This window comes from Rhodococcus sp. 15-2388-1-1a (assembly GCF_002259145.1).
Classification (GTDB): Bacteria; Actinomycetota; Actinomycetes; order Mycobacteriales; family Mycobacteriaceae; genus Rhodococcoides.
Window position 1 is genome coordinate 1 of the sequence record NZ_NPFP01000050.1, and the last position, 49,160, is coordinate 49,160.

The 49,160-nt window shown below is 65.0% G+C and carries 47 protein-coding genes; 16 read left to right on the forward strand and 31 right to left on the reverse strand.

Features of this window, described 5'->3' with window-relative positions; genetic code table 11:
• On the forward strand, positions 1–1,517 hold a 1,517-nt coding region (locus CH302_RS30755; protein WP_255139116.1), incomplete at its 5' end, for a DUF222 domain-containing protein.
• Positions 1,518–1,524: 7 nt separating this feature from the next.
• Here the strand turns inward: CH302_RS30755 and CH302_RS27285 are convergent.
• A complete protein-coding gene (locus tag CH302_RS27285) occupies positions 1,525–3,021 on the reverse strand; it encodes an acyl-CoA synthetase (RefSeq protein ID WP_037190760.1) in 1,497 nt (498 codons plus the stop codon).
• 89 nt (positions 3,022–3,110) lie between these two features.
• Between CH302_RS27285 and CH302_RS27290 the strand changes: the two genes are divergently transcribed.
• Entirely contained in the window at positions 3,111–3,650 is a 540-nt protein-coding gene (locus tag CH302_RS27290) for a DUF2231 domain-containing protein (protein WP_037190758.1), read from the forward strand.
• Between the two features lies 1 nt (position 3,651).
• On the opposite strand, the gene CH302_RS30760 is transcribed toward CH302_RS27290, so the two are convergent.
• Positions 3,652–4,122, reverse strand: a complete 471-nt coding sequence (locus CH302_RS30760) for a PASTA domain-containing protein (RefSeq protein ID WP_230596271.1) — start codon at positions 4,120–4,122, stop codon at positions 3,652–3,654.
• A gap of 174 nt (positions 4,123–4,296) precedes the next feature.
• Here CH302_RS30760 and CH302_RS27300 point away from each other — a divergent pair, with 174 nt between their 5' ends.
• Positions 4,297–6,594 carry an ATP-binding cassette domain-containing protein gene (locus CH302_RS27300; RefSeq protein ID WP_052047670.1) on the forward strand — a complete coding sequence of 766 codons (2,298 nt, stop codon included), beginning with the start codon at positions 4,297–4,299 and terminating at the stop codon, positions 6,592–6,594.
• A gap of 75 nt (positions 6,595–6,669) precedes the next feature.
• Positions 6,670–7,596, forward strand: coding sequence for an ABC transporter substrate-binding protein (locus tag CH302_RS27305; RefSeq protein WP_052047709.1), 927 nt, complete (start codon positions 6,670–6,672; stop codon positions 7,594–7,596).
• Positions 7,597–7,636: 40 nt separating this feature from the next.
• Here CH302_RS27305 and CH302_RS27310 read toward each other — a convergent pair whose 3' ends face one another.
• Genes CH302_RS27310 through CH302_RS27350 form a run of 9 tightly spaced genes read right to left on the reverse strand, consistent with a single transcriptional unit; the run spans position 7,637 to position 16,993 of the window.
• A complete protein-coding gene (locus tag CH302_RS27310) occupies positions 7,637–8,827 on the reverse strand; it encodes a CaiB/BaiF CoA transferase family protein (RefSeq protein ID WP_037190752.1) in 1,191 nt (396 codons plus the stop codon).
• Positions 8,824–10,290, reverse strand: a complete 1,467-nt coding sequence (locus CH302_RS27315; RefSeq protein ID WP_037191075.1) for a dihydroorotase — start codon at positions 10,288–10,290, stop codon at positions 8,824–8,826. The genes CH302_RS27310 and CH302_RS27315 overlap by 4 nt, the downstream gene beginning before the upstream one ends.
• A 20-nt stretch (positions 10,291–10,310) precedes the next feature.
• On the reverse strand, positions 10,311–11,684 hold the full coding sequence (locus CH302_RS27320; protein WP_037190750.1) for an FAD-dependent oxidoreductase: 1,374 nt from the start codon (positions 11,682–11,684) through the stop codon (positions 10,311–10,313).
• Positions 11,681–12,313, reverse strand: coding sequence for a hypothetical protein (locus CH302_RS27325; RefSeq protein ID WP_037190747.1), 633 nt, complete (start codon positions 12,311–12,313; stop codon positions 11,681–11,683). Before CH302_RS27325 ends, CH302_RS27320 begins: the two co-directional genes overlap by 4 nt.
• A gap of 13 nt (positions 12,314–12,326) precedes the next feature.
• Positions 12,327–13,031 carry an ABC transporter ATP-binding protein gene (locus CH302_RS27330; RefSeq protein WP_037190745.1) on the reverse strand — a complete coding sequence of 235 codons (705 nt, stop codon included), beginning with the start codon at positions 13,029–13,031 and terminating at the stop codon, positions 12,327–12,329.
• A complete protein-coding gene (locus CH302_RS27335; protein WP_037191073.1) occupies positions 13,028–13,750 on the reverse strand; it encodes an ABC transporter ATP-binding protein in 723 nt (240 codons plus the stop codon). The genes CH302_RS27330 and CH302_RS27335 overlap by 4 nt, the downstream gene beginning before the upstream one ends.
• A complete protein-coding gene (locus CH302_RS27340; RefSeq protein WP_037190742.1) occupies positions 13,747–14,790 on the reverse strand; it encodes a branched-chain amino acid ABC transporter permease in 1,044 nt (347 codons plus the stop codon). Before CH302_RS27340 ends, CH302_RS27335 begins: the two co-directional genes overlap by 4 nt.
• A complete protein-coding gene (locus tag CH302_RS27345; RefSeq protein WP_052047669.1) occupies positions 14,787–15,776 on the reverse strand; it encodes a branched-chain amino acid ABC transporter permease in 990 nt (329 codons plus the stop codon). The genes CH302_RS27340 and CH302_RS27345 overlap by 4 nt, the downstream gene beginning before the upstream one ends.
• Positions 15,773–16,993, reverse strand: coding sequence for an ABC transporter substrate-binding protein (locus CH302_RS27350; RefSeq protein WP_037190739.1), 1,221 nt, complete (start codon positions 16,991–16,993; stop codon positions 15,773–15,775). The genes CH302_RS27345 and CH302_RS27350 overlap by 4 nt, the downstream gene beginning before the upstream one ends.
• 210 nt (positions 16,994–17,203) lie before the next feature.
• On the opposite strand from CH302_RS27350, the gene CH302_RS27355 reads away from it, so the two are divergent.
• Together CH302_RS27355 and CH302_RS27360 are read left to right on the forward strand one after the other, a co-directional pair.
• A complete protein-coding gene (locus CH302_RS27355; protein WP_037190737.1) occupies positions 17,204–17,992 on the forward strand; it encodes an IclR family transcriptional regulator in 789 nt (262 codons plus the stop codon).
• The gene (locus CH302_RS27360; RefSeq protein WP_037190734.1) at positions 17,989–18,816 is read left to right on the forward strand and encodes an HpcH/HpaI aldolase/citrate lyase family protein; all 828 of its coding nucleotides are present in this window, start codon (positions 17,989–17,991) and stop codon (positions 18,814–18,816) included. Before CH302_RS27355 ends, CH302_RS27360 begins: the two co-directional genes overlap by 4 nt.
• A gap of 58 nt (positions 18,817–18,874) precedes the next feature.
• Here CH302_RS27360 and CH302_RS27365 read toward each other — a convergent pair whose 3' ends face one another.
• Together CH302_RS27365 and CH302_RS27370 are read right to left on the reverse strand one after the other, a co-directional pair.
• The gene (locus CH302_RS27365; protein WP_037190732.1) at positions 18,875–20,302 is read right to left on the reverse strand and encodes an MmgE/PrpD family protein; all 1,428 of its coding nucleotides are present in this window, start codon (positions 20,300–20,302) and stop codon (positions 18,875–18,877) included.
• On the reverse strand, positions 20,299–21,111 hold the full coding sequence (locus CH302_RS27370) for a cyclase family protein (protein WP_037190730.1): 813 nt from the start codon (positions 21,109–21,111) through the stop codon (positions 20,299–20,301). The genes CH302_RS27365 and CH302_RS27370 overlap by 4 nt, the downstream gene beginning before the upstream one ends.
• Before the next feature lie 178 nt (positions 21,112–21,289).
• Between CH302_RS27370 and CH302_RS27375 the strand changes: the two genes are divergently transcribed.
• Positions 21,290–22,657: an MmgE/PrpD family protein gene (locus CH302_RS27375; RefSeq protein ID WP_052047668.1), complete on the forward strand. Its 1,368-nt coding sequence runs from the start codon at positions 21,290–21,292 to the stop codon at positions 22,655–22,657.
• On the opposite strand, the gene CH302_RS27380 is transcribed toward CH302_RS27375, so the two are convergent.
• The 4 genes from CH302_RS27380 to CH302_RS27395 are packed head-to-tail and all read right to left on the reverse strand — an operon-like array spanning position 22,654 to position 25,398.
• A complete protein-coding gene (locus CH302_RS27380; RefSeq protein ID WP_094650162.1) occupies positions 22,654–23,163 on the reverse strand; it encodes an LpqN/LpqT family lipoprotein in 510 nt (169 codons plus the stop codon). The two genes, CH302_RS27375 and CH302_RS27380, sit on opposite strands and share 4 nt — an antisense overlap.
• A 17-nt stretch (positions 23,164–23,180) precedes the next feature.
• On the reverse strand, positions 23,181–24,098 hold the full coding sequence (locus tag CH302_RS27385) for a hypothetical protein (protein ID WP_141216743.1): 918 nt from the start codon (positions 24,096–24,098) through the stop codon (positions 23,181–23,183).
• The gene (locus CH302_RS27390; RefSeq protein WP_052047666.1) at positions 24,095–25,102 is read right to left on the reverse strand and encodes a WXG100 family type VII secretion target; all 1,008 of its coding nucleotides are present in this window, start codon (positions 25,100–25,102) and stop codon (positions 24,095–24,097) included. The genes CH302_RS27385 and CH302_RS27390 overlap by 4 nt, the downstream gene beginning before the upstream one ends.
• A complete protein-coding gene (locus CH302_RS27395) occupies positions 25,099–25,398 on the reverse strand; it encodes a type VII secretion target (protein ID WP_052047665.1) in 300 nt (99 codons plus the stop codon). Before CH302_RS27395 ends, CH302_RS27390 begins: the two co-directional genes overlap by 4 nt.
• Positions 25,399–25,553: 155 nt before the next feature.
• Between CH302_RS27395 and CH302_RS27400 the strand changes: the two genes are divergently transcribed.
• Entirely contained in the window at positions 25,554–26,672 is a 1,119-nt protein-coding gene (locus CH302_RS27400) for a YbfB/YjiJ family MFS transporter (protein ID WP_037190726.1), read from the forward strand.
• Positions 26,673–26,679: 7 nt separating this feature from the next.
• Here CH302_RS27400 and CH302_RS27405 read toward each other — a convergent pair whose 3' ends face one another.
• Positions 26,680–27,354, reverse strand: coding sequence for a GntR family transcriptional regulator (locus CH302_RS27405; RefSeq protein WP_037190725.1), 675 nt, complete (start codon positions 27,352–27,354; stop codon positions 26,680–26,682).
• 199 nt (positions 27,355–27,553) lie between these two features.
• Between CH302_RS27405 and CH302_RS27410 the strand changes: the two genes are divergently transcribed.
• Positions 27,554–28,972, forward strand: coding sequence for an MFS transporter (locus CH302_RS27410; RefSeq protein ID WP_037190723.1), 1,419 nt, complete (start codon positions 27,554–27,556; stop codon positions 28,970–28,972).
• A gap of 3 nt (positions 28,973–28,975) precedes the next feature.
• The gene (locus CH302_RS27415; protein WP_037190721.1) at positions 28,976–29,641 is read left to right on the forward strand and encodes an aspartate/glutamate racemase family protein; all 666 of its coding nucleotides are present in this window, start codon (positions 28,976–28,978) and stop codon (positions 29,639–29,641) included.
• Positions 29,642–29,645: 4 nt separating this feature from the next.
• Here the strand turns inward: CH302_RS27415 and CH302_RS27420 are convergent, their stop codons facing one another.
• The 10 genes from CH302_RS27420 to CH302_RS27465 all read right to left on the reverse strand — a co-directional run bounded on the left by CH302_RS27420 (position 29,646) and on the right by CH302_RS27465 (position 40,396).
• A complete protein-coding gene (locus CH302_RS27420) occupies positions 29,646–30,272 on the reverse strand; it encodes an SRPBCC family protein (protein ID WP_037190719.1) in 627 nt (208 codons plus the stop codon).
• A complete protein-coding gene (locus CH302_RS27425; protein ID WP_037190717.1) occupies positions 30,269–30,772 on the reverse strand; it encodes a (2Fe-2S)-binding protein in 504 nt (167 codons plus the stop codon). The genes CH302_RS27420 and CH302_RS27425 overlap by 4 nt, the downstream gene beginning before the upstream one ends.
• Positions 30,769–33,135 (reverse strand): xanthine dehydrogenase family protein molybdopterin-binding subunit, encoded by a 2,367-nt coding sequence (locus CH302_RS27430; protein ID WP_037190715.1) that lies wholly within the window; start codon positions 33,133–33,135, stop codon positions 30,769–30,771. The genes CH302_RS27425 and CH302_RS27430 overlap by 4 nt, the downstream gene beginning before the upstream one ends.
• Positions 33,132–33,983 (reverse strand): FAD binding domain-containing protein, encoded by an 852-nt coding sequence (locus CH302_RS27435; protein WP_037190712.1) that lies wholly within the window; start codon positions 33,981–33,983, stop codon positions 33,132–33,134. Before CH302_RS27435 ends, CH302_RS27430 begins: the two co-directional genes overlap by 4 nt.
• Positions 33,983–35,413, reverse strand: a complete 1,431-nt coding sequence (locus CH302_RS27440; protein ID WP_230596270.1) for an MFS transporter — start codon at positions 35,411–35,413, stop codon at positions 33,983–33,985. The genes CH302_RS27435 and CH302_RS27440 overlap by 1 nt, the downstream gene beginning before the upstream one ends.
• Positions 35,410–36,669: an FAD-dependent monooxygenase gene (locus tag CH302_RS27445; protein ID WP_037190710.1), complete on the reverse strand. Its 1,260-nt coding sequence runs from the start codon at positions 36,667–36,669 to the stop codon at positions 35,410–35,412. The genes CH302_RS27440 and CH302_RS27445 overlap by 4 nt, the downstream gene beginning before the upstream one ends.
• A 1-nt stretch (position 36,670) precedes the next feature.
• A complete protein-coding gene (locus CH302_RS27450; RefSeq protein ID WP_037190708.1) occupies positions 36,671–37,702 on the reverse strand; it encodes a hypothetical protein in 1,032 nt (343 codons plus the stop codon).
• Positions 37,680–38,573, reverse strand: a complete 894-nt coding sequence (locus CH302_RS27455; RefSeq protein WP_052047664.1) for a carbon-nitrogen hydrolase family protein — start codon at positions 38,571–38,573, stop codon at positions 37,680–37,682. The genes CH302_RS27450 and CH302_RS27455 overlap by 23 nt, the downstream gene beginning before the upstream one ends.
• Positions 38,570–39,202 (reverse strand): flavin reductase family protein, encoded by a 633-nt coding sequence (locus CH302_RS27460; RefSeq protein WP_052047663.1) that lies wholly within the window; start codon positions 39,200–39,202, stop codon positions 38,570–38,572. The genes CH302_RS27455 and CH302_RS27460 overlap by 4 nt, the downstream gene beginning before the upstream one ends.
• 159 nt (positions 39,203–39,361) lie before the next feature.
• A complete protein-coding gene (locus CH302_RS27465) occupies positions 39,362–40,396 on the reverse strand; it encodes a formamidase (protein WP_037190707.1) in 1,035 nt (344 codons plus the stop codon).
• Between the two features lie 112 nt (positions 40,397–40,508).
• On the opposite strand from CH302_RS27465, the gene CH302_RS27470 reads away from it, so the two are divergent.
• From CH302_RS27470 to CH302_RS27480, 3 genes are all read left to right on the forward strand, one after another.
• Positions 40,509–41,561 (forward strand): LacI family DNA-binding transcriptional regulator, encoded by a 1,053-nt coding sequence (locus CH302_RS27470; protein WP_037190705.1) that lies wholly within the window; start codon positions 40,509–40,511, stop codon positions 41,559–41,561.
• Positions 41,562–41,757: 196 nt separating this feature from the next.
• Entirely contained in the window at positions 41,758–43,509 is a 1,752-nt protein-coding gene (locus CH302_RS27475; protein WP_037190704.1) for a pyruvate dehydrogenase, read from the forward strand.
• Positions 43,510–43,626: 117 nt separating this feature from the next.
• Positions 43,627–44,331, forward strand: a complete 705-nt coding sequence (locus CH302_RS27480) for a TerD family protein (RefSeq protein WP_037190703.1) — start codon at positions 43,627–43,629, stop codon at positions 44,329–44,331.
• Here CH302_RS27480 and CH302_RS27485 read toward each other — a convergent pair whose 3' ends face one another.
• Complete coding sequence (locus tag CH302_RS27485) at positions 44,332–45,399, reverse strand: DNA polymerase IV (protein WP_037190702.1); 1,068 nt, start codon at positions 45,397–45,399, stop codon at positions 44,332–44,334.
• 34 nt (positions 45,400–45,433) lie between these two features.
• Here CH302_RS27485 and CH302_RS27490 point away from each other — a divergent pair, with 34 nt between their 5' ends.
• On the forward strand, positions 45,434–45,862 hold the full coding sequence (locus tag CH302_RS27490; protein ID WP_037191051.1) for a DoxX family protein: 429 nt from the start codon (positions 45,434–45,436) through the stop codon (positions 45,860–45,862).
• Here the strand turns inward: CH302_RS27490 and CH302_RS27495 are convergent.
• Positions 45,856–46,848, reverse strand: a complete 993-nt coding sequence (locus tag CH302_RS27495) for an isopenicillin N synthase family dioxygenase (protein ID WP_037190700.1) — start codon at positions 46,846–46,848, stop codon at positions 45,856–45,858. The genes CH302_RS27490 and CH302_RS27495 overlap by 7 nt on opposite strands.
• Before the next feature lie 87 nt (positions 46,849–46,935).
• Here CH302_RS27495 and CH302_RS27500 point away from each other — a divergent pair, with 87 nt between their 5' ends.
• Together CH302_RS27500 and CH302_RS27505 are read left to right on the forward strand one after the other, a co-directional pair.
• On the forward strand, positions 46,936–47,604 hold the full coding sequence (locus CH302_RS27500; protein WP_037190699.1) for an SIMPL domain-containing protein: 669 nt from the start codon (positions 46,936–46,938) through the stop codon (positions 47,602–47,604).
• A gap of 23 nt (positions 47,605–47,627) precedes the next feature.
• Positions 47,628–48,377 (forward strand): YqjF family protein, encoded by a 750-nt coding sequence (locus tag CH302_RS27505; RefSeq protein WP_230596269.1) that lies wholly within the window; start codon positions 47,628–47,630, stop codon positions 48,375–48,377.
• On the opposite strand, the gene CH302_RS27510 is transcribed toward CH302_RS27505, so the two are convergent.
• Positions 48,356–48,976, reverse strand: a complete 621-nt coding sequence (locus CH302_RS27510) for a DUF6188 family protein (protein ID WP_176460793.1) — start codon at positions 48,974–48,976, stop codon at positions 48,356–48,358. The genes CH302_RS27505 and CH302_RS27510 overlap by 22 nt on opposite strands.
• Positions 48,977–49,160 lie beyond the last annotated feature (184 nt).

Sequence of the window (49,160 nt, forward strand, 5' to 3'; positions counted from 1 at the left end):
CGGCGATCGCCGACGGCTACGCCACCGTGGTGGTCGCCGACCCCACCCTCGACGAGCAGCGCCGTGACGCTGTCGTCGCGGAATTGCTCGAGACCGCGAGGCGCAGCACCGCCGGGCAGGTCAGCTCCCGTGCGCAGGCACTGGCGCATTCTGCGGCCGACGACGCCAGAGCCCGACACGAGCAGGCCGAGAAGCAGCGACGAGAACGGGAGCGGGAACAAGAGCGGGAACAGGCGAGCCGAGCTGATGCAGGTGGCGCGGGTGATGCAGCTGGCACCGACGATGCGGGTGGTTCGGGCGATGCAGGTGGGTCAGGCGAGCCCGAACCTGCTGGGCCCGAACCTGTTCCGCCGGGGCCGCCGCCGGTACCGGTGTCGGAGAACCCGGAGCTGAACCGTTTCGACGTTCATCCGCTTGCCAATGGTCGTTATCAACTCGGCGGCAACGTCGACCGGTTGCTGGCCGAAAAGCTGCTCACGGCGTTGTCGCCGTTGACTGCCCCGCGCCCGGGTCCCGGTGGTGAACGCGACCCGCGTGGTCCGTCGAAGCGGCGGGCCGACGCGCTCGATCAGATCCTCGACCGGCACCTCCGCGGCACCAGCCGCGGATCGGCGGGCGGATCGCGAGCGTCGGTACACCTGATCGTCCCGCTGCGGGAGTTGCTCGCCGACCGCGGACACACGCAATCGAACAGCGCAACAACGAGTTCGAGGGCATCCGGTACCGGCGGCAACTCACGGGCCGGTGATACCGATACGGGTCCCGTTGCCGACGGTCACGACGGCACGAGCAATGCCGGTTCCGATGCCAGTTCACGGACCGGCGATGCTGGCGTCGGTCCCGATCGTGGCAACGGTCGTCGCGTCAGCGGGAACCGCGCTGATGCCGGCGACGACTCAAGGACCGGCGATACCGACACGCCTCCCCTTGCTGGCGCTGACGTCGGGCACCACGTCCGTGAGACTGCCGGTGCTGGTTCCAATTCCAGTTCACGGACCGGTGATTCCCGCAGCGATCGTGTCGGTCCCAGCACTGGAGCCGGTGAACATCGCGGGCAGAAGTCTGCGCCCGAGCCCGGTGATGCCGAGTGGCCGTTCCACTTCGACTGGACCGGGCCGATCAGTCGCTTCCTCGCCGAACTTCTCACCTGCGACGCCGACCTGACCCCCGTCATCGTCGACCACCACGGCGTCCCGCTCGCGCTCGGCCGCACCACCCGGCTCGCCAGCGACGACCAACGCATCGCTCTGACCATCCGCGACTCCTGCTGCGTGATGTGCGGCCGCCCCGCACAGTGGTGCCAAGCCCACCACGTGAAATTCTGGGAACACGGCGGCCGCACCGACCTGAACAATCTCGCGCTGGTCTGCGGAGAATGCCACCGTCTCGTCCACCACGGCGACTGGCAACTGTTCATGGGCGACGACGGACACCCCTACGCCATCCCACCCGAATCCATCGACCCCGCGAGACGGCCCATCCCCAGCTATCACCGACGAAAACGTCGCGCAGCCTGACAACAGGTCAGCTGCGCAGCTCACGCTTGAGCAATTTTCCGCTCTGATTGCGCGGCAATTCGTCGACGAAGGTGACGGTCTTGGGCACCTTGAACGGCGCTATCCGACCCTTCACATGGTCGATCAGCACCTGCGACGACAACTCACTGCCGTCCTTGAGCACGACAACAGCCGTCACCGCCTCGATCCACCTGTCGTCGGGCGTCCCGATCACCGCGACCTCGGCGACCGCCGGATGGGTATAGATCGCATCCTCCACCTCGCGTGACGCGACGAGAATGCCGCCGGTGTTGATGACGTCCTTGATCCGGTCGACCACGGTGATGAAACCCTCGGCGTCGCGTGTCACCAAGTCACCGGAATGAAACCACCCATCCGAGAACGCATCTGCCGTCGCCTCCGGCTTGTCCCAGTAGCCGTCGCACAGCTGAGGAGAACGGTAGAGAATCTCCCCGGGCTCGCCGTCCGGCACATCGTTGCCGTCGGCATCGACGACGCGAGTCTCGACGAAGAACACCGCACGTCCGCACGACGCCGGCCGCGCCTCGTGCTCCTCGGGCTGCAATACCGTTGCCAACGGACCGATCTCGGACTGCCCGAAGCAGTTGTAGAACTCGATGTCCGGGTACCGCTCACGTAGCCGAGTGAGCACGGTGACGGGCATGATCGACGAACCGTACTGTGCCTTCTTCAGCGACGAGAGGTCGCGCGTGGCCAGGTCGGGGTGATTGGCGAGCGGAACCCACACCGTCGGTGCCAGGAACAGAGACTTGATCTTCTCCTCTTCGATGCGGCGCAGGATCTCCGGGACGTCGGGCCTGCGCATCAAACGGACCGTGGCACCCACCGACAGATACGGCAGCATGAACACGTGCATCCCCGCCGAGTGGTACATCGGCATCACGAGCAGCGGATCGTCGTCCTGGGTGAACCCGAGCGCGATGACACACGAGACGTACTCCGCGACGAGTGCGCCGTGAGACATCATCGCGCCCTTGGGTTTCGACGTCGTTCCCGAGGTGTAGAGCAACTGAGCGAGGTCGGTCGAATCGGCGGCGGGTTCGAGTTCGGAGCCGTCGCCGTCCGTGCCCAGTACATCGGGAAGTGAGATCACGTGCTCGATCGTCAGGTCTCCACGAACGGAGTCGAGGGTGGCCGTCAACGCCGGGTCCACGAGAACCACACGGGAGCCCGACTGGTCGAGCAAGTACCGCAATTCGTCGCCCACCAGCGCGTAGTTGATCGGAACGTGCACCAATCCGGCTCGCGCACAAGCGAGGAACGCGACGACGTACGCGTCCGAGTTGACGCCGTACGCCGCCACGCGGTCACCCTTGTTCAATCCCAACGCGATCAGTCGTCGGGCGGCGCGGGTGACCGCGGTATCGAGTTCTCCGTATGTGTGGCTGCGTCCCTCGAAGGTCACGGCGAGACGGTCAGGAAATTTCGCGGCCGACCGTCGCAGGACGCCGTCGACGGTGTTCACTCGTGTTCCGCTGCTCATCACCCGACGTTATAGGACGTCCAAGCATCTCGTCCCGTGTTTGGCTGCCCTTACGGTTCGCGCAGCGTCAGCGGGGCATGCGGCAAGGCATGAAGACGAAACAAGCACTCGACAGCCTCGAATCGGCGTCCTTTCTCGACGGTGCCGGCAACGCGATCAACGGCGTTCTCGCGCCCGCCCTCGACGACAGCGCCGTCGGTGGCGCACTGAGGGGACGGTGGATCGGTCACCCCATCCACCCGGCTCTCGTCAACGTCACCATCGGCAGCTGGACGAGCGCAGTCGCCCTCGACCTGATGAATCACCAATCGAGGGCGAGCAAGCTGGTCATCTCCCTCGGGCTGGCATCCGCACCGGCAGCCATCGCCACCGGCTGGGCGGACTGGTCGACGATGAACACCCGCCAACGACGCGTCGGGATGATCCACGCGGCCTCCAACGCGACCGGCGTCTTCCTCTTCCTCGGCTCGTACATACGTCGCCGGAACCAGACCGATGGCATCGCCAAGGCGCTGGCTGCGGCCGGTCTGGCTACAGCCAGCGTCGGCGGCCTCATCGGAGGCCACCTCGCCTACAGCTCGACCGAGCAGGAACCGACTCCAGCAGGCAAGCACAGCATTGGCCGGTAGTTCAGCAGTTGCTGGGCTCACCGATCTTCACCGCGGACAGCAGAGCATCCCCCTCACCGATCAGCGTCCCTGCGGGCGGATCCTGCGCCACGACAATCCAGTTCGAGTCGTTGACCTGCATCCGACCTTCGCCGGAGGCATCGGCGCTGCGGGAGTAGAAGACACCGGCTGCCTGGATCGCATTCTGCGCGGACTGCAAATTCATGCATACGACCGGAGGCATGGCAACGAGGACCGGCGCGGCCGGCTCCGATGCGGACGGCTCGGGCGCAGTGGTGTCCGGAAGGACGATCCTGTCGACCGACGTCGGCGCGATAGCCGCTGGGGTTGCCGTTGCCTCGACGGTCACCGTCCGGACTTCGGTGCGCACTTCGGGTTCGGTGGAGTCCTGCGATCCGCAGCCCGCGAGGACGATCGCCGGGAGGGCGAGCACGATGGCCGATCGCACGCGGAAACGACTACTACTGGTCATGAATACCTTTCGACACGACCGATGGCCTGATGCAACCGGCGCCCATGTGAGATCGCCAGACCGGGAAGTCTGTTACTGCAGACGCACGAACGGCATTTCCGTACGGCGTACGGTAGACTGCGTCGGCCCCGGACGAACCAGCGTCGGGGGCGGCGAAAGGCGACCTCAGCGCACATGACCCAGGCCCAGCCGACCACCCCAGCCCAGCCATCCAGCAACGAACTGTCCACGATCATGGTTCGCGGAGCACGCGAGAACAATCTTCGCGACGTGAACCTCGACCTGCCCAAGCGCTCGCTCGTCGTGTTCGCGGGCGTGTCCGGGTCGGGGAAATCATCACTCGTGTTCGACACCATCGCTGCCGAAGCTCAACGGCAGATCAACTCCACGTTCACCGCGTTCGCGCAGACCTTCCTTCCGTCCTACGGTCGCCCAGACGCGGATCTGATCGCCAACCTGTCGGCCGTCGTGATCGTCGACCAGAAGCGTCTGTTCGGTGGCCCGCGGTCGACGGTCGGCACCATCACCGACATCGGTGACTGGCTGCGCATGCTGTGGTCCCGCGGCGTCACCCCGACGATCGGGTTCGCGAACGCGTTCTCGTTCAACGACCCGGCCGGCATGTGCCTCGAGTGCGAGGGGCTCGGTGAGGCGAAGGTCGTCGACCTCGGCGAACTCGTGGACGAGTCGAAGTCTTTGCGCGAGGGGCCGTTCCAGCATCCCGACTTCGAGGTCGGCAAATGGCCGTATCGGGTGTTCGCCGACTCGGGCCTGTTCGATCTCGACGTCCCGATCGAGCAGTACTCCGCCCGCGAGCGCCACATCTTCTTCGACGCCAAGCCCGGCGAGGTCGAAGTGCTGAACCCCGACGCCGTCATGAAGAGCTACGAGGGGATCGTGTCCCGGTTCCGGCGCAGCTACCTGGCGAAGGACGCCGATGCCCTCAAGGGCAAGGCCAAGCTCGCGTTCGAGCGCATCGTCACGCGCGGCGTCTGCGAGTCCTGCGGCGGCTCCCGCTACAACGAGGCCATCCGCGGCGCAACCCTCCAGGGCCTGTCTCTGCCCGACGCGTTCGCGATGCAGGTGTCCGAACTCGCCGACCGCATCGACGGCTGGCAGATCAACGGACTGGGGTCCGTCACCGCCGAAATCGTCACGCAGCTACGAAGGCTCGTCGATCTCGGTCTGGGCTACCTCAGCCTGGACCGGGCGACGTCGTCGCTGTCGGGCGGTGAATCCCAGCGCATCAAGATGGTCCGCCACCTCGGAGCCACCCTGAACGACATGCTCTACGTCTTCGACGAACCGACCACAGGCCTCCACCCCCGCGACGTTCACCGCCTCGACGACATGTTGCTCGCGCTGCGCGACAAGGGCAACACCGTCCTCGTCGTCGAGCACGACCCCGAGGTGATGGCCATCGCCGACCGCATCGTCGAGATCGGCCCCGGCGCGGGAAAGGCAGGCGGCACAGTCGTGTTCGAGGGCACTTACGACGAACTCCGCCGCGCCGACACCAGGACCGGCGCCGCGCTGCGCCGCGAGGGCGTCGAATTGCGTACTCCCCGTGCGCCTTCGGGCTGGCTCAGCATCACCGGTGCGAGCACGCACAACCTGCGCGACGTCAGCGTCGACGTGCCGCTCGGAGTGCTGACCGCCGTCACCGGCGTGGCGGGTTCCGGCAAGTCGAGCCTCATCCACGGCCACCTCCGTGAGGCCGCGCCGGACGCCGTCATCATCGACCAGGCACCCATCCGCGGATCGCGTCGCTCCTCCCCCGCGACCTACACCGGTCTGCTCGACCCGATCCGCGCCTACTTCGCCAAGAAGACCGGCCAGCCGCCGTCGCTGTTCTCGCCCAACTCCGACGGCGCATGCCCCGACTGCCAAGGCAGTGGCGTCATCTTCACCGACCTCGGGTTCACCGACCCGGTGACGAGCACCTGTGAGACGTGCCAGGGCAGGAGATTCCGTTCGGGCGCGATCCGGCATACCGTCGACGGCATCAGCATCGCCGACATCTTCGAGATGTCCGTCGAGGACGCTCAGGACTTTTTCGAGGTCAAGAAGATCCGTGACATCCTCCGCCGGTGCCGGGACGTCGGGCTCGGCTACCTCTCGCTCGGCCAGAACCTGTCCTCGCTCTCCGGCGGCGAGCGGCAACGGCTCAAGCTCGCCACCGAACTGGTCGGGTCGTCGCCGGTGCTGGTCCTCGACGAGCCGACGACCGGTCTGCACCCGTCGGACGTGTCGAACCTGATCGCGTTGCTGTCCGGGATGGTCGACGAGGGCAGGTCGGTGATCGTCATCGAACACAACCTCGACGTCATCGCCGCCGCCGATTGGGTCATCGACCTCGGCCCCGACGGCGGGCACAACGGCGGTCTGATCACCTTCACCGGAACCGTCGACGAACTGGTGGTCTCGGACACCCACACCGGCACGTACCTGGCACGGAGCCTGGGGCGCTGACCGCGACCCGATAGTGTTGGCGCTCCAGGAGACATCGGAAACTCAGGAGTGGCAGTGCAGCGTCGATCGGCACGAATGATCTCAGCCGGGTTCGCGGTCGTCGCGCTGGTCGCGACCGGCTGCGGCAGCACGACCACGGACTCCCCGCCGGCCGCCACCTCGGCTACGGCGTCGGGCGGGGAGTTCCCGAGGACGATCGCGTCGGGCTCGGACGGCGGGACCGTCACCATCGACGCGATGCCTCGTTCGATCGTCTCGCTCAGCCCGACGGCGACGGAGACCCTGTATGCCGTCGGGGCGGGTGAGCAGGTGGCGGCCGTCGACGATCAGTCGGACTATCCCGCCGACGCTCCGAAGACCGGGCTGTCGGCGTTCACGCCGAGCCTCGAGGCGATCGTCGCGTACGACCCCGATCTGGTGATCACCTCCACCGACCTCGGCCTCGTGACGTCCACTCTGGCCGAGGCGGGTATTCCGACGTTGCTGGTCCCGGCCGCGACGAGCCTCGACGACGCGTACTCCCAGATCGAACGCGTTGCGGATGCGACCGGGCACGACGCCGACGGCGACGCCGTGGTCGCGCAGATGCGGTCCAGGATCGACGCCGCGGTGGCGAGCGTTCCGGATCGTGATGAACCGCTGACGTACTTCCACGAACTCGACGACACGTTGTACACCGTGTCGAGCGCGAGCTTCGTCGGCCAGATCTACGGTCTGTTCGGCCTGACGAGCATCGCCGACGGCTCCGGCGCAGGCGACTACCCACAGCTGTCCGCCGAATCGGTGATCACCGCGGATCCCGATATCGTCTTCCTCGCCGACGCCCAATGCTGCGGCGTCACAGCCGAATCGGTCGCGGCTCGGCCGGGGTGGGGTTCGATGACCGCCGTCCGAGACGGCAGGATCTTCCCGATGGACGAGGACCTGTCGAGTCGGTGGGGGCCACGCATCGCGGACCAGGTGGAAGCCGTCGCCGCCGTGGTGCAGCAGATTCCGATGTGAACTCGGCGGGTGACCGGACATCGCGATCACCCGCCGCGCTCTACACGATGCTGTCGCGGTGCATCGCCTCGATCTCGTCGGCGCTACAGCCGATTTCGGTCAGCACCTGGTCGGTATCGGCACCGTGCTTGCGGCCGGTGTACCTGATCCGGCCGGGGCTGCCACCCATCCGCCACATGACGTTCTGCATGCGCACGGGGCCGAGGTCGTCGTCCTCGACGGTCGTCACCATTTCGATGGCGTTGACCTGGGGATCGGACAACAGGTCGCTCGGCTTGTAGACGGGAGCGACTGCCGCTCCGGCCTTCTCGAACTCGTCGATCACCACGTCCTTGGTCCGCTCGGCAATCCAGCCGCCGACGTACTCGTCCAGAAGGTCAGCATGGGCGGCGCGCTGACGCCCGGTGGCGAACCACGGTTCGTCCAGCACCTCCGGGTGACCCACCAGCACCAACACGCGTTCGGCTATCGAATTCGCGCTCGTCGAAATCGCCAACCAATGCCCGTCCGCGGTCTTGTACAGGTTTCGCGGCGCGTTGTTGCTCGACCGGTTCCCTGTTCGCTCCTGATCGATCCCCAGCTGATCGGCGTAGATGACGCCCGGCCCGACCGCAGCCATGATGGGGCTCAACAGATCCAGATCGATCTGCTGGCCCTTACCGCCGTTGTTGGTGCGGTGCAGCAGAGCCATCGAGACGGCAGACGAACCCGCAATCCCGGCGAGGGAATCGGCCAACCCGAACGCCGGAAGCGTCGGCGGCCCATCGGCTTCGCCGGTCAGATGCGCGAACCCACTCATCGATTCGACGAGCGTGCCGAAGGCAGGCCTCGTGGCGTACGGTCCGGTCTGACCGAAGCCGGTGACACGCAACAGGATCAATCCAGGGTTGAGCTCGGAGAGAACGTCGTATCCCAGTCCCCAGCGTTCGAGGGTTCCCGGCCGAAAATTCTCGACCACCACGTCGGCTTCTGCGGCGAGGCGACGAAAGATCGCTCCGCCGTGCGCGTTTCCGAGGTTCAGGGTCATCGTTCGCTTGTTGCGACTGATCATCGTCCACCACAGCGGATGACCGTCCTTGTCCAAGCCGTGTCCGCGCATACCGTCGGGCTTGGTGGGGTGCTCGATCTTGATGACCTCCGCCCCGAAGTCGCCGAGAATCTGCGCGACGAGGGGGCCGGCGAGGATCGTCGAGATGTCGAGTACCTTGATGCCCTCCAGTGGGCCCGTCACAGGTACGGACGGTGCAGGTAGCGGCCTGCGGGAGCACCGGCGACGGCACCGTCGGTGAGTACCCGCTGACCGCGGACGAACGTGTCGGTCACCTTGGCACCGAGCTCGAATCCCTCGAACGGTGTGTACTCCTGCGCCGACTCGGAATCCTCCGGACGGACGGTCCAGGTATGGTCCGGGTCGATCAGAGCGATGTCTGCGTCCATCCCGACGGCGATGTCTCCCTTGCCCGGTAGGCCGTAGCGCCGGGCAGGGTTGAGCGAGGTCAGCTCGGCGATGCGACGCCAGCTCAGGCCGCGCTTGCGTCCTTCGCTGACCAGTCCGGGCAGCAGGTACTCGGCACCGCCGAAGCCTGATTTCGCGGCGAAGATGTCGCCGCGGTCCTCGGCGAACTTCTTCTCGTCCTTGCAGCACGCGTGATCGCTGACGACCCAGTCGATGTCACCTGCGAGCAGGTGCTCCCACAGCGCTTCGACGTCGTCGCGCGGACGCAGCGGCGGGTTGACCTTGCCGCCGAGGCCGTAGGCGGTGTCGATATCGGCCAACAGGTGCCCGATGGTGACCTCACGGCGGAAGTTGACGTGCGGGAACGCCTTTGCCATCCGCATCGCCGCAGTCAACGCCTTGCGCGAGGACAGGTGCAGCAGGTTGATGTTGGGCAGCTGCGTCTCGTCCGCGAGGAACGACGCGATGGTGACGGCGAGGCCCTCCGAGTGCGGTGGCCGTGACGCGCTGTACGCAGCCAGGCCCTCGAGGGTGCCTTCCTCCTCGACGATCTTGGTGTACGCGCTCATGATCTCGGCGGTCTCGCAGTGCAGCGACAGCGAGATGTGATCGGCCTTGTCGCCCATCTGCTCCCGTGCCGCCTGGATGCCGCGCATCACGAACTCGAAGTGCGCCAGGTCGTAGCGCTCCCCCTCGGGCGTCATCAGGAATTCGCTCTGATCGGTCGACCGCCCGTGGAGCCCGTGGCTGCCGTAGAACATGAAGATCTTGAACGAGGTGACGCCGTGATCTGCGATGAGCGCAGGAATTTCGTCGATGTGCTCTTTCGACATCGGCGCGAGGTGGTACGCGTAATCGACGTAGGGACGTCCCTCGGTGGCGTCGAGGACCTTCGGGAACACGTCGGCGTAGGAACCACCGGTGTTCATGTAGTACTGGCCGGTCCGCATGTAGGACAGTGAGGTGGTCACGCCGCCCTGGACACACGCCCGCGACTCGGTCTCGGCATCATCGCCGAGCGAGTTGTAGATGCCCCAATGCTGGTGTGCGTCGACCACACCGGGGAATGCGACCTTGCCTGCCGCGTCGATGACGGTCTCTGCGGATGCTGCATCGATGTTCGCCTCGATACGGGTGAACTTGCCGTCTTCGATGAGCAGATCCAGAAACTCGCCCTCGTCGGGGGCGTCGGATCCTGGCCGAACTACGCGCGCATTGGTGATCAACAGCGTTGACATGATGGTCCTTTCGAGTTTCTTCACAAGAGTTCAGTGGTTCGGAGCGAGCTTGCCGCGAGGTACGCCAGTCCGAGTGCCGGCAGCAATCCGTTACCGGCGAGATACCCGGCAGCACCGTGGCCGGAGATGCCCATCGCGGCACCGCCCGAGGCGAACAGGCCGGTGATGGCCGACCCGTCGGTTCGCAGTACACGTGCGTTCTCATCGACGACGAGGCCGCCCTGCGTATGGAACAACGCGGGCACGATCTTGATGGCGGCATACGGCCCGGTGAGAGTGTGCTCGAAAGAGCTGCGGCCGAACGGGTCCGGAGCCTCTCCCGAGGCATACCTTTCCACAGCGTCGAGCTCCTCCGCCACTGCCGCAGGTGGGAGCCCTGTTGCGGCCGCAAGGCTATCGGCATCGTCGGCCCACACCGCAGCACCCGAGTCGACGGTCTGCTGGAAGTCCTTGAACGACAAACACTTGTCGTAGATCGCCCGGTCGATGATGATCCACCCCTCGGATCCGGGCCTGGACGCGAGCGTGGCCGCGTACTCGGAGTAGCCGGTCGTCTCGTCACCGAACCGACGGCCGTTGACGTCGAGCACTACACCGCCGTGCATCACCGTCGCCCAGCCGACGAGCGTCGTCGCCCGCTTGGAGAGCGCGGCGTGCCCCTGGTAGGCATCGAGATACGCCGAATCGGCACCGAGGCGACGCCCGATGGTGAGCGCGTCACCGGTGGAGTACTCACTGCCGTGATAGCGGGCCGCGGATATCTCCGGCACGTGCTCCCCGACCATCTCCGCGTTGGCACCGTAGCCGTTGGTGGCCAACAGGACTGCACGAGTAGGAACGACATCGACGCTGCCGTCGGGCATCGTGATCGTCACTCCGTCGACGGCCCCGTCGGAGTCGACGGACACGTCGGTCAGTCGCGCGGGTGTCAACATGTCGATGCGCGGCTCGTCGGCGACCGCGCGCGCAAGGTGCTCGAGCATCGCACTGCCGTGCCGGCCTTCGACAGTGTGGCAACGCAATTGCGAGTGCCCCGGGTACGAGAAATCGGTCACGAGGGTGAGCGGCAGCTTCACATGATCTGCGAGCCATTCCACCAGCGGGGCACTGACATCGGCCAGGGTGGACGCCAGCCGTAAATCGGCAGTGCCCTTGGTCTTGCGCAACACGTCGTCCAAGAACTGCTGCGGTGAGTCCTCGATTCCGGCCTCACGCTGCCATCGCGAACCCGCGCCTGGGATCATGGCGGTCGACATCGCGGTGTTGTTACCCCGCTTGAAGTGCGCACTGGCCTCGACCACCAGCACGTCGAGCCCGAGCTCGGCGGCTCGGAGAGCAGCAACGAGCCCGCCGCCCGCGCCTGCCACCACCAGGTCGGGTCCGTCCTCGCTCACGCGGTGACCTGCAGTTCGGATCGCAGACCGAGCAGCCGCAGTGCGGTGGCGGTCGGGTCGACCACCTGCGGCGACGCGGGTGGATCGACGAGATCGACGGCGGAGCACGCATTGATGGCGATGGTGCACCGGAGCTTGATCGCGTGTTCCGAGACCGCTCTCCCCCAGGCTCCGGTGTCGGCAATATCGTGCACACCGAGTCCGAGTACCTCGGTGGCTTCGGCGACGATCCCGTAGAACCCGAGTCGGCGGTCCATTTCCGCGGCGATGGCGTCGTTGCGCGCCAGTGCGCCGACCCGGTGTCCCTGGGACGCGTAGAACGATGCCGTCAACCGGGTCAGTCCGTAGAGCGGCCGCACGAACGAATCTGCCTCTTCGGCACAGGGATCGAGCACGCAGTCGGGCAGGAACCCGTCGGCTTCCGTCTCGTGCACGGAGCGAAACGCCGACGACATCACTTCCTCGGACCGTCTGATGTCGACTTCGGTGTCCAGTGCGCTGGGCGCGTCGGCCCCGATGTTGCGGAGCTCGACAGTGATCCCCGAAGGGGAAAGTTGGGCGTACCGATCCTGCCGCCGCTGCAGTTCTGCCGCGTCGACGTCGATCGGGGTGAAAGCCAAGAGGTGCATGTGGGGTGAACTCCTAAATCCCGAGGTAGGCAGCTTTGACCCGTTCGTCGTGTGCCAGTTCGGATCCGGTTCCGGTCAACACGATCGACCCGCTCTCGATGACGTACGCGCGATCGGAGATGGCCAGTGCCTGTGCTGCGTTCTGCTCGACGATCAGCACGGTGACACCCGAATCACGGATGCGGACGATCGCGTCGAGCACCTGAGCTGCGAGCTTGGGGGCGAGCCCGACCGACGGTTCGTCGAGTGTCAGTACTCGCGGCTTCGACATCATCGCGCGACCGATGGCGAGCATCTGCTGCTGACCACCGGACATGGTGTCGGCCCGCTGTTCTCGTCGTTCGGCCAGAATCGGGAACAGCGCGTAGACCTGGTCCAGGGATTCCTTCACACCGCTGCGCTTCTGGGTGTAGGCACCCATCTCGAGGTTGTCGGCGACGGTGAGGCTGCCGAACAGTGCTCGGTCCTGTGCCACGTGCACGAGCCCCGCTCGCACGATCCGATCCGCCCGCATGCCGTGAATGGCGTTGCCGTCCAACATGATCCTACCGCCGGAGGTGGACACCAGACCGGACAGTGCGCGCAGCGTTGTCGTCTTACCTGCCCCGTTGGCACCGATCAGGGAAACGATCTCGTGGCGGTCGACCGCGAGGGTCAACCCGTGCAGAATTTCCAGACGACGGTACCCGGCATGCAGGTTGTCGATTTCGAGCATCATGCTGTTTTCTCCTCACCGAGGTATGCCTCGACGACGCGGTCGTCGGCAACCACCGTGCGTGGGTCACCCGAGGTGAGCACGGCACCTTCGTGCATGACCACCAGACGCTCGGACAGGGCCATCACCGCAGCCATGATGTGCTCGACGAACAGCACCGTCTGGCCCTCCTGGTGCACTGTGCGCAGCAGTTCGATCATCGGCGCACGCTCGGCTGGGACCAGCCCGGCGAGAACCTCGTCGAGGAGCACCACACGTGGCTCCATGGCCAGTGCGCGCGCCAGCTCGAGTCGCTTCAATCCCGCCGTCGACATGGCCGAGACCTTGCCGCCGACCTGATCGGACAATTGCACACGATCGAGGACATCGAGGGCGTGACGCCGAGCATCCCTGCGCGACTTGCGCTTCGACAATGCGGCGATGGTGACGTTCTCCAGTACCGACATCGACTCGAACGGGCGCATCAGCTGGAAGGTGCGAACCAGCCCGGCGCGCGCGATCTTGCTCGCCGGCCAACCGGTGATGTCGGTACCGTCGAAGATCACTCGGCCGGTGGTCGGCGGCTGCTCACCCGACAGCAGGGAGAACAAGGTCGTCTTACCTGCCCCGTTGGGGCCGATGATGCCGAGGAATTCGTGCTCGGGCACATCGAGGCTGACGTCGCGCACCGCATGGATACCCGAGAAGGATTTGCTCAGGGATTCGATGCTCAACAGGCTCATCGGTTCCACCTCTCACGGATCGTGCCGAAGATTCCCTTGGGCAAGAAGATCACGATCGCGATCAGAATCACCGAGTACGCGGCAACGTCCAATCCGATTGTTCCCTGCAGGAATTCGAGGAAGGCGGGTGGGTTTCTCAGCAGCTCGTTGATCAACTCGGACAGCGGCCCGATCACGGCAGCGCCGATGACCGGTCCCCAGATCGTGCCGATGCCGCCGATGACGGCCGGGACGATCGCTTCGACGGAGACCGCCGAACCGAAGGCCTGTTCCGGGCCGACGAAGAAGTAGTACTGCGTGTAATAGACGCCTGCGACTGCGGTCAGAGCACAACTCGCCGCCACGGCGATCAGCCGATACTTCATCGTGTCGATACCGAGTGAGGCTGCCGCGGTTTCGTCGTCGCGGGTGGCCTGGACGAACTGCCCGGCCCGCGAGCGGGTGTAGAAGATGGTTCCGAGAACGGCGAGGGCCAGGATGACGAGGGGAATCCAGACGTAGTTGGGGCTGCCCTTCTCGAACTGCAGCATCCACCACGAATCACGAGGCAGGATGGGCACATTGAATCCCTCGGTCTTGTTGAAGACTTCGAGGTTCTGCACCAGCAGCAGGAACATCTGCGCGAAGGCGAACGTGGCCAACGCGAAGTAGGAACCGGCGAGCCGGTAACGCAGACACAGGTACGCGATGAGGGTTCCCACCACCGCCGAGATGATCGCCGCGACGACCATCGAGATCCACGGCGAAACGCCGTGTTCGACCAACAGATATGCACCGGTGTACGCACCGATTCCGAAGAAGGCGGCGTGGCCGAAGCTGAACATGCCACCGAACCCGCTCATGATGTTCCATGCCACGGCCATCACGGCGAAGATCAGCGTGCGAACGGCAACCGTCTGCGCCTGCTCACCGAGCAGCAGCGGCAATGCCGCCACTACGACGAAACCGATGGCGAGCGTGATCAATTGGCGACGAAGCCAGGTGTCCTTCAACCGTGGATCGTCCGACACCGGGGTGGGTGCGGTCGTTGTCGTTGTCATCGGCGAGCTCCGTACAATCCTTCGGGCTTGAGAAACAGGACGAGAACGAACACCGCGAACACCAGGATCAACGAGCCGGTTCCCGGTAGATACAGCGCGCCGACGGTCTGCACGAGGCCGATGACGAGGCCACCGACCATGGCTCCCACGACGCTTCCGAGTCCGCCCAGGACGACGATGACGAACGCCAGGATGGTGAACTGTTCTCCGACCGACGGCGTCAGACTGGTGAACGGCGTCATCAAGCCGCCGGCGACGGCGACGCAGGCTGCACCGATACCGAAGGTGAGCGCGTAGACCCGACCGATGTCGACGCCGACCAGCTTGGCGCCCTCGGAGTTGGATGCGACTGCGCGAATGGACAATCCGAGCGGCGTCCGCTTCAGTACCGCGGTGAGCGCGACGGCGACCAGAGCAGCCCCGATGAATGCGATGACTCGCGGCCACGACGCGACGGCACCCAGCACGTCGAGGGAACCCTCGATCGGTGCCTGCACCGACTGTGGTCGTCCGCCGAAGATCATCAGCAGCACGTTTATGATCAGCAGCGACAGGCCGAGGGTCACCAGGAGTGGGCCGTCGTGACTACCGCTGATGGTCAATTTCGTCAGCAGCGTTGCCTGCACGACCATCCCGAACAGGAACATCACCGGAACGGCGAGCAACGTTGCGACATAGACCGGCAGACCCGCGTTGGACAGGGCGTACACGATGTACATCGCCATCGTCAGCATCGCGCCCTGGGCGAAGTTCACGATCCCGAGAACGCCGAAGATGAGCGTCAGTCCGACGGAGATCAGTGCGTACACGCCGCCGAGCAGAAGTCCGGAGACGACCGACTGCGTGACCAAGCCCTGATCTTTACCACCGACGAGGTAGATCACCGCCATGATGACGACGATCGCTGCCGCGACCGGGATACCAGGGTTGAGCCCGGCCAGACCTTTCTTACCCGTCCTCTCCGCAGTCGAGGTAGCGGCCGTCACTGGCCGGCTCCCACGGGGAACTCGAGTGCGTCCGTTGCGAACTCCTCGGGGAAGACCTGAGCGACTGCACCGTCGCGGACCTGCATGACGATGACGGTCGCGTTCTTGTTCTGCCCGGTCTCGTCGAACTCGATCGGTCCGCTGAACGCGAGGAGCGGGTCGTCGATCGAGACGCCGGAAATGGCCTCGCGCAGATCTTCCGGGTCGCTGGAGGCGCCGTCGTTCAGACCCGCCGCGATGACCTCGACCGCCTGGTAGGACAGCATCGCTGCGGTCTCCATCGGGCGTCCGTACTGAGCCTCGAACCGCGTACGAATGTCGGTGACGCGGTCACTGGTGGCGTCGTAGTGGTAGTTGGCGCTCAACACGCCGTTGCCGGCCGCGCCTGCATCGCTGGGGAACGAGCTGTCGTCGAACGCGCCGTTGGCAATTCCATAGACACCCTTGACGTTCAGGTTCAGCTGCTGCACCGCACGCGCGATCAACAAACCGTCCGGGTAGTAGCCGGTGGCGACGATGACGTCGGGATTCGATACCGCTGCCTCACGGACCTGAGTGGTGGCGTCGGAGAAATTGGTTGCGGGATAGGTGATTTCCTGCACCGACGAGATCCCCTGATTGGCTGCCTCGGCCTCGAATGCGTTGAAGACGCTGTCGCCGAAGGATCCCTCGATATGCAGGTACGACACTCGGTCGATGGCCTGGCCGGTCTGCTCCTCGATCGCGGCCAGTGCCTTGGCACCGTCGGTACCCATGCTGGAGGCGTTCGGCTGCATCCGGAAGGAGTACTGGTAACCCTGATCGAGGATCTTGTCGTCGACGGCCACGTCGATCACGAGCGGCACCCGAGATCGTTCGGCGACCGAGGCGACGTTCTGAGTGACGTCACTCTGGTACGTGCCGATGAGCGACACCGCGCCGTCGTCGATCAGTCGCTGTGCCTCGCTCTGGCCGACCTCTGCTTTGCCCTGGCTGTCACCCGACACCAACTCCAGCTGCCGACCGTCCAAGGACGAAATACCGCCTGCTGCATTGATATCGGCCACCGCGAGAGCAGCACCGTCGTTCATCAATCCGCCCACACCTGCCAGAGCTCCGGTGGTGGGATGAACCGATCCGATCTTGATGGGGCCGGAGTCGTCCGAGCCGGTGGAGGAACCACACGCTGCTGCACCCACGACTGCAACGGCTGTCAGCACACCTACGAGCTTCTTCATTGTCGAATCTGCCTTCCGCGCCCATCGGCGCCGAGTCGAACCACTGGGCGGAACCTACCGTTCCGCTGAGCGCACCATCAGATTGATGATTGATCTCGCTGAAATCGAGTATGGCACGCATCACGGCCTCAGAACAGGCCCTTCCGTCAATTTCTTGTTACGGGTATGGTTCGCTCAGCGGAACGCCTGCACATCCGAAAGGTGGCACTTATGGTCAGCAAGCCTGCACTGGAGACCTCGACCGGAACCGAGTCGGCCGATCGTGTCGCCGATGTACTGATCGCCTTCGCGCAATCCGACCGGGCGCTCGGCGTGTCCGAGATCGCCCGCACTCTGGACCTGAGCAAGGCTGTGGTGCACCGCATTCTGCAATCGCTTGCGTCGCGGTCGATCGTGCAGCCGGTCGCGGGCGAGTCGACCTATTCACTCGGCCCGGCGGCGATCGGACTCGGCACGAAGGCGTGGAGCCAGCTCGACGTTCGCTCCATCGCCGCTCCGGTGCTCCGCGCGCTGCGGGCGAATACACGCGAAACCGCAACACTGTCGGTGCTTGTCGGGCACCGACGCGTCTATCTGGATCAGTACGAGAGCCCTCAGGAGGTCAAGATGGTCGTTGAGATCGGGCCTCAGTACGCGCTGCACTCGGGTGCCTCGAGCCGAGCGATCCTGGCGTTCCTCCCCGATCGATTCGCGCAGGAAGCATTTCAGGAGCTCCGCAGCAGTTCCCCCGACGCCGACGAGACCCGCTTCCGCGCTCGCCTCGCCGAGATCCGCACCAACGGGTACGCAACCTCGACGAACGAACGAAACACCGGTGCAGCCTCGATCGCCGCTCCGTTCTTCGACGCCGCAGGGCACGTACTCGGATCGGTCAGCTCGTCCGGTCCAGCCTTCCGCTACTCCTCGTCCGCGGACGACGAACACATCGTGCACGCCGGTCAGGTTGTCGCGGCAGCCCAGTCGATCACCAGCATCCTGGAAGCGCGCGCAGCCCGATGATCCCTACCTCCGCCCGATCGTTCCTCTACGTCCCCGCGAACAAACCCGAACTGTTCGACAAGGCAGTGCGCGGAGACACCGACGCGGTGATCATCGATCTGGAGGACGCTGTTCCGTTGCCGGACAAGGATCGAGCGCGCAACGAGGTCGCGCAGTGGTTGGAGTCGACGCCGTCGACCGATACCCAGATCTGGATCCGAGTCACCCCCGAGTTCATGACGCAGGATCTGGAGGCCGTCGCCAGAACAGGCACCACCGGCATCATGGTGGCGAAGTGTTCGACCGAGTCACTGACACGTGCGGACCGTTTCCTCGAGATGCGCAACCTCCCCGACGTCGAGCTGATCGGCCTGATCGAGACCGCTCACTCCTTGCGCGCTCTGCCGGAGATGGCTCGGTGCAACAGAGTTCGAACGTTCGGGATCGGTGAGGTCGACCTGCTCGCAGACCTGCGGATCACCCGTTCGGAGTCCACCGAGTCGATGATCGACGCCATCCGCCTGAGCGTCGTGATCGATTGCGCTGCCGCAGGTCTGGCCGCGCCGATCGCTCCGACATCGACCGATTTCCGCGACCTGGACGGATTTGTCGCCACCACAGCACGTTTCGTGCAGATGGGGTTCCGCGGCCGGACGGCACTGCACCCGAGCCAGGTCCCGATCATCAATGCCGCACTCACGCCGTCGGCGGACGATGTCGCTGCGGCCCGTCGACTGGTGGAACTCTACGACGTGGCCCAGGGCGGTCCGACCGTGGACGACAGCGGCCGATTCGTCGACGAAGCAGTGGTGCGGGGCGCGCGAGAGATCCTCGCCCGGGCCTGAACTGGTCGAAACCGCAGTTCGGGCACCGCCACAGGAAAGACGGTGCCCGAGGACTGTCCTATTGCTGCGTGGACGATTTCAGATCGGTCAACGGCGCGAGCAGTGTTCCGATGTCGGTCAGGTCCCCGAGCCGATCGCATCGACCGGCCAGTTCCTTCAGTTCGACGTCGGAGAGGAACGGCCCGGCGTTGCTGGTGAACTTGGTCGAGACCTCACCGAACGACAGCGGCCGTTGGGGTCCTCCGCGGGTGGTCAGCACCTCTTCGACGACGACTGTTCCGTCGGTCAGGGTTGCGGTCAGTACCGCTGGAAACTGATGCGGGAAAATGGCATCGCATCGGGAATCCGGAACGACGTCGATTTTGGCCATCAGCGCTCGCCGATCGGCTGACTTCGCCAACTCGTCCGTGTAATCCTCGAGCGCAGCACCGAGTCCGCCCCCGCCCAGCAGGCCGACCACCACCGCGTAGGGCCCGCTGAACTGAGCCATGTATCCGGTCTCGGGCGTGCGCTTGACGTCGATGGGTTCGCCGATCGTCCGCAGGTTCGCCGCGGGCACTCCGAGCTCCAGCTTCTCGATCTGCTCCGGCCCGATTCCCCTCGCCCGCAGGGCTGCTCCCGCGTCGATCGCAGCATGGGTGAAGTGGTTGGCCGGGTAGGGCTTGAAGAAAATTCCGGGAACGGCCCACTCGGAGCCGAGCCCGTCCAGAATTTCGTCGGCTCGACCCGGCTCGTGCAACCAGGCCTGGAAGAAGCCGAATCGGCCTTCCAGGACGGTCGGCGGTCCCGTGATCCCGTGTCGCGCAAGCCCGGCCGCAGACAGCGCGGAGTGTGCAGCCCATCCGCAGTGCATACGCTTGACCGTTCCGCCGGTGCGGTTGGCCTCGATGATGCCCGACGCCATCGACGCGGCAATACCCATCGTGTCCACGATCCGATCCTCGGATGCACCACCGATGACCGCTGCAGCCACGGCGCTGCCCATGGCACCGCAGATGGAAGTGGCGTGTTGACCGTGCTCGAAGAACACCGAATTCTTGGTCTCCGGATCGAAGCCCGCCATTCCGATCCGCACACAGACTTCGAGCCCGATCGCGATGCCCCGTACGAGTTCTCGACCGTCGGCTCCGTGCTCTTGAGCGGCCGCGAGTGCCGCAGGCACCACACTGGCACTCGGGTGCAGGATCGACGGCAGATGGGTGTCGTCGAAATCGAGCGAGTGTGCGAGCACGCCGTTGACGAAGGCGGCCATGGCAGGAGGCAGTGCAACGTCGAGCCCGACGGCGGACGCCGTTGCCGACCCACCTTGTTCTCGTGCCCACGCGGTCGCGGCCCGACTGGTATCGAGGTCGGTGGCGGCCACCGCGATGCCGAGCGTGTCCAGTACTCGCATCCCCACCGAGGCGACAACGGCCTCGGGTAGATCCTGGTAGCGGGTGGTCGCGGCGAAGTGAGCTATGTGCTGTGCGAGAGTGCGTTCGGTCATGCGGACCTCACCGCCAACGGCCGGACCGGCGAACCCGTTGCGCCGAAGATGTTCAGCGGAACGAGGAGGAACGTGAACTCGAAGAGTTCCTGCTGCGAGAGCTCTTCGAGGTCCAGTGCCTCGATGATGTAGATTCCGCTCTCCACCAGGAGAACCCGGTGCGCGGGTAGCAGACCATGGCCGCTGCCGGGAGCGAGCCGCTCGAACGCTATGGTGTCGGCACCCGCAGCGTGTACGCCCTTGTCCGCCAGCCACTGCGCACCTGCTTCTCCGACTCCGGGAACGCCGGACGGTCCGCCGACGTAGGGCAGCCCTTCGGCGAACAACTGCCCCCAGCCGCTACGAATCAAGACGACATCGCCAGGTCCGATCTCGACACCCTCGGCTGCACAGGCAGATTCGAGATCGTCGACGGTGATCTCGTATCCACCCTCGCAGCGGCCGACACCGAGGCGCCTCGGAATGTCCAGCAGCACACCGCGGCGGATCATGGGCTCGATGGTGTGCACGCCGTGTTCGACGTATTTCCCACCGAGGCAGGACTGACCTGCATCGGCACCGCCGTGCAGTTTGCCGTCCTGGCTGACGTGAGCAAGGGCGTCGATATGCGTGCCCACATGCGTTCCGGTGGTGATCATGTCGTTCGCGGCGCTGCCGCCATCCGCTCGGGTCATGTCACCGTGCCTGCGCGGCAACGTGTGCCAGAACTGCGGATGATTGGGTGACTGTGGCATGCCGACTCTCAGCTGCCTCCCGAGATCGACTACGTGCACGCCCCCTTGGACGGCACGAAGAAGTTGATCGGACATTGCTTCATCTCCTCGTTCGACGCTGAGCAGGCACCTCACACCAGCGTAGTTTTGTTTCGCTAGCCGGAACGCTTGTGACTCTCCGAGAGTTGCGCCGGCGGTAGGACGAGCGTAGCAGTCTGCTGGTTACCCGTCTCGATCATTGACTCTTTCGTTCTCCACCTTCTACAGTCCGCGAATGGACGGTTCACACGCGTTTCGCTCAACGGAACATATTGCCGCAGTCGATCGTCTGGCTGCCGTGATGGTCGAGCTCAGGGGCGCACCCTTGACCGCACCGCTGAACGAACGGGTTCGGTTGGTCCTGTTCGATCTACTGGGTGTCACACTCGCCGGTGCCCGCTCCGCCGAGATGGTCGAATTGCGAAGGAACTGGGCTGCAGAGACCGGATCGACGCACCCGATCGGTGGAAGCGCAGGTACCACTGTCGAAACCGCGTCCGAGCTCGACGCGATCGCATCGTGTTGCCTCGAACTGGACGAGGGGAACAAGTACGCCGCCGGTCATCCTGCTGCGCACGTGCTCCCCGCGGCTGTCGCCGCGACCAGGCTTTCACCGACGCCGATTTCGGGTTCGACCTTCCTGACGGCCATCGTGGCGGGATACGAGGTTGCTGCCCGATTCGGCTGGGCACTGAACCGCAACAGCTCCTGGCACACCCATGGACACTGGGGTGCTACCGGTGCGGCCACGGCAGCGGCATTCATACACGGTGCCGGTGCGAACGAGGTTGCCGCAGCGATCGACTCCTCGTCTGCGCTGGTTCATGTAGCGCCATGGGCGGTGGTTCTCGACGGAAACTTCTCCCGCAACCTGTGGATCGGCGGTGCCGCGCGGGCGGGCCTGAACGCGGCCAGGCTGGCCCGATCGGGGGCGGTGCACAACTCGGGTGCCATCGAGCACACCTTGGGCGCGATTGTCGGGACCTTGAACACCGCCAGACTGACGGAGGACCTCGGCGATCGATGGCTCACGCTCGAGGGCTACACGAAGCAGCACGCCAGCTGCTCGTACACGCACGCCGCCGTCGACGCCGTGCAGAGTCTGCGCTCGAATGCCGAATGGTCCGCGGAGGACATCGAACATGTGCGAGTGCGAACGCATTCGTTGGCAGAACCACTGTTTCGCCGACACCCCTCCAGCAGGCTGGGCGCCATGTTCTCGCTGCCGTTCGTCGTTGCAGCCGCCGTCGTGTCCGACGCGATAGACGTCGAATCTCTCGATCCTCGAGGTGCGACTTTCGCGGCGGCCGAGTTGTTCAGCGCTCGGGTCGACGTGGCGTCATCGAGCGATCTCGATGCTCTGCTGCCCGCGCGTCGAGCCGCCGAGGTGACGATCGAATTCAAGGACGGACGTACGGTCTCCGCGACCACCCCGAATCCAGTGGGCGACATCGACCATTTCCCGATGGACTACGCCGCACTGCGGGCCAAGATCTCTCGCTTGGTCGGCGAATCCGATACCACCGTTCTCGAAGACATCGTCGATGCCCTCGGCGCGACGGAGGACGTGGCGGCACTGTTGCGCGAGCTGCCCAGGGACTAGCTTCGTCCGAAGCGCACCTCGTCGACGAATGCGTCTACAGCGCAGGACAATGTTTGCCGTAGCGAATCCGGCACGGTGACGGTCACCTGCACCAGATACTGATCGACGATGTGGTGGACAACGACGTACCGGGTCCGGGCGAAGAGCAACCGGCCGTCGCAGTCGTAGCGACCTGCGATCGAGACGGCCGGTAGACCGCAGAACGCGTCTCGGTCGTGACCGATCTCGACCCAGCCGGGCAGCGCCCGAGAGTCACCGAAGCCGCAGTCCAGCAACGATTCCGGATGGACCGATCGACTGAGTTTGCCGACCAGAACGACCGCGTTCGGTACGAATCCCTCGACCGCGTTCACCGGTGAGGACAGCACCGCGGTGGCGTGTGGGAAGTGATGCTCGGAAACAGCCTCCCAGTCCGGTAGCACCGGGAGCTCGAGCCCGAACCTGTCGCATTCGTCGCGGTGCACCGGTGCCAGTTCGACACCCTGCTGCTGGAGATAGGTTCCCATCGTCCTTTCTCGAACCGTCACTGGACAATGCTCCTTCCACCGACAGTCGATGCGGCACGGTCGGCGCGGATGCGCTCGCGCAGGCTGGGCGGACGCAGTAACTCCCGCGCATCCTCGCGTCCCAGTTGCTCGCGCGCCCAGGGATTGTCGCGACACCACAGAAGCAGCGCGAGCAGCGTATTCGGTTCGACCTTCTTCTCACACGCCATGATGACCAGCTCCGGCTCGTCGGTCTCGCTCGATCGGCGCGGGACTCTGATCACCGGCAGGTCACCTCGGTGCGGTACAGCTGGATTCGGATGCTCCTCCAGGCGCAGATCCGCAATGTCGCTCCAGGGCAGGACCGTCACGTCGTTCGACACCTTCCACCCACGACGCCGATAGATTTGTCGGACAATACCTTCGGGGTGCAGAGAGACCCTGGTGCGGTTGACGATGACGAACCCCAGGACGAACCACGCCAAGCATGCCGGCGCGCCTATCGCCGTCAGCAACTCGGCCCTCCCTTGACGAGGGCCCGGTCCGTCATCCCTGAATACGAAGTAGGACAGGCCCACCACCGACGCGAAGGCGAGCAGACCTGCCCGAGCCACGAAGTCCCCGCGCCCGGGCACCGACAAACCGGCGCCGACGCCTGCAACGTCGACCCGCCGCACGAAACGTGACAATCGCGCAGCTCCGATGCCGGACATCGGCACAGCCATCCCCAAGGGAAGGAGCACGAAGAACGCGAGCCACAACAGTGCCAGGAGGCCGCCTGCGCCCGTCCTGGCAATCACAGGGACAGCGACAACCAGCAGTCCCACCACTCCCGTACAGATGCCGAAAACCGCTGCGAGCCAGCCAAGGTGGACACTGCGCCACCTCCGCACCCACACAGGTCCCGGATTCGCTGTCGCAGGCGCCTTCGCGCCTGTGTCCTCACGATCGGTCATCGCAGTGTCCATTCGAAGACCTTCGATACGCCGTGGCTGACGGAGCCCCCGACCAGGGCGCCCAACGCAACGCCTGCGGCAGCACCGGCAACCGTGCCCGGCCCGGGAAACACCGAACCCGCGGCACCACCGACTCCCACCAGGGCACCGGTCACGTAGCTCGCAGCTGCGAGGCCGGCGGCGGTACTCGCCGTATTGACCGCAATCGCCTCGCCGGGGCTCACCCCCTCATCGATATCGTGGGCAATCGAGGGCACCGTTCCCGCCACCGCGCCGAACGCCCCCAACCCCCGACCGATGTTCTTGGCAACATCGTCGACGGAACCGACACCCGGAAGTTCGAGAGTCCTCCTCGTCACGTCGGTCATGCCACCGATGACGGTGGCTGCTGCGGTCGTCGGCCAGTCCGGCATCCACGAGAACGACCCGTCCGGGTTCTCGACGAACTTCCCGGTCGGGCTCGTGAGCGCGAGCTCGGTCAACAACTTCGTGGGCTCGGCCAACTGCTGAGCAGCGTCGAGTGCGGCCTTGTCTGCCTGCTTCAGAGCACCCTGAATGTCCTCGGTCAACTGCGCTGCAGCAGAACGTAGTTCGTCGGCCTGTCGCATCTTCTCCTCGCCCAGGCCGTCCGGTATCAGCGCGATCATCCCGTCGGGATCCACCACACCGTCGGCCCGAACGGCGAACCCGCTCGTCGTCGCCGCCGACACCTGCGCCTGCAGGTGCGCCTTCGCGGCGTCGACCATTCCTGCTGCTGTCTCGAATGCCTTACCGAGTGAATCGATCTCACCGCACACGGAGCTCATCCGGGAGCATTCGGTCACCACGCGTTCGGCTGCGGCGTCGGCTGCTTCACCGGTCCACGTCTCGGCCAGTGTGTCTTGCTCCTCCAGCACTCCGGTGCGCTGGCCGTTGACGCGTTCGACGATCTCCGACAGTTCGATCATCGTCTTGCGCATCGACTCCGGCTCCCAGCCCGCGACGTGCGGCACGGTGGGGGTCACTTCGGCTGGTCCATCGCGGCGAGGCGGCGGGCGAGTTCGTCGTCGGCGATCTCGTAGTTCTGCGCGACGCCGCGGGCGATGTCCGCGACGCATTCGGCCCGCCCGGCCAGGGCTGCAACAGCTCCGGCCGCTGCTGCTGCCGCCGCCGCACATGCTGCGTGAAAGTCACTACCCTGCACCGCATTCTCCGACGCACGAAACGGGGCAAGAGCATCCACCTCACGGATCACCCCACCAGTTGCCGACAACACATTCGAGAATTGCCGCAGGATCGCTGGATCCACATTCACTGTCATGACGCTCCCCCGAGTCGTACCGTATCGACGCCCGGTGAATCGGCGTCATCGGGTTTGACGCGAGTAGGCCCCGATCGGTTCCGTCCGGTCCGATTCCGGAGTCGCGAATGCGGCGGGTACCGTTGGCCCGGCTAACGACATAGGGGGTGCTCGCCATGAACGGCCGTCGACTGTCGTTCGCTGCCGCGGCCGGACTCGCGGCCGCGATGGGCGTCGGGCGATTCGTGTTCACGCCACTACTGCCGATCATGGTCGATGCGGCGGAGGTGACGCCGAGCAGCGGTGCCGTCATCGCGACCGCGAACTACGCCGGCTATCTCGTCGGCGCAATCATGTTGTCCGTACGCCCGTCGATCAACACGACGACATCGTTCCGACTGTGGACCGTGGTCCTCGTAGCCAGCGAGTTGGCCATGGCCGCTGTCCATTCCACCGCTGCGTTCTCCGCACTGAGATTCCTGGCAGGCCTGGCGAGCGCAGCGGTCTTCATCGCGTGCGCGAGCACCGTGACGAAACATCGCGCCGACGGTGCCTCCCCCGGTATCGCGTTCGGCGGCGTCGGCGCAGGCATCGCGGCGTCGGGACTTCTGACCCTGCTCGTCGGACCGCACCTGTCCTGGGAGGCGCTGTGGGTGTGCTCGGCGCTCCTGACAGCGGTCCTCATCGCCCCGGCGTGGACGCTACGGGTGCATCCCGAGCCCGCAACGCGGGCTGCGCCCGGCGATATCGACCGCAGGACCCGGACCGTATGGCGGACATTGCTGTTCGCGTACTTCCTCGAGGGCCTCGGCTACATCATCGTCGGCACGTTTCTCGTGGCTGCGGTCGGTGGCCACGGCAGCACGTCGGTGGGTCCGGCGGTGTGGATCGTCGTCGGATTCGCCGCGATACCGGCGACGGTGCTGTGGCAGGCAGTCGCCCGCCGAACCAGCATGCGCAACGCCCTGGTGGCAGCGTTCGCGTTGCAGTCGATCGCAGCAGTACTCCCCGCTCTGACCGGGAACACCATCGCCGCCGTGTTCTCGGCCCTGCTGTTCGGCGGAACGTTCATGGGCATCACGATGCTGACGATGAGCACCGCCCAGACACTGCCCATCGGGCGTACCGCGGCAACACTGACTGCGTTCTACGGCGTCGGGCAGGTACTCGGCCCACTGATCGTCGCGCCTGCCATCGGCGACTCCTATTCGATCGCCTTCGCTGTTGCGACGGGGGTGCTCGTGCTCGGGACTGCCGGCGCCGTACAGGTATCCAGACTGACCGCGTCGCGCTGAGGACGACTCAGTGCTGTGGGTCGTAACCCGGGACTTGCGCCAGAGTCTCGAACGTTCGTGCTCGGCCCCATTCCACGTGTGCGAACGCAACAGCGGCAGCCAATTCCGTGTCTCCCTTGGCGATGGCGTCGACCAGGGAAACATGCTCCCCGTGTCGCAGCGACGGATCCCGTTCGAGATTGGCCATGTTGAGTCGATTGCTGCGCTCCCGCAACGGTTCCATGATGACCGGGAACAGCCGGTTGGCAGACAAGGCCTCGATCCCCGAGTGCACCCCTGAGCTCGCGTGATGAAATTCGAGCAGATCACCCCGGTCGAGCGCTGCACCTGCACGGGACACGGCGTCGACCAGCAATGACGCGTCCGCACCCGCCGCCACAGCGGACGCTGCCCGTCGAGCCACGAGCGGCTCGAGCGCGGACCTGATGTCGTACAACTCGTCGACCGAACTTCTGGTCACTCCCGTCACCACGGCAGGGCGTCTCGGCGACAGCGTCACCAACCCGGCCGCTTCGAGCAATGGAAGCGCCTCACGAATCGGCACCCTCGACACCTGCAACTCGGTTCCCAGATTGCGCTCGCTCAGCGTTTCACCAGGTCGGAGGCGGCCGTCCAGAATGCGTGTTCTGATCGCGTCGAACACCGAACGCGACAGCGACTCGCGACCCTCCGTGGATGCCATGATGCTTGTATACCAGCGAACCGAAGGTATACCGCGCATCCACAGGGGCTCTTGGCAGACTTTGCCCAACGGAGACCTCGACAGGAAGGAGCAGGTGAGAGGACCTGGAAACACAAGTGTTACCGCCGAGAAACCTGTCGCGGCGCAACTCTCCGTAAATTCTTCGCTGTTGGTATACCACTTAGCGAGAGGCACTGGGATGAGCGTCCCGACCACGAACGAGAAGCCGTCACCTATCGACCCACCGCCCGAGGCCGGCAGCCTCAGCGAACAGATCGAGGCGTCGTACTCGAAGATCGGCCTCACCACAGCGCACTTCGGCATCGTCGCCATGGTCCTGTTCGGTGTGTTCTTCGATGCCATCGAACAGAATGCCGTCGGCATCACCGGACCGCTCCTGCGTGAATCCTGGGGCCTCGGCGGAACCGAGATCGGACTGCTGAACACCGCGACGTTCACCGCCGTCGCACTCGGGCGCATCCTGGCCGGAGCGGTGATGGACCGTTTCGGTCGTCGAACCCTCCTCGGCGCAAACCTTCTCGTCTTCGCGTTCGGCTCGCTACTGTGCGCATTCGCACCCAACTACGAGGTGCTGGTGGGCGCTCGGTTCCTGGTCGGGCTCGGACTCGGCGGTGAGATCGCCGTCGCGGTGATCATGCTCTCGGAGTTCTTCTCCGCCAAGCATCGCGGTACCGCGGTCGGCATGATCAACGTCGCAGCTGCAGGCCTGGGCAACATGCTCGCCCCACTGTTCGGGGTCATCGTCTTCGCCATCTTCACCGGTGACGACCGCTGGCGTTGGCTGTTCGGTCTGCTCGTACTGCCCGCACTCGCGGTCGTGTTCTATCGCCGCTCGCTTCCGGAAACACCTCGCTTCCTCGCGGCGACAGGCCGTGTGGCCGAGGCCAATACCGTCATCAACCGCCTGGCGCAGGGCAAGCTTCGCGGCACCCTCGACTCCGAGGTTCAGTACTTGAACGTCGACACCTCGATCGATGATCACGCCGCACCGCGCGCGCGGTGGACGGAGATGTTCGGACGGCGTTACCGCAGAAGCACTCTCGCCCTCGGCATTGCCGTCTGCATGTCCTACGCAGCACAGATCTCGATGCTCACACTCATTCCCGTCATCCTGACCGAGCGGGGAATGTCGATCTCGAGTGCGCTCTGGTACACCCTCGTGATGCAGTCCGGATCGCTGATCGGCGCGCTGACCGCTGCGCTCATCGCCCGCAAACTCCCCCGCAAGGTGACTCTCACAGGTGGCGCTGTACTCGGTATTGTCGCCGGGCTCGGATTCGGCTTCTTCGCAACGTCCATCGGCCTCGTACTGTTCTTCGGTGCCCTGTTCAATTTCTCGGTCATCATCCTCAACACGACGATCTGGCTGTTCGCACCCGAGCAGTACCCCACGCGAATCCGTGGCCTCGCGACGTCGGTGATCCTGGCGCTGGGCTCCCTCTCCGGCGGACTGTTCCCGCTCATTGCCGGAGCCGTACTGGACTCGTCCGGCGTGGGTGCCATGTTCGCGATGCTGGCCGGCCTGTTCATCGTGTGCGGCATTGCCGTGCAGTTCCCGAAAGAGACCTTCGGACAACCCATGCCGGAAGATGGCTGAGCAGTGAAGATTCTCGTGATCAACCCCAACTCGAACACTGCAACGACGCAGCTGCTCGTCGACGTCGCGCGGCGTTGGCTCCACGACACAGAGTTCACCGTCATCGGGGTCACCGCGGGTACCGGACCGGCGATGATCACCGGCACCGAACAGTTGCGTGCTGCCGGACCGGATGTCGTAGCAGCGGCCCTCGACGCGATCGAGCACCATGGCCCGGCCGCGGTGATCGTCGGCGCGTTCGGTGATCCCGGTGCGGCCGAACTCCGAACCCTCGTCGACATTCCGGTCGTCGGGATCGGCGAGGCAGGAATCCTGTACGCCGCACGAGGCGGTCGCCGCTTCGCGATCGCCACCACCACAGCCGATCTCGCCGCCCAACTCGATGCGCTGACTCGTGCCACCGTGCCCGACGGCGATTTCGCGGGTGTGTTCCTCACTGCGTCAGCACCGCTGGTCCTGGCCGAGGACCTCGCATCGAGCGTTGCCGAATTGGGAACGGCGGTCGATGCAGCAGTGGCCGCCGGAGCGAGCGCCGTTGTCATCGGCGGCGGACCGTTGAGCGATTCGGCCCGGCGGCTGGCGCTGCGCACCGACGTGGATGTCATCGAGCCGGTTCCGAGTGCCGTTGCGATGGTCGTCGACAGAATCTCGAGCTCGGTGCGCAGCTAGCTCTCTACCGTCGCCCGAAGGCCCTGGACACCAGCCAGCCCTCGACCATTCCGGCGAGGAAGATGCCCGCGATCGGTGCGTACTTACGCACCGGTTCGGGCATCAGGCTCATCGCATTCAATTCGCCGCCGACCGGGCTCGCAGCAGCAGTCCTCACCGCTGCAGGCGTGGTCGATTCGGCTGTGGCCGAACCACTGAGCAGCGCACCGAGATTGACGGCGAACTGTTGCAGCACCTTGTTCGAGACAGCGACGATCGCGCCCTTACCGAACGAGACGATCTTTCCGCTGATCACCAGATCGGTGTTCAGGGTCAACCGCGTACGGTCACCGATCGCCTCGACCGCCAGTTTCACCTGGGCCTCGGCATCGCCGTTTCCGTGCGAGTCGGCTCCTTTGGCTTCGAGTGAGAGCGTGCGGGTCTCGGCGTCGACCTCGAGGAACCTGATCGTGCCGGCGTACGACGCGCTGATCGGGCCGACCTTGACCTTGACTCCACCGAGGTAGGTCTCGCCGTCCTTACCGGTGATGGCAGCACCCGGTACGCAGGTCGCGACTTTCTCGACATCGTTGATCAACCGGAACACGTCCTCGGCCGAGGCGTCGATATCGAGTGTGTTGGTCAAGATCACTGGGAAACTCCGTTCACACAGCCGGCGCAGCGCCGCTGTTCGGCACACGAGTCGATGGCCTCGACGATGGTTTGATACCCGGTACAGCGGCAGTAGTTCGACGCCACCACCTCGCGGATCTGTTCCTTGGTCGCATCGGGGTTGTCGGCGAGGTAGCCCTCGGCCAACATCAGGAATCCCGGTGTACAGAACCCGCACTGCAGGCCGTGGTGGTCTGCGAAGGCCTGCTGCAGATCGTTCAATTCACCGTCGATGCCGAGTGATTCGACGGTCTCGATGTCCGAGTTCTCCACCTGCGCTGCGAATGTCAGGCACGCGCGGGCCGGCTTGCCGTCGATCAGCACGGTGCAGGCTCCGCACACGCCGTGCTCGCAGCCGACATGCGTTCCGGTGAGCTGCAGATCGTGCCGCAGTACGTCGACCAGAGTGCGGCGTGGTTCGGTGATCACCTCATGGATGGTTCCGTTGACGTTCAGTTCGATCAGTTGCTTGTTGCTCATGGCCTTCCCTTCGCCAATGCCGCCTGTACCGCCACGGGGGTGATCGGTGTGTCGTTCAGTTCGATTCCGGTGGAGCGCAATCCGTCGTTGACGGCGTTGAGCACGGCGGCCGGTGCGCCGATCGTGCCGCCCTCACCGGCTCCCTTGGCCCCGGATTCGGTGAACAGGCACGGCGTTTCGAGGTGATGGATCTCGATGTCCGGGATTTCGCAGGCAGTGGGCACCTTGTAGTCGATGAAGCTGGCGCACAGTGGGTTTCCGTGATCGTCGTACGACACCTGCTCGAACAACGCACCGGCGATGCCCTGGGCAATTCCGCCCCGGCACTGTCCTTCGACGATCTTGGGATTGATGGCGACTCCGCAGTCCTCGACGCACACGTACTTCAGAATTTCCACCTGCCCGGTGCCCTCGTGTAACTCCACGACAACGCCGTGCGTGGCGTTGGAGAACGTACCGTCGTTGAACACGTCGAAGCTGGCGGTCGCCGACAATCCCGGTTCGACGCCCTTCGGTAGCAGCTGCGCCTTCAGATACGCGACGTCGGCGATGTCCCGGTAGGTGACGTACTTCGAATGGTCGTCGCGCTGACGGACGCGCCCCGAAGCAAGCTCGACGTTGTCGTCGCGAGTCTCCAGCAGGTGCGCCGCGATCTCACACAGTTTGTCTCCCAGCTTGTTCGACGCCAACGCCACTGCACTGCCGCCGATGGTGATCGAGCGGGAGGCGAACGACCCGAAGCCGTAGGTGATGCGGTCGGTGTCGCCCTGCACGATCTTGACCTGTTCGACGCCGATGCCGAGTCGGTCGGCGACGATCTGCGCCATCGTGGTCTCGTGACTCTGCCCGTGGCTCATCGTTCCGGTGGTCACGACAACGGTTCCGGAGGTGTCCATCCTGACCTCCGAGATGTCGAACCCGGGCACCACGTTCATCTTTCGAGCCGCGAATGCGCTGCTGCCGTACCCGGTTCGCTCGCTGAAGCACGAGTATCCGATGCCGATGTGTCGGCCGTCTGCGGTTGCCCGCTCCTGGAAGTCGTACCAACCGCCGTCGCGAAGGGTCTGCTCGCACAGGTTCAGCGCCTCGAGGTACGAGCCCGGGTCGTAGGTGATGTTGTTGACGCCGGTGTACGGGAAGGCGGTGATCACGTTGCGCCGCCTGATCTCCACTGCATCGAGCTGCAGTTCACGAGCCGCTCGCTCGAACAGCCGCTCCATCACCATGACGTACTGCGGCCGGGACACCCCTCGGTACGGCGCGGTCGGTGCCTTGTTGCTGAACACGGAGCGACCCCGCACCCGATATGCCGGAACCTGATACACCCCAGGCATTTCGGCCGAGGCCATGAGCGGTTCGATGCCTGCGGTGAAGGGGTAGCACGAGTACGCACCCATGTCGCACACGACATCTGCGTCGAGGCCGAGAATGTGCCCCTCGGAATCGAACGCGGCTCGCACGTCGTACTGCTGTTCGCGGGCCAGGAACGACGCCGTCAGTGCGTCCTTGCGATCCTCGATCCACTTGACCGGGCGACGGAGCTTCAATGCGGCCGCGGCCACAGCGATCTCCTCGCGGCCGACGACGCACTTCTGCCCGAAGCCGCCGCCCATGTCGGGCACGACAACCCGAACCTGGCGTTCGTCGAGACCGAGGCACTGTGCGGTGACGGTGCGAACCTGGTGCGGGACCTGCGTGCAGATGTAGATGATCAACTGTTCGTCGCGGTCGTCCCAGTAGGCAATGCATCCGCGGGTCTCGAGCGGCAGTGCGTTCTGACGCCCCGTTCTGGACTGCACGGACACCACGGTGTGCGCGTCGTGAAAGATCTCGTCGATGCCCTCTGTGGCGAACATCTGCACGTCCACGACGGTGTTGTTCGGCACCGAATCGTGAACCAGCGGAATGCCCTCGGACATGGCCTGGTCTGCGCAGGTGACGGCGGTGACGGTCCGGTACGACACTCGTGCCGCTTCGAGCCCGTCCTCGACGCTGTACGCATCGGCGGCAACGACGATGGCCAGCGGCTCACCGACGTAACGTACGACGTCGTGCGCCAGCACGGGCATATCGGTGGGCACGAATTCGCTCAGCGGACGCGACAATTCGGCGCGGATCGGCCGCAGGCCCAAGTCCGCCGCGGTGAAGACGCCGTGCACTCCCTCGACCCCGGTGACATCACCGACATCGAGACCGGTGATGTGGCCGGCCGCGACGGTGCTGCGGACGAACTGCGCGTGCAGCATTCCCGGCATCGCGATGTCGTCGACGAATCTGCCTCGGCCGGTGAGCAACCGCGGATCCTCGCGGCGTGCGACCGAGGTGCCGACGAATTTCGGCGTGAGAACCTGATCGACGCTCACGTGGGCACCCCCTGCGATACCAGTGCGTCGCTGCAGGCTTCGGCGACCAACGTGCGCACCAGGGCGCGGCGGTACTCGGCGGTGACCATGCCCTCGTCCTCCAGTTCCAGTGCTTCGGCTGCGGCGTCCGCGCAGTCGGCGAACGATCCTCCTGCCGCGAGCGCGACCTCGCCGGCGGGAGATCGCATCGGGGTCGCGCCGACCCCCGCGAGGGCGACGCGCCCGCCCACCACGGCCACGCCGTCGAGATCGAGAGACACCGCTGCGCCCACGATTGCGAAATCTCCCTGCCGCTCTGCGTATTCGGTCACCGCAGCGTGCGGTGCCGGGTTCGGGAACACGATCTCGACGATCATCTCGTCGAACGCGAGATCGGTGGAGTAGTACCCGAAGAAGAACGAGTCTGCCTCGACGGTTCGCCGCCCCCGCACGCTCTCGACGACGATCCGGGCGTCGAGCAGGATGGCCAACAAGCACCATTCCGCGGTGGCGTCCGCATGGGCGATGCTGCCGCCGACGGTGCCGCGGGTACGGATCGGGTAGTGCCCCACCCACCGCATGGCCTCGCAAAGGACGGCGAAGTCCGTTCCCACGTCGCCGGATTCGACGTCGTGGTGGGTGGTGAGCGCCCCGATGTGCAGGCCGTCGAATTCTCGGCGGATGTATCGCAGAGTGTTCAACCCACCCACGTCGACCAGATGCCCGGGCCGGGCGAGGCGGAAGTTCATCATGGCGACCAGAGACTGGCCTCCGGCGATGATCTTCGCGTCCTCGCCGAGCTCGGACAGCAGCCGCACTGCACCCGACACATCGCGCGCCCGGTGGTAGTCGAACTGTGCGGGCTTCATCAGACCCGAGCCTCGCCCGCGACTACCTCGGTAGGTTCGTCGACGAGGGTGTCGAGTTCGCGTCCCTTGGTCTCCGGTGCGAAGTACGCCATCCAGATCACCGCGAACAACACGAACGCGGTGACGATGCCGAAGGTCAACGGCAGACCCAGGATCGGCCACATCACCGAACCGAAGAGCAGTGGCGCGAAGCCGGTGGCCACCCGGCTGACCGAGGACGCGTACCCGAATCCCGAGGCACGGATGTTGGTGGGATACAACTCCGAGACGTAGCAGTACAGCACCGGGATGGTCAGCTGGATGACGAACCCGAAGATGCCGAGCCAGATCAGTGCAGCCGATTGGATGTCGAGCATGACGGCGAACATGACCAGCGCGCTACCCGCGATCGGGCCGGACAGCCCGATGACCCACTTGCGTCCGAAGATCTCCACGATGAACGCCGAGGTGAGCACACCGACGATGCCGACTCCGGTCATGAGCGTCGTACCGGCGAAGGCTGCGAACTCTCCGTAGCCCTCGGCGCGGAGGATGGACGGCATCCAGCTCAGCGCTGCGTAATAGAGCAGCATGATGGACACGAACAGCATCCAGGCTGCGGCGGTGATGCGCGGGCTGTAGCGCCAGACCGATTTGAGCTGTGTCAGAGCAGCTTTCATACCACCCGGGCCCTTCGGTGCGGTATCGGCGACGATGACGTACTCGACGGCCTCGGATCCGGTACGCGTCACCATGTCGTCGATGACGGCGCGGGCCTCTGCTTCTCGGCCGACCTTGGCAAGGTAGATGGGCGACTCCGGGATACCGCGTCGGACCCAGAACAGCAGCAGCGCAGGCAGAACCATGAACAGCAGCATGTAGCGCCAGCGAACATCACCGTCGATCGGGACCAGAAGTGTCGCCACGACGCCGCAGATGGTGGCACCGATCGGCCACCAGACGTCCATCGCGGACAGAATCTTGCCGCGAATGCGGCGTGGCGAGAATTCGCTGACCAACGCGTAGTCCACCGGGATGCAGCCGCCGAGGCCGAACCCTGCGAGGAACCGCAGAATGATGAAGATCTCGAAGCTCGGCGCAAAAGCTCCGAGGACCGAGAACAGCGCAAAAATCAACAGCGTCAACGAGAATGCACGCTTACGCCCGACCCGATCGGCGATCGTTCCCCACACGACGGCTCCGACGGCCATGCCGATCAGGTTGCCGGTGGCGACGAGACCGCGCTCGGCCTGGGAGAGATCCCAGTAACTTCCGAGCAGCGGCGTCAAGAAGCCGTTCAGCGCCACGTCCCAGGCGTCGAACATGTATCCCAGCCCGCCGATGATGAAGATCTTGCCCTGCACACCCCATTTCCAGGGGAGTTCCTGTACTACCTGATCACCAGTCTTCATCGCAGCCTCCGGCGCGGTGTTGTGGTCCGAGGTCGTCATCGGACGAACGAGTAATGGAATTTCTCGTCGTCGCTGTCGTCGAGCGGTGTACCGCTCCACAGCCAGTCGTACGAGATGTCGGACTCCCCATCGAACGACGCCAGTGTCGCGTCCCGCTTCTGCTGCTCGGGTCCATCGGGTATGTGGTAGAAGGTCTTGTTCTGCAGGCTCGCGTCCTGCACCATCCGCGCGTGTCGGGCCCGGCGAAAGACGTAGCGCGCCAACGCCTCGTCAATTCCGCTCGCGGTCACCTTCGCGAGTTCCTCGGCCAGCACGGCGGCGTCCTCCATGGCCTGCGAGGCACCTTGCGCCTGGTACGGCAGCATGGCGTGGCAGGCATCGCCCAGCAGCGCGACGCGGCCGTCGGTCCAACGCGGGTCGGGCCTGCGGTAGTAGAGCGCCTGGCACAGCACGTTCTCGTCGGCCTTGGACAGCATCGCGTGGGCACGGTCGTCCCAGTCCGGGAACGTCGCCATCAGTTCCTCGGGTCCGACGAGCCGTGGTCCACCGTCGCGGACCTCGTCGGTACACGGTGCCAGCGCAACGACATTGAGGTATTCGCCGTCACGAATCATGTAGTGCACCAGGTGTCGGTCGGGTCCGTACCAGATGGTGCTCTGGTATCGGTCGACGAGCCAGCGGGTGGCCGGATCCTTGACGATTCGATCACCCGGAATGAGTGCGCGGTATGCCATTTCGCCGGAGAACACCAGCGTGACGGGCAGACCGATGAGATCGCGCACCGTCGATCGGATTCCGTCGGCTCCGATGAGCAGATCCGATTCGTACCGACGTCCCGCTCCGGTGACCGCGACGGGCCGCATCGGGTCGGTGCGATCGACCTCGACGACCTTCGCGTCGGTCTCGAACACCACGACCGGGCCGGGGCCGTCGGGGTCGAGGCACTGCGCGTGGATGGCGGAGTGCAGGTCTGCGCGGTGGTAGTGCCAGTAGGGCGCGTTGAACGTTTTCTTGCAGTACTCGCCGAGTGCGGTGAGCGCGATGACCTTGCCGTTCTCCCACCGCCTGCGCACCTGATCCATCGGCTCGGTCTTGATTGCTTCGAGCTTCTCGCGCATACCGAGGGCGATGAGAATGCGGCTGGCGTTCGGAGCGGTCTGGATGCCTGCGCCGACCTCGCCGAGTTCGGCGGCAGCTTCGAGTACCGTTACCTGGATTCCCCTGTGCCGCAGCGAGAGCGCCGCGGTCAGCCCGCCCAGGCCGCCGCCTGCGACGACCACTTCGATCGGTGCCATGTCAGTTCTCCACCAATCGACCTTCGGTGACGACGTCGATGCCGTCGATGGATACGGTGCAGGCGCGCATCCCGATGTCGAGGTGTGCGTAGGAGTCTCGGCCGAGGACGGGGTGCGGGCCGGTGGACCACAGGAAGCTGCCTGCGAACGCTCGGGCGTCCATGCCCATGATGTCGTCCTTGCCGTACATCGCGGCCGCGAACCAGTCGCCGGTCTTCATCAACCCCCAGCCCATGTGGGACAGGTAGCGCGCCCACTTGTCGTTGGAGTCGTCGAAGAACATGTTGAGCAGTGCCGCTTCTGCGCCGCCGGTGACCTCGTCGATGTGGCCGTTGGTGACGGCCAGTGTCGTCCTGTCGCGGACGTACTCCTTGAACGGCAGCAGGATGTCGCCCTCGGACAACACGATCTGTCCGTTGGAGATCTCCGGCCAACACAGCACCATGGTGGACGGCCAGTGGTCCCAGCGTCCCTTGTCGTCGGCGAAGCCCACCTGGAACTCGGGCTGCGAATTGCTCAGTTGCACGGTGAGATCGGTGCCGGCCTCGTTGGTGATGCGCATGGTCGAACCGTTGCGGATCAGATCGACGCCGGCCTGCACCCGTTCCTTGTCTCCGTCCTGCGGCATGTTCCTGATGAGCACGTCCGGGGCGTCGCACACGAAGATGATGCGCGTTCCTGCGGCCAGGATCTCCTGCTGGATGGGCGCGTGTATGAAGCCCTCGCTGGTCAGATCGACCACCAGGTCGGCTCCCTTGAGCATGTCCTGTGCGACCGAACTGTTCATGACCGACACCAGACCGGGGCCCGCACCGGTGTGGGTGCTCGGCATCGGTGCCGGACTGCCGCCGGGAACGGTGGCCGAGAGTACCTGTGCGCCCAAACTCTGAGCCGCCCCGAACGCAGCCGAGACGTAATCACCGCGGCTCGACGGTTCCGCCAGAATGACCACCTGCTCTCCGGGCCGAACTTTGCACAGCTCGAGCTGACGGGTGAAGGCGCGCAACAGATCAGCTGATCGCAGATCGAACATCTCGGTTCCTCTCGTGATCGTTCTCGGTCGTTCGTGTCTCGGTGATACCGCCCAGTCGGGCAAGGTCTTTCAAATAGGGGACTTCGTCGCGTGCGTCGAGCAACTCGCGGCGAGTCACTGTTGCCGACACCGATCCGACGCTCTCGTCCATCTCGACGATGGTGCGCCCCTGTGGTCCGACGATGACGCTGTGGCCCGCGAACCGTGGGCCGTCGCCGGTTTGTCCGGTGAGTCCGGCGGCCGCGACGACGACGCCGTTCTCGAGTGCGCGCGAGCGGGTGAGCAGCTTCCACACGTGCAAACGGACGTGCCCGAAGGCCGACGGTACGGCGATCACATCGGCTCCTCGCTGGACGAGGTCTCGGACTGTCTCGGGGAACCCTGCCTCGTAGCAGATCACGACGCCGATGGTGCCGAACGGAGTGCTGACCAGCAGTCCGCTCTCAGCGCCAGGAGTGAACACCGATTTCTCTCGGTCCCACAGAAAGCGCTTGTGTCCCAGAGCGATCAGGCCGCCCGGCCCCACGACGAGCGAGCTGTCGAAGACGATTCCGTCGGCATCACGAAACGCGATGGCCGTCACCAGAACCGTGTCGGTCTCGGCGGCCAGCGCTCCGAGTGCGGTCGACGTTCGACCGGGTACGGACTCTGCCATGGTTTCGATGCCGTCGAGATCGTAACCGCTGGCGAACAATTCGGGCAGAACGATCACCTTCGACCCGCTCGCGGCGAGAGCCTGCACCTCTGCGCGCACCGCGTCGATGTTCTGCTGCCAGGCTCCGATTCGCGAACCGGTCTGCACGACAGCGATATCGAACGTATCGACGACCGATTCGGTGTCGACGCCGCGCAGCCGGGCCGAGGCGGTCACTGCGCCACCCGATTCATGTCGGTGGTGTAGAACGGGCCCGCCAGCCTGCCGAGAAAACGGTGTTCGAGAGTATCGACGTGCAGGTCGGCGGTGAGCAGTCCAGGCCTACTGGTCACCGCCGTCACGGTCCCCAACACCAGAGTGTCCGTGCCGAGTGCAATTTCCTGCATCGTGCGGCATTCGAGAGAGACCAGGGATTCGAGCACCGACGGGGCCGCGACCGACACCGACGGCACCGCGGTCATGTGCGAGAGCTCGAATTCGTCGACCTCCGCATCGACGGTGGCGAAACTCGCGGTCACCGCATCCACGGTGTCGGCGGACGGAATGTTGACGACGAATTCGCCGGTGTCGCGAATGTTGACCAGTGTGTCCTTGAACTCTCCGGGGAACCCGATGCGTTCACCGATGGAGATCATCAGCGTCGCCGGATTGCGCGACGCGACGTTGAAGAAGCTGAACGGTGCCAGGTTGCGGACGCCGTCGCCGGAAACGGTCGAGATCCATGCGATCGGACGAGGCTGCACCGCGCAGGACAGCAGTTTGTACACATCCCCCGACGACATCGATTCGATGTCGTGGTGGGTGCGATCCGTGAGCTCCAGAGAGTCGCCTACCTGGGAAGTCATCGAAACGAGCCTTCTTTCGCTTGCTGTGCAACCGGTCGTGCAACCGATTGCGTTGCTCTGACGATAGAGGGGTTTCTCGGTCGATGTCGAGCTTTGGGCGACAAATCCGGAACCAATTAATGGCACCGTTACACGGGCACGGGTCGCGTAACCTCCGCCTTACTCCCCGCGCAGACCGGCCCGCGCGGAATCGGTTGCGCTGCCGAGCCGACGCGGGGGTCCGTACCCCTCCGAGGTCCCGTCGACGATGCGAACCTCGTCCTCCCACGGCACTCGGTAGGTTCCGTCGGCGAGGTCGCGAACGTAGGTGTACGGGCAATCGCGCGCCCCTCCATCGAGCGCGGTGTACCCACGATGACCCAGTTGATAGATGTTGTTCTCCACTCCCCACTCGCGACGCGCCGCATCCGCCCTGGCCGGCTCGATCGACACGGTCACCACCCGATCGGGTGTCGAATCGCCGCGCTCGACGATCGTTCCTTCGTAGTCGCACACCATCGCCTCGCCCATCGACGGGATGCCGTTGCCGTCCTCCCCCGCCAGACACACCGACGCCGTGTACGCCAAGTTGTGAAAGGCATTGGCCTCATTGGTGATACGCCAGGACTGCCGCAGCGGAAACTTGTACCCGGCCGTGCGCAGCAGCACGTTCGCACCGCGATAGCTCGCCTCCCGCGCCATCTCGGGGAACATTCCGTCGTGGCAGATCAACAGCGACAGCACCGACCCCTTGGGCCCTGGGCAGACCGGCAGACCAATATCGCCTGGCTCCCACGGCTCCTTGGGCGTCCAGGGATGCAGTTTGCGGACGTACAGCGCGATGTCACCTCGGTCGTCGACGATGATTCCGGAGTTGAACGGCGCTCCGCCGGGGTTACGTTCCATGATGCTGAAACACCCCCACACTGCCGACTCACGGCACGCGTCGCGCAACCGCTCCACCTGCGGACCGTCCATGTCACACATCACCTCGTCGGACGCCCACGACGACTTGCGCAGACCGTGCAGCGAGTACTCGGGGAACACCACGAGGTCGAGCGCCGAGAAGCCGGCCTTCGCCTCGCGTAACTGCCTGCACACGCGATCGGTCGTCGCGTTCACATCGTCCATGCTCGTGATCAGCGGAATCTGCTGCTGAACCAGGCCGAGCGTGAGCGACGTCGGCGACGGATTGAGACCACCCAAACCTGTCATCGAATGTCCGTTCCTCGAGGGCAACTTGTTGCGCAAACGATTGCGCACGGTGCTAGCTTAGGGGTCATCAGGGGTCGGGGCAGCGCCGACGGAGGATCGAGGGGAACCGCCAGTGGACAGCACTACGTCGGGAAGCGTCACGCTCAAAACGGTCGCAGCTGCTGCGGGAGTTCATGTCTCGACCGTTTCCCGAGCTCTGCGACGCGTTGCGCTCGACCCGGCCGGTGCCAGCGCCGGAGACCTGCGATTGTTCGAGCTGGCCCGCGAGATGGACTACGTCCCCAACCCCAACGCGGCGAGCTTGACCACCAAGAAGTCCACCGCGTTCGGTGTACTCGTCCCCCGATTGACCGACGTGGTGCTCTCGGCGATGTACGACGCCATCGAGGAAACAGCGAACCGTGCCGGGTACGAGACCTTCGTCGCCAACACCCACGACGATCCGATTCAGCAGCGTCGACGCATCGATCTGTTGCTCGGCCGCAACGTCGACGGCCTCATCTTCGGGGACGCTCGCCTCGACAGCGAGAACCTCGAGGACCTGCACCGCCGAGGAATCAAGTTCGTGCTCATCAGCCGTAGATACCCGGGGATGACCTCGGTGACGTGCGACGACCATCGGGGCGGTTACCTCGCCGGTGAGCACTTGGCCAGACTCGGCCACACCCGAGTGGGGATCGTGTCCGGTCCGGCGTGGGCCAGCACCGGGATCGACCGATTGGAGGGCTGCCGAGCTGCCCTCCGCGATGCAGGCATCGACGTTCCGGACGAGTACGTACGGGAAGAGGGCTTCGATCCCGAGGCCGGACGACGCGGGGCCACAGCACTTCTGGCATTGCCGACACCGCCGACGGCGATCTTCGCGACCAACGATTTCAGTGCCATCGGAGTTCTCGGCGTCCTGCGCGAAGCGGAATTGCAGCCGGGACGCGACGTTGCGGTCGTCGGCTACAACGACATCTCGATCTGCAGCGAGCTGACGGTGCCCTTGACGACAGTGCACAGCCCGCACCGCGAAATCGGCACACGCGCAGCCGAAATGCTGTTGGCCGTCACCCACGGACTGCCGGTGTCCTCGGTGGCACTCACGCCGACGCTGGTCGTCCGCGACTCCACGGTTCCGGGACGAACTGCACCCAGCCACTTCTCGCCGGTCGGCGGGTAGCCGCAGTCATCTCTGGGTGCTGCCTGGAACATCCCGACGTGACGGAGATCGTAGACGGCCTTCACCAGCAGGTTCACCTTGACGACCCTCCGTTGCGTGCACTTCTATGTTTGGCAGACCCTCGGTGCAGGGAAGGCGTCGAGAAGGCGCAGCCGAGGCATATCGGTGCGTCACCGAATTTTGAGGAGACAGTGAAATGCCCACCACAGTGGCCGATCAGCTCGTTCGAGGACTCGTCGACGCCGGCGTACAACGCATCTACGGCATCGTCGGCGACAGTCTCAATCCTGTGGTCGACGCAGTGCGTCGCACCGGCGGATCGGCCAAGGGCGGTATCGACTGGATTCACGTACGACACGAGGAGGCCGCGGCGTTCGCGGCGTCTGCCGACGCGCAGACCACCGGCACACTCGCCGTCTGTGCGGGTTCGTGCGGACCCGGAAATCTGCATCTGATCAACGGCCTGTACGACGCACACCGTTCCGGCGCACCGGTTCTGGCGATCGCGTCGCACATTCCCAGCAGCGAGATCGGCTCGGGGTACTTCCAGGAGACGCACCCCGATCGCCTCTTCGGTGAATGCTCGCTCTACAACGAATTCGTCTCCACCGCCGCGCAGGCTCCCCGGGTGTTCCGAGCGGCGATCAATGCCGCCATCACCGGCGGCGGAGTGTCGGTGCTGACGCTCCCCGGCGACATCGCCGAATTGTCGGCCGCCGGATCGATGGACCCGATAGCCATTCCGTCCACACCGATCGTCACACCGCCTGCATCGGACATCCAGAAACTGGCCGAAGCCATCAACAACGCCGAGAAGGTCGCCATCTTCGCCGGCTACGGAGTCAAGGGTGCCCACGACGAGGTGGTCGCGTTCGCCGACACCATCGGTGCCCCCGTCGGACATTCGTTGCGCGGCAAGGAATTCATCCAGTACGACAACCCGTACGACGTCGGCATGACAGGGTTGCTGGGCTACGGCGCGGCCCATGCAGGAATTCACGACGCGGATCTGCTCATCCTGCTCGGCACCGACTTTCCGTATCAGCAGTTCCTGCCCGAGGACGTCACGACCGCGCAGATCGACATCGATCCCACGAAGCTGGGGCGTCGAACCTCGGTGCAGTACCCGATCCACGGTGATGTTCAGGCAACACTGAATGCGTTGCAGCCATTGATCACTCGCAAGACCGACCGCCGCTACGTGGAGAAGTGGGTGGACAAGCACAACGACCTGATGGGGAAGACCGTCGGCGCGTACACCCGCAACGCCGAGAAGCTCGTTCCGATCCACCCCGAGTACGCTGCCTCGGTGCTCGACGACCTCGCCGCCGACGACGCCGTGTTCACCACCGACACCGGCATGTGCAACGTGTGGACCGCGCGCTACATCAACCCCACCGGCAGAAGGGCATTCGTCGCGTCGATGCTGCACGGTTCCATGGCCAATGCCCTGCCACACGCCATCGGAGCGCAGTTCGCCAATCCGGGCCGCCAGGTCGTCTCGATCTCCGGCGACGGCGGATTCTCGATGCTGCTCTCCGAACTCTTGACCGTCGCAATGTACAAGCTGCCCGTGAAGATCGTGTTGTTCGACAATTCCACGCTCGGCATGGTCAAGGCCGAGATGCTCGTCGACGGTCTGCCCGACTTCGGCGTCGACGTGCCCCAGGTCGATTACACCGGCATCGCCGCCGCCGCGGGTATCCACGCACAACGCGTCGAGCAGCCCGAGGACATCCGCGGCGCACTCGAGACCGCGTTCGCCGTCGACGGACCGGCGCTGGTGCAACTGATCACCGATCCGCTGGCACTGTCCGTCCCGCCGACCATCACCGGCGAGCAGATCAAGGGATTCGCGCTCGCGATGAGCAAGGTCGTGCTCAACGGCGGCGTCGGCGAGGCAATGCGAATGGCCAAGTCGAATCTGCGTAACGTGCCACGACCGTAGACGAATTCTCGTACGCAGCGATGCGATCATCGAGATGATCGGACAGGCGGTTATTGTCGACACACCGCCCAAACCGGACACTCGATCCGGTAACCGACCGTTCCGGAAGGCACAACCATGGCCATCGACTACACCCGCAAGCCCTCGTCCGGACAAGCCTCGGCGTCGCAGGCCGGTGCTCCGGTCAGTCTGAGCAAAGTGACGCTGTCCAAGGCGTCGCCGACGATCAGCCTCACCAAGTCCGGCGAGAAGCAGGGTTCGATGCGGGTCAACCTGAACTGGTCGACCGGCGCACCCGCGGCACAGCCGAAGAAGAAGGGCTTCCTGGCCAAGTTGGCCGCGGCGTCGTACGGCTCCGGCGGTGTCGATCTCGACCTCGGCTGCCTCTACGAACTGCGCGACGGTTCCAAGGGCGTCGTCCAGGCACTCGGGAACAGCTTCGGTTCACTGCAGGATGCCCCGTTCATCGCGCTCGACGGCGACGATCGCTCCGGTTCGGTCAGCGGCGGCGAGAACATGCACATCAACCTCGCCCATCCCGAGAAGTTCGCTCGAATCCTGATCTTCGCGATGATCTACGACGGAGCGCCGAACTGGGCAGCAGTGGACGGGGTGGTGACGCTGTACCCCACCAGCGGACCACAGGTCGAGGTACGCCTCGACTCGGCCGAGAACTCCGCGCGAATCTGCTCGATCGCATTGTTGGAGAACACTTCTGCGGGGATCACCGTCACCCGCGAGGTCGAGTACATCCAGGGCAGCCAGGCCGACCTCGACAAGAAGTACGGTTGGGGACTGCGCTGGGCGGCGGGTCGCAAGTAGTCAGAGAGGTTGCGGCGGAGTCATTTCCAGCCGGACGCCGATCAATCGAACCTCGCGACTGTGGTCGAGGCGGTCGACGAGGGCCACCGCAGCCGAGGTCAGAATCTTCGGATCGAAGGTCGGCGCACCGACGATCGGTGCGCTGACGGTATGCGTCTCGAACGGCGCGTAGCGGATCTTCAATGCCGCCCGAACTGCCGGCCGGTTCTCGGCTTCGATGTCGGCCAACACCTTCGACGTCAAACCGGCGACCTCGTCTCGGATGACCGCCCAATCGGCGACGTTGGTCTGGAACGTGACCTCACGGCTGTGCGACCGCGCGACCCACGGCTCGGACGTCACCGGCGCGAGGTCGATGCCTCGCCCTTTCGTACCGAGCCACGGACCGATCTTCGGTCCGAACGCAGCGGCGAGGTCCGCGTCCCGCGCATCGGCCAGTTCTCGGACTGTCGAGATGCCGAGGGCGGCCAACCTCTTCGAGATCTTCTTGCCGATCCCCCACAGCGCATCGGTGCCGCGATCGCCCATCACCTCGAACCAATTGTCCTGCGTCAGGCGATAGATGCCCTGCGGCTTGTCGAAGTCGGTGGCGATCTTGGCTCGTAACTTGTTGTCTCCGATGCCCACCGAGCAATGCAGCCCCGTCGCGTCGAACACGGCGTCGTGCACTGTCTTCGCCACACCCTCGGGATCGTCGGTCTCCACACCGAGAAACGCCTCGTCCCAGCCGATGACCTCGACCACGTACCCCAACGTCCGCAGAGTGTCCATCACCATCGCCGACGCCTCGTCGTACGCCGGCTTGTCCACGGGCAAGAAGACCGCGTCGGGAATCTTCTTCGCAGCGACGCGCAGTGGCATTCCGGACCCGACGCCCTTCGCACGCGCCTCGTACGAGGCCGTCGAGACCACCCCGCGTTCGGTGGGATCTCCCCGCCCTCCGACCACCACTGCCTTGCCCACCAGATCGGGGTTGTGCAGCACTTCGACGGCGGCGATGAACTGATCGAGGTCGACATGCAGTACCCATCGGCGACGAGCGAAGTCGGTCGAAGCGCTCCCGGTCATGGTGTTCAGTGTGCCCGTGGTGTCTCATGACGCCATGACGAAATCGATTTCTCGCACCATCGGGCGGGTCGTGTTGGGGGCGTTCCTCGTCTTCGCCGGGCTCAGCCACCTCTTCTGGGCGCGCGAGACGTTCGCAGCGCAGGTCCCCGAGTGGGTGCCGCTGAGCACCGACTTCGTCGTGCTGGCATCGGGCGTCGTGGAGATCGCGCTCGGCCTGGCGCTGCTGTTCTGGACTGCTCGCGCGCCGCTCGTGGGTTGGGTGGTCGCCGCGTTCTTCGTTGCGGTCTTCCCCGGCAACATCTCGCAGTTCGTCACCCACACCGACGCGTTCGGCCTCGACTCCGATACGGCACGAGGAATCCGATTGCTGTTCCAGCCGCTGCTGATCGTCTGGGCGCTGTGGTGCACCGGGGCGTGGGCCCAGTACCGCGCGTCACGTCAGGGCCGCAGCCGGCGTCAGTAAGCAGACTGCCGACCGGCCGGAGCGATGCCGTGGTGCAACTGCGCCACGTCGGGGTGTGCTCGCGTACGTGACTTCCACGCGTTCTCACCGTAGGTGCTGTAGATGGGGTTGTCGGGATCGTTCTCGACACCTCGTGAGTGCTGCGCCAATTCGGCGGGCAGTTCGATCACCGGGACGACGGCATCGAGGGCCGGGCTCAGAAAGTGGGGCACCGATATCCGGTCCGTGTCAGGCCCTGGCGCGACGACCCGATGGCGCGTCGCCCGTAGATAGCCGCCGGTCGCCACTTCCAACAGCTCGCCGATGTTGACGATGAACGCCCCGGCCAACGGCGGAACGTCGATCCAGGTATCGGGCGTCGTCTCCACCTGCAGCCCGGTCGAGTCCGGCTCGACGAGCAGCAGCGTCAACACCCCGGAGTCCTTGTGCGCACCGACGCCCTGCGAATGATCGGGAGTGCCCGGGTAACGCACGACCTTCATCAGGGTCGCGGGCGCGGTGGCGAAAGCATCGTCGAACACGTTCTCGGGGGCTCCGAGGGATTGCGCCCAATGTCGCAGGAGGCGAAGTCCGAGACCCGATACCGTGCGTTCCCACTCCTCGAACGTCTCTCTGAAGCCTGTGGGCTGTGACGGCCACAGATTGGGACCCTGCAGGTTCCAGTACCCCTCGGCCCCGTCGATGGCCGGGCGCTCGGGTCCGATGTCGATCTGCTCCCGCCAGTCCACCCGGCCGTTGGTCAGCTCCCCACCCACCCGTGAGTAACCGCGGAAGTGCGGGCTCTTCAGCTGACTGATCTCGTCCTTCACATGGTCCGACACGGCGAAGAACCGACGCGCAAGACGCAGCACCTCGTGCATTCGTTCGGTCTCGATCCCGTGTCCGACGAGATAGAAGAAGCCGGAACGATGAGCAGCTTCGCGCAGTGACCGCTGGAACGCGCGGGGGTCGTTTTCGGCGGAAGCAAGATCGAGAACAGGAAGCATGTTCGCAATTGTCCTCCCCACCTGACGCGTCGGCCAGCACTGTTGAGATTCGGTGAATATCGGTGCGCGGATGCGAGACTGGACGCCATGAGCCATGAAGCACTCGACATCACAGTCGTCGGTCACGGCGCAGCCACCTATCCGCCCGAGCAGTGCACGCTGTCGCTGACCGTCCGTACCGACGGACGAACGGCGGAGTCGGCGTCCGAACCGGCTCAGCAACTCGTCCGGGAGCTCACGAGATTGGTCGAGCCGCTCTACAACAGCGACGGCGGCCCCATCGATCGGTGGTCGGTCGACCAAGTGCGCCACTCGCGCCACCGCCCGTTCAACCACGACGGAGAACAACTGCCGTACGTGTATCAAGCGGAGGCGTCCGTGGAGGTGCAGTTCAGCCAACTCGATCTGGTGGATGCGTTCGTCTACGCAGCATCCGCACTCGAGGGAGTGTCGATCGACCACTTCGGCTGGGACCTCACCGAATCCAGCAGAACTGCTCACACCCTCGCCGTCCGAGAACTTGCTGTTCGCGACGCCGTCTCCAAGGCCGAGTCCTACGCGTCGAGCCTGGGGAGATCGGGCGTGCAGGCCGTCGCGGTGGCCGACCCCGGTCTGCTGCCGGGGATCGCGGAGAGTGGTGGTGCCGAATCCTCGGCGCGCATGTTCGCCGCCACATCCGCGCCGGCCGGGTTTGCCCTCAAACCGGAGAACATCACGATCTCCGCGAGCGTGCACGCCCGATTCACTGCCTCCTGACGCGTCGCGCCTACGCTCGAACGATGAATCGAGACGATGCCCGACGCCTCTGGCCGCGGCCACCACTGCTGCCTCGTCCGATCCTGATGGATCAGCGATGGGAACGGCTCGTCTTTCTGCACTGGCGGGTTCCGAGTTCGGCTGTCGCCCCGCTGTTGCCCCGAGGGTGCGCGCCCGACGAATTCGACGGCTCGTCGTGGGTGGGGCTGATCGGCTTCCACATGGTCGGAGCCGGCCTCGGCTACCGTCACCCCGTTCCGTACTTCGGCACGTTCGGTGAGATCAACGTGCGCCTGTACTCGATCGACGCGGAGGGTCGACGCGGCGTCGTGTTCCGATCCCTGGAAGCAACCAGACTCGCAGTCGTGTTGGGCACCAACGCTGCTCGCGTTCCGTACCGCTGGTCATCGATCGACATCGACGACGACAGTCGAACGATCGGCTACCGCAGCCGACGACTCGCACCGCCGCGCCGAGGCGCAACGACGGACTTCGGCGTCGTCAGAGGGTCACGCGACATGTCCGAGGATCCACTCGCTGTGTTCCTCACCGCACGTTGGGGATTGCACACCTCACTCGCCGGACGCCTGTTGTACGTTCCGAACGTGCACCGACACTGGCCACTGGTCGATGCGGAGCTGACCCACTGCGCCGACGAGCTCGTGGCAGCAGCGGGCCTACCCGGTGTGAGTACCCGGCCACCGGACTCGGTGCTGTACTCCCCCGGTGTCGAGACTCAATTCGGTAGGCCCTACACGGTGCGCGGTCGGTAGAAGATCACGTGACCCGAGGACAGTTCGACGACCCAGTCCCCCTGTGCTGCAGCAGCACTGTCCGAGTGGGAGCTCGACGTCACGCTTTCCCGCAAGACGAGGTACCCGGCGTCGAGGGCGAGGTCGAACAACAGCTTCGTGCCGTCCGAGAATTCGACGGCAGGGTCGTCGCCGGTCGAGAGCCGGACCACAGTGGCACCGATGGAAGGAAGCCTCTCGACAGTCGGGGCTTCCGCCTCCGGGCGCTCGGGTGCGGGCCACGATTCGACGGCCCCTTCCGGTCCACACAACACAGTCGAGCCGTCCGCGGCGCTGTACTCCCAGGATTCCACTTCGACTCGCGGACTGGCCACCACTCGCTGCCGGCCCTCGAACGTCAGACGGAGAACGCCGGATTCGTCGTAGTCTGCGTCGTCGCACACAAGCCCGTGCAGTGTCGCGAAGGCTCGTAGGCCCTCGAACTGATTGTCCTCGTCGACGATGAGGTCATCGACCGTTACCTCACTGAAGGCAATGCTGGCACCGTTGTCGAATTCGATGCTCAGATCGAAATCGAGCAGAATTCTACTGACGCGGCGCTGATCGACGGCGAGTTTCATCGATATCGACTGTGCCACAGAATCTCGTGGGAGCCCACGAAGACTGGCCGGGAGGGGATGTTCGGCCTGGCGGCGAGCAAATGCGCGCGCGTGTGTCAGGTGCGCGGGGAATAGTGAGTGTTCGGGGTGCGGTTCTGCGCGCGGATGGCGAATGCGCGCGCGTTTGCCGGAGGGGGGTGGGAGT

Excerpts from the sequence above, each read along its gene's own strand:
- CH302_RS27285 (WP_037190760.1), bottom strand. The coding sequence starts at position 3,021 with ATGAGCAGCGGAACACGAGTGAACACCGTCGACGGCGTCCTGCGACGG.
- CH302_RS27290 (WP_037190758.1), top strand. The coding sequence starts at position 3,111 with ATGAAGACGAAACAAGCACTCGACAGCCTCGAATCGGCGTCCTTTCTC.
- CH302_RS30760 (WP_230596271.1), bottom strand. The coding sequence starts at position 4,122 with ATGACCAGTAGTAGTCGTTTCCGCGTGCGATCGGCCATCGTGCTCGCC.
- CH302_RS27300 (WP_052047670.1), top strand. The coding sequence starts at position 4,297 with ATGACCCAGGCCCAGCCGACCACCCCAGCCCAGCCATCCAGCAACGAA.
- CH302_RS27305 (WP_052047709.1), top strand. The coding sequence starts at position 6,670 with ATGATCTCAGCCGGGTTCGCGGTCGTCGCGCTGGTCGCGACCGGCTGC.
- CH302_RS27315 (WP_037191075.1), bottom strand. The coding sequence starts at position 10,290 with ATGTCAACGCTGTTGATCACCAATGCGCGCGTAGTTCGGCCAGGATCC.
- CH302_RS27325 (WP_037190747.1), bottom strand. The coding sequence starts at position 12,313 with ATGCACCTCTTGGCTTTCACCCCGATCGACGTCGACGCGGCAGAACTG.
- CH302_RS27330 (WP_037190745.1), bottom strand. The coding sequence starts at position 13,031 with ATGATGCTCGAAATCGACAACCTGCATGCCGGGTACCGTCGTCTGGAA.
- CH302_RS27335 (WP_037191073.1), bottom strand. The coding sequence starts at position 13,750 with ATGAGCCTGTTGAGCATCGAATCCCTGAGCAAATCCTTCTCGGGTATC.
- CH302_RS27340 (WP_037190742.1), bottom strand. The coding sequence starts at position 14,790 with ATGACAACGACAACGACCGCACCCACCCCGGTGTCGGACGATCCACGG.
- CH302_RS27350 (WP_037190739.1), bottom strand. The coding sequence starts at position 16,993 with ATGAAGAAGCTCGTAGGTGTGCTGACAGCCGTTGCAGTCGTGGGTGCA.
- CH302_RS27355 (WP_037190737.1), top strand. The coding sequence starts at position 17,204 with ATGGTCAGCAAGCCTGCACTGGAGACCTCGACCGGAACCGAGTCGGCC.
- CH302_RS27360 (WP_037190734.1), top strand. The coding sequence starts at position 17,989 with ATGATCCCTACCTCCGCCCGATCGTTCCTCTACGTCCCCGCGAACAAA.
- CH302_RS27365 (WP_037190732.1), bottom strand. The coding sequence starts at position 20,302 with ATGACCGAACGCACTCTCGCACAGCACATAGCTCACTTCGCCGCGACC.
- CH302_RS27370 (WP_037190730.1), bottom strand. The coding sequence starts at position 21,111 with ATGTCCGATCAACTTCTTCGTGCCGTCCAAGGGGGCGTGCACGTAGTC.
- CH302_RS27375 (WP_052047668.1), top strand. The coding sequence starts at position 21,290 with ATGGACGGTTCACACGCGTTTCGCTCAACGGAACATATTGCCGCAGTC.
- CH302_RS27380 (WP_094650162.1), bottom strand. The coding sequence starts at position 23,163 with ATGGGAACCTATCTCCAGCAGCAGGGTGTCGAACTGGCACCGGTGCAC.
- CH302_RS27385 (WP_141216743.1), bottom strand. The coding sequence starts at position 24,098 with ATGACCGATCGTGAGGACACAGGCGCGAAGGCGCCTGCGACAGCGAAT.
- CH302_RS27395 (WP_052047665.1), bottom strand. The coding sequence starts at position 25,398 with ATGACAGTGAATGTGGATCCAGCGATCCTGCGGCAATTCTCGAATGTG.
- CH302_RS27400 (WP_037190726.1), top strand. The coding sequence starts at position 25,554 with ATGAACGGCCGTCGACTGTCGTTCGCTGCCGCGGCCGGACTCGCGGCC.
- CH302_RS27405 (WP_037190725.1), bottom strand. The coding sequence starts at position 27,354 with ATGGCATCCACGGAGGGTCGCGAGTCGCTGTCGCGTTCGGTGTTCGAC.
- CH302_RS27410 (WP_037190723.1), top strand. The coding sequence starts at position 27,554 with ATGAGCGTCCCGACCACGAACGAGAAGCCGTCACCTATCGACCCACCG.
- CH302_RS27425 (WP_037190717.1), bottom strand. The coding sequence starts at position 30,772 with ATGAGCAACAAGCAACTGATCGAACTGAACGTCAACGGAACCATCCAT.
- CH302_RS27435 (WP_037190712.1), bottom strand. The coding sequence starts at position 33,983 with ATGAAGCCCGCACAGTTCGACTACCACCGGGCGCGCGATGTGTCGGGT.
- CH302_RS27440 (WP_230596270.1), bottom strand. The coding sequence starts at position 35,413 with ATGACGACCTCGGACCACAACACCGCGCCGGAGGCTGCGATGAAGACT.
- CH302_RS27445 (WP_037190710.1), bottom strand. The coding sequence starts at position 36,669 with ATGGCACCGATCGAAGTGGTCGTCGCAGGCGGCGGCCTGGGCGGGCTG.
- CH302_RS27450 (WP_037190708.1), bottom strand. The coding sequence starts at position 37,702 with ATGTTCGATCTGCGATCAGCTGATCTGTTGCGCGCCTTCACCCGTCAG.
- CH302_RS27460 (WP_052047663.1), bottom strand. The coding sequence starts at position 39,202 with ATGACTTCCCAGGTAGGCGACTCTCTGGAGCTCACGGATCGCACCCAC.
- CH302_RS27465 (WP_037190707.1), bottom strand. The coding sequence starts at position 40,396 with ATGACAGGTTTGGGTGGTCTCAATCCGTCGCCGACGTCGCTCACGCTC.
- CH302_RS27475 (WP_037190704.1), top strand. The coding sequence starts at position 41,758 with ATGCCCACCACAGTGGCCGATCAGCTCGTTCGAGGACTCGTCGACGCC.
- CH302_RS27480 (WP_037190703.1), top strand. The coding sequence starts at position 43,627 with ATGGCCATCGACTACACCCGCAAGCCCTCGTCCGGACAAGCCTCGGCG.
- CH302_RS27485 (WP_037190702.1), bottom strand. The coding sequence starts at position 45,399 with ATGACCGGGAGCGCTTCGACCGACTTCGCTCGTCGCCGATGGGTACTG.
- CH302_RS27490 (WP_037191051.1), top strand. The coding sequence starts at position 45,434 with ATGACGAAATCGATTTCTCGCACCATCGGGCGGGTCGTGTTGGGGGCG.
- CH302_RS27495 (WP_037190700.1), bottom strand. The coding sequence starts at position 46,848 with ATGCTTCCTGTTCTCGATCTTGCTTCCGCCGAAAACGACCCCCGCGCG.
- CH302_RS27500 (WP_037190699.1), top strand. The coding sequence starts at position 46,936 with ATGAGCCATGAAGCACTCGACATCACAGTCGTCGGTCACGGCGCAGCC.
- CH302_RS27505 (WP_230596269.1), top strand. The coding sequence starts at position 47,628 with ATGAATCGAGACGATGCCCGACGCCTCTGGCCGCGGCCACCACTGCTG.
- CH302_RS27510 (WP_176460793.1), bottom strand. The coding sequence starts at position 48,976 with ATGAAACTCGCCGTCGATCAGCGCCGCGTCAGTAGAATTCTGCTCGAT.